This is a genomic window from Nesterenkonia sandarakina, from assembly GCF_013410215.1.
Taxonomy (GTDB): Bacteria; Actinomycetota; Actinomycetes; order Actinomycetales; family Micrococcaceae; genus Nesterenkonia; species Nesterenkonia sandarakina.
On the sequence record NZ_JACCFQ010000001.1, the window covers coordinates 1,246,886 to 1,303,805 of the forward strand.

50 protein-coding genes and 4 riboswitches (2 of these 54 cut by a window edge) are annotated in these 56,920 nt (G+C 67.8%); of the genes, 26 read left to right on the forward strand and 24 right to left on the reverse strand.

All coding sequences use genetic code 11. The features are described 5' to 3' along the window. From HNR11_RS05840 to cynS, 6 genes are all read right to left on the reverse strand, one after another. Positions 1 to 1,535, reverse strand: partial view of a non-ribosomal peptide synthetase gene (locus HNR11_RS05840; protein WP_179441512.1) — the 5' end (the start) only. Its footprint begins 9,190 nt before the window's first position; 1,535 of the gene's 10,725 nt are visible here — the first part of the coding sequence; its start codon is at positions 1,533 to 1,535; its stop codon lies off the left edge, out of view. A gap of 67 nt (positions 1,536 to 1,602) precedes the next feature. After that, positions 1,603 to 1,857, reverse strand: coding sequence for a hypothetical protein (locus HNR11_RS05845; protein ID WP_179441513.1), 255 nt, complete (start codon positions 1,855 to 1,857; stop codon positions 1,603 to 1,605). Between the two features lie 149 nt (positions 1,858 to 2,006). Beyond that, a complete protein-coding gene (locus HNR11_RS05850) occupies positions 2,007 to 2,819 on the reverse strand; it encodes an ABC transporter ATP-binding protein (protein WP_179441514.1) in 813 nt (270 codons plus the stop codon). Between the two features lie 90 nt (positions 2,820 to 2,909). Next, positions 2,910 to 3,788: an ABC transporter permease gene (locus tag HNR11_RS05855; protein WP_179441515.1), complete on the reverse strand. Its 879-nt coding sequence runs from the start codon at positions 3,786 to 3,788 to the stop codon at positions 2,910 to 2,912. Then, entirely contained in the window at positions 3,785 to 5,029 is a 1,245-nt protein-coding gene (locus tag HNR11_RS05860) for an ABC transporter substrate-binding protein (RefSeq protein ID WP_179441516.1), read from the reverse strand. The genes HNR11_RS05855 and HNR11_RS05860 overlap by 4 nt, the downstream gene beginning before the upstream one ends. Continuing rightward, the gene (gene cynS, locus HNR11_RS05865; RefSeq protein WP_179441517.1) at positions 5,026 to 5,478 is read right to left on the reverse strand and encodes a cyanase; all 453 of its coding nucleotides are present in this window, start codon (positions 5,476 to 5,478) and stop codon (positions 5,026 to 5,028) included. Before cynS ends, HNR11_RS05860 begins: the two co-directional genes overlap by 4 nt. A gap of 258 nt (positions 5,479 to 5,736) precedes the next feature. Between cynS and HNR11_RS05870 the strand changes: the two genes are divergently transcribed. The 3 genes from HNR11_RS05870 (at position 5,737) to fbaA (ending at position 10,014) form a co-directional block, all read left to right on the forward strand. Further along, positions 5,737 to 6,441, forward strand: a complete 705-nt coding sequence (locus HNR11_RS05870) for a helix-turn-helix domain-containing protein (protein WP_179441518.1) — start codon at positions 5,737 to 5,739, stop codon at positions 6,439 to 6,441. A gap of 234 nt (positions 6,442 to 6,675) precedes the next feature. Next, positions 6,676 to 8,931 carry an MMPL family transporter gene (locus tag HNR11_RS05875; protein WP_179441519.1) on the forward strand — a complete coding sequence of 752 codons (2,256 nt, stop codon included), beginning with the start codon at positions 6,676 to 6,678 and terminating at the stop codon, positions 8,929 to 8,931. A gap of 60 nt (positions 8,932 to 8,991) precedes the next feature. Further along, positions 8,992 to 10,014: a class II fructose-bisphosphate aldolase gene (gene fbaA, locus HNR11_RS05880; RefSeq protein WP_179441520.1), complete on the forward strand. Its 1,023-nt coding sequence runs from the start codon at positions 8,992 to 8,994 to the stop codon at positions 10,012 to 10,014. Between the two features lie 108 nt (positions 10,015 to 10,122). On the opposite strand, the gene HNR11_RS05885 is transcribed toward fbaA, so the two are convergent. The 3 genes from HNR11_RS05885 to HNR11_RS05895 all read right to left on the reverse strand — a co-directional run bounded on the left by HNR11_RS05885 (position 10,123) and on the right by HNR11_RS05895 (position 12,966). Next, the gene (locus HNR11_RS05885) at positions 10,123 to 10,938 is read right to left on the reverse strand and encodes an SDR family oxidoreductase (RefSeq protein WP_179441521.1); all 816 of its coding nucleotides are present in this window, start codon (positions 10,936 to 10,938) and stop codon (positions 10,123 to 10,125) included. A gap of 220 nt (positions 10,939 to 11,158) precedes the next feature. Further along, positions 11,159 to 11,728 carry a hypothetical protein gene (locus HNR11_RS05890; RefSeq protein ID WP_179441522.1) on the reverse strand — a complete coding sequence of 190 codons (570 nt, stop codon included), beginning with the start codon at positions 11,726 to 11,728 and terminating at the stop codon, positions 11,159 to 11,161. Further along, the gene (locus HNR11_RS05895; protein WP_179441523.1) at positions 11,704 to 12,966 is read right to left on the reverse strand and encodes an MFS transporter; all 1,263 of its coding nucleotides are present in this window, start codon (positions 12,964 to 12,966) and stop codon (positions 11,704 to 11,706) included. Before HNR11_RS05895 ends, HNR11_RS05890 begins: the two co-directional genes overlap by 25 nt. Before the next feature lie 71 nt (positions 12,967 to 13,037). On the opposite strand from HNR11_RS05895, the gene HNR11_RS05900 reads away from it, so the two are divergent. The 12 genes from HNR11_RS05900 to HNR11_RS05955 all read left to right on the forward strand — a co-directional run bounded on the left by HNR11_RS05900 (position 13,038) and on the right by HNR11_RS05955 (position 26,750). Beyond that, complete coding sequence (locus HNR11_RS05900; protein WP_179441524.1) at positions 13,038 to 13,658, forward strand: TetR/AcrR family transcriptional regulator; 621 nt, start codon at positions 13,038 to 13,040, stop codon at positions 13,656 to 13,658. 112 nt (positions 13,659 to 13,770) lie between these two features. Next, on the forward strand, positions 13,771 to 14,187 hold the full coding sequence (locus HNR11_RS05905; protein WP_179441525.1) for a hypothetical protein: 417 nt from the start codon (positions 13,771 to 13,773) through the stop codon (positions 14,185 to 14,187). 145 nt (positions 14,188 to 14,332) lie between these two features. Further along, on the forward strand, positions 14,333 to 15,175 hold the full coding sequence (locus HNR11_RS05910) for an HAD family hydrolase (protein WP_179441526.1): 843 nt from the start codon (positions 14,333 to 14,335) through the stop codon (positions 15,173 to 15,175). A 286-nt stretch (positions 15,176 to 15,461) separates the two neighbouring features. Further along, entirely contained in the window at positions 15,462 to 16,493 is a 1,032-nt protein-coding gene (phnD, locus tag HNR11_RS05915) for a phosphate/phosphite/phosphonate ABC transporter substrate-binding protein (protein WP_179441527.1), read from the forward strand. Between the two features lie 114 nt (positions 16,494 to 16,607). Beyond that, positions 16,608 to 17,387 carry a phosphonate ABC transporter ATP-binding protein gene (gene phnC / locus HNR11_RS05920; RefSeq protein WP_179441528.1) on the forward strand — a complete coding sequence of 260 codons (780 nt, stop codon included), beginning with the start codon at positions 16,608 to 16,610 and terminating at the stop codon, positions 17,385 to 17,387. Between the two features lie 3 nt (positions 17,388 to 17,390). Continuing rightward, on the forward strand, positions 17,391 to 18,455 hold the full coding sequence (gene phnE / locus HNR11_RS05925; protein WP_179441529.1) for a phosphonate ABC transporter, permease protein PhnE: 1,065 nt from the start codon (positions 17,391 to 17,393) through the stop codon (positions 18,453 to 18,455). Next, positions 18,452 to 19,522 carry a phosphonate ABC transporter, permease protein PhnE gene (phnE, locus tag HNR11_RS05930; protein WP_343050599.1) on the forward strand — a complete coding sequence of 357 codons (1,071 nt, stop codon included), beginning with the start codon at positions 18,452 to 18,454 and terminating at the stop codon, positions 19,520 to 19,522. The genes phnE (HNR11_RS05925) and phnE (HNR11_RS05930) overlap by 4 nt, the downstream gene beginning before the upstream one ends. Positions 19,523 to 19,613: 91 nt before the next feature. Then, on the forward strand, positions 19,614 to 20,036 hold the full coding sequence (locus tag HNR11_RS05935; protein WP_179441530.1) for a DUF3151 domain-containing protein: 423 nt from the start codon (positions 19,614 to 19,616) through the stop codon (positions 20,034 to 20,036). Positions 20,037 to 20,071: 35 nt separating this feature from the next. Continuing rightward, positions 20,072 to 20,722: a thymidine kinase gene (locus HNR11_RS05940; protein WP_179441531.1), complete on the forward strand. Its 651-nt coding sequence runs from the start codon at positions 20,072 to 20,074 to the stop codon at positions 20,720 to 20,722. A 119-nt stretch (positions 20,723 to 20,841) separates the two neighbouring features. Continuing rightward, positions 20,842 to 22,131, forward strand: coding sequence for an adenylosuccinate synthase (locus HNR11_RS05945; protein ID WP_179441532.1), 1,290 nt, complete (start codon positions 20,842 to 20,844; stop codon positions 22,129 to 22,131). 460 nt (positions 22,132 to 22,591) lie between these two features. Then, positions 22,592 to 25,504, forward strand: a complete 2,913-nt coding sequence (locus HNR11_RS05950) for a choice-of-anchor G family protein (RefSeq protein WP_179441533.1) — start codon at positions 22,592 to 22,594, stop codon at positions 25,502 to 25,504. A gap of 601 nt (positions 25,505 to 26,105) precedes the next feature. Then, complete coding sequence (locus HNR11_RS05955) at positions 26,106 to 26,750, forward strand: arsenate reductase/protein-tyrosine-phosphatase family protein (protein WP_179441534.1); 645 nt, start codon at positions 26,106 to 26,108, stop codon at positions 26,748 to 26,750. A gap of 51 nt (positions 26,751 to 26,801) precedes the next feature. Here the strand turns inward: HNR11_RS05955 and HNR11_RS05960 are convergent, their stop codons facing one another. From HNR11_RS05960 to HNR11_RS05975, 4 genes are read right to left on the reverse strand one after another with little or no spacing between them, the layout of a single operon-like run. Next, on the reverse strand, positions 26,802 to 27,338 hold the full coding sequence (locus HNR11_RS05960; RefSeq protein ID WP_083504686.1) for a CoA-binding protein: 537 nt from the start codon (positions 27,336 to 27,338) through the stop codon (positions 26,802 to 26,804). Then, positions 27,338 to 28,645 (reverse strand): O-acetylhomoserine aminocarboxypropyltransferase/cysteine synthase family protein, encoded by a 1,308-nt coding sequence (locus HNR11_RS05965; protein ID WP_179441535.1) that lies wholly within the window; start codon positions 28,643 to 28,645, stop codon positions 27,338 to 27,340. The genes HNR11_RS05960 and HNR11_RS05965 overlap by 1 nt, the downstream gene beginning before the upstream one ends. Continuing rightward, positions 28,642 to 30,666, reverse strand: a complete 2,025-nt coding sequence (gene acs, locus HNR11_RS05970) for an acetate--CoA ligase (protein WP_246310546.1) — start codon at positions 30,664 to 30,666, stop codon at positions 28,642 to 28,644. The genes HNR11_RS05965 and acs overlap by 4 nt, the downstream gene beginning before the upstream one ends. A gap of 54 nt (positions 30,667 to 30,720) precedes the next feature. After that, positions 30,721 to 31,251, reverse strand: a complete 531-nt coding sequence (locus HNR11_RS05975; protein ID WP_179441537.1) for a flavin reductase family protein — start codon at positions 31,249 to 31,251, stop codon at positions 30,721 to 30,723. Between the two features lie 8 nt (positions 31,252 to 31,259). Beyond that, a riboswitch (SAM riboswitch) is annotated at positions 31,260 to 31,346 on the reverse strand. 250 nt (positions 31,347 to 31,596) lie between these two features. Next, a riboswitch (SAM riboswitch) is annotated at positions 31,597 to 31,683 on the forward strand. Between the two features lie 5 nt (positions 31,684 to 31,688). Here HNR11_RS05975 and HNR11_RS05980 point away from each other — a divergent pair. Continuing rightward, positions 31,689 to 32,966, forward strand: coding sequence for an acyl-CoA dehydrogenase family protein (locus HNR11_RS05980; RefSeq protein ID WP_179441538.1), 1,278 nt, complete (start codon positions 31,689 to 31,691; stop codon positions 32,964 to 32,966). Between the two features lie 178 nt (positions 32,967 to 33,144). Next, complete coding sequence (locus tag HNR11_RS05985) at positions 33,145 to 34,548, forward strand: LLM class flavin-dependent oxidoreductase (RefSeq protein WP_179441539.1); 1,404 nt, start codon at positions 33,145 to 33,147, stop codon at positions 34,546 to 34,548. Between the two features lie 109 nt (positions 34,549 to 34,657). Here the strand turns inward: HNR11_RS05985 and HNR11_RS05990 are convergent, their stop codons facing one another. The 3 genes from HNR11_RS05990 to HNR11_RS06000 all read right to left on the reverse strand — a co-directional run bounded on the left by HNR11_RS05990 (position 34,658) and on the right by HNR11_RS06000 (position 37,667). Beyond that, complete coding sequence (locus HNR11_RS05990; protein WP_179441540.1) at positions 34,658 to 35,494, reverse strand: ABC transporter permease subunit; 837 nt, start codon at positions 35,492 to 35,494, stop codon at positions 34,658 to 34,660. Further along, positions 35,491 to 36,567, reverse strand: a complete 1,077-nt coding sequence (locus HNR11_RS05995) for an aliphatic sulfonate ABC transporter substrate-binding protein (protein WP_179441541.1) — start codon at positions 36,565 to 36,567, stop codon at positions 35,491 to 35,493. The genes HNR11_RS05990 and HNR11_RS05995 overlap by 4 nt, the downstream gene beginning before the upstream one ends. 212 nt (positions 36,568 to 36,779) lie before the next feature. Further along, complete coding sequence (locus HNR11_RS06000) at positions 36,780 to 37,667, reverse strand: ABC transporter ATP-binding protein (RefSeq protein WP_179441542.1); 888 nt, start codon at positions 37,665 to 37,667, stop codon at positions 36,780 to 36,782. Between the two features lie 9 nt (positions 37,668 to 37,676). Further along, a riboswitch (SAM riboswitch) is annotated at positions 37,677 to 37,790 on the reverse strand. A gap of 121 nt (positions 37,791 to 37,911) precedes the next feature. Next, positions 37,912 to 38,011, forward strand: a riboswitch (SAM riboswitch). Between the two features lie 7 nt (positions 38,012 to 38,018). On the opposite strand from HNR11_RS06000, the gene HNR11_RS06005 reads away from it, so the two are divergent. The 6 genes from HNR11_RS06005 (at position 38,019) to HNR11_RS06030 (ending at position 44,187) form a co-directional block, all read left to right on the forward strand. Beyond that, positions 38,019 to 38,912, forward strand: coding sequence for a methionine ABC transporter ATP-binding protein (locus tag HNR11_RS06005; protein ID WP_179441543.1), 894 nt, complete (start codon positions 38,019 to 38,021; stop codon positions 38,910 to 38,912). Then, on the forward strand, positions 38,912 to 39,580 hold the full coding sequence (locus tag HNR11_RS06010; protein ID WP_179441544.1) for a methionine ABC transporter permease: 669 nt from the start codon (positions 38,912 to 38,914) through the stop codon (positions 39,578 to 39,580). The genes HNR11_RS06005 and HNR11_RS06010 overlap by 1 nt, the downstream gene beginning before the upstream one ends. 197 nt (positions 39,581 to 39,777) lie before the next feature. Next, positions 39,778 to 40,650 carry a MetQ/NlpA family ABC transporter substrate-binding protein gene (locus tag HNR11_RS06015; RefSeq protein WP_179441545.1) on the forward strand — a complete coding sequence of 291 codons (873 nt, stop codon included), beginning with the start codon at positions 39,778 to 39,780 and terminating at the stop codon, positions 40,648 to 40,650. Further along, positions 40,647 to 41,549, forward strand: a complete 903-nt coding sequence (locus HNR11_RS06020) for a MetQ/NlpA family ABC transporter substrate-binding protein (protein WP_179441546.1) — start codon at positions 40,647 to 40,649, stop codon at positions 41,547 to 41,549. Before HNR11_RS06015 ends, HNR11_RS06020 begins: the two co-directional genes overlap by 4 nt. Then, the gene (locus HNR11_RS06025) at positions 41,546 to 42,766 is read left to right on the forward strand and encodes an acyl-CoA dehydrogenase family protein (protein WP_246310329.1); all 1,221 of its coding nucleotides are present in this window, start codon (positions 41,546 to 41,548) and stop codon (positions 42,764 to 42,766) included. Before HNR11_RS06020 ends, HNR11_RS06025 begins: the two co-directional genes overlap by 4 nt. After that, complete coding sequence (locus tag HNR11_RS06030) at positions 42,763 to 44,187, forward strand: LLM class flavin-dependent oxidoreductase (protein ID WP_179441548.1); 1,425 nt, start codon at positions 42,763 to 42,765, stop codon at positions 44,185 to 44,187. The genes HNR11_RS06025 and HNR11_RS06030 overlap by 4 nt, the downstream gene beginning before the upstream one ends. On the opposite strand, the gene HNR11_RS06035 is transcribed toward HNR11_RS06030, so the two are convergent. The 7 genes from HNR11_RS06035 to HNR11_RS06065 form a co-directional block, all read right to left on the reverse strand. Further along, entirely contained in the window at positions 44,121 to 45,011 is an 891-nt protein-coding gene (locus tag HNR11_RS06035) for a hypothetical protein (protein ID WP_179441549.1), read from the reverse strand. The genes HNR11_RS06030 and HNR11_RS06035 overlap by 67 nt on opposite strands. Positions 45,012 to 45,092: 81 nt before the next feature. Further along, on the reverse strand, positions 45,093 to 45,542 hold the full coding sequence (locus HNR11_RS06040; protein ID WP_179441550.1) for a hypothetical protein: 450 nt from the start codon (positions 45,540 to 45,542) through the stop codon (positions 45,093 to 45,095). Positions 45,543 to 45,817: 275 nt separating this feature from the next. Then, positions 45,818 to 46,240 (reverse strand): aspartate 1-decarboxylase, encoded by a 423-nt coding sequence (gene panD, locus HNR11_RS06045; protein ID WP_179441551.1) that lies wholly within the window; start codon positions 46,238 to 46,240, stop codon positions 45,818 to 45,820. Positions 46,241 to 46,286: 46 nt separating this feature from the next. Next, a complete protein-coding gene (locus tag HNR11_RS06050) occupies positions 46,287 to 48,854 on the reverse strand; it encodes an HAD-IC family P-type ATPase (RefSeq protein WP_179441552.1) in 2,568 nt (855 codons plus the stop codon). A 22-nt stretch (positions 48,855 to 48,876) separates the two neighbouring features. Further along, entirely contained in the window at positions 48,877 to 49,947 is a 1,071-nt protein-coding gene (locus HNR11_RS06055) for a hypothetical protein (protein ID WP_179441553.1), read from the reverse strand. 53 nt (positions 49,948 to 50,000) lie between these two features. Continuing rightward, positions 50,001 to 50,963, reverse strand: coding sequence for an AEC family transporter (locus HNR11_RS06060; protein ID WP_179441554.1), 963 nt, complete (start codon positions 50,961 to 50,963; stop codon positions 50,001 to 50,003). A gap of 89 nt (positions 50,964 to 51,052) precedes the next feature. Next, positions 51,053 to 51,511, reverse strand: coding sequence for an SseB family protein (locus HNR11_RS06065; RefSeq protein ID WP_179441555.1), 459 nt, complete (start codon positions 51,509 to 51,511; stop codon positions 51,053 to 51,055). Between the two features lie 90 nt (positions 51,512 to 51,601). On the opposite strand from HNR11_RS06065, the gene dcd reads away from it, so the two are divergent. Continuing rightward, positions 51,602 to 52,180, forward strand: coding sequence for a dCTP deaminase (dcd, locus tag HNR11_RS06070; RefSeq protein ID WP_179441556.1), 579 nt, complete (start codon positions 51,602 to 51,604; stop codon positions 52,178 to 52,180). A 38-nt stretch (positions 52,181 to 52,218) separates the two neighbouring features. On the opposite strand, the gene HNR11_RS06075 is transcribed toward dcd, so the two are convergent. Next, positions 52,219 to 53,592, reverse strand: a complete 1,374-nt coding sequence (locus HNR11_RS06075; RefSeq protein ID WP_218849660.1) for an MFS transporter — start codon at positions 53,590 to 53,592, stop codon at positions 52,219 to 52,221. Between the two features lie 116 nt (positions 53,593 to 53,708). Between HNR11_RS06075 and HNR11_RS06080 the strand changes: the two genes are divergently transcribed. Together HNR11_RS06080 and HNR11_RS06085 are read left to right on the forward strand one after the other, a co-directional pair. Next, positions 53,709 to 56,783 (forward strand): Na+/H+ antiporter subunit A, encoded by a 3,075-nt coding sequence (locus HNR11_RS06080; RefSeq protein WP_343050600.1) that lies wholly within the window; start codon positions 53,709 to 53,711, stop codon positions 56,781 to 56,783. Continuing rightward, positions 56,780 to 56,920, forward strand: the 5' end (the start) of a protein-coding gene (locus HNR11_RS06085) for a Na(+)/H(+) antiporter subunit C (protein ID WP_179441558.1). It continues 672 nt past the right edge of the window; the window shows 141 of its 813 coding nt (coding positions 1–141); it begins with the start codon at positions 56,780 to 56,782; its stop codon lies off the right edge, out of view. Before HNR11_RS06080 ends, HNR11_RS06085 begins: the two co-directional genes overlap by 4 nt.

Genomic DNA, 56,920 nt, shown 5'->3' on the forward strand with positions numbered 1-56,920 from the left:
GCCTCGAGCTGAGCGAAGCTCAGCTCGCCGTCCTCGGCGAGAACTGCGCGCGCCTCGGGGTGTGCCGCTGTGGCGGCGGTGAAGGCCTGCAGCGCGGTCTCCGCCGTGATCGAGAGGTCCGGTCCCTGACCGTGGTCCAACAGGGCGGCGGTCTCCGGTGCGGCGGTGAGCGGGAGCTGTCCCACGCTGGTTCCGGGCTCTGCGGTCAGCGCCGCCGTGATCAGGGCTCGCAGCCGCTGGCCATGTTCGCGCAGCGTCTGATCGGAGTGCAGTGCGGCGTCACCCTCCAGCTGGAGGGTGGGGGTGGCTGCCTGGCTGTCGATGCCTGAGATCACGAAGGAAAGGTCATGGACCGGTCCGGTGGAGAGGATGTGCACCTTCCCCGTGGTGCTGCCGAATGTGAGGTCCGCGACCACCGGCAGCAGGTTCACCGAGGGTCCGGCCATGCCGGACGCCCCCGGAAGGGTCTCCACCCGGAAGCGCTGGTGCCGCACCGCGGCGCGCACCGTGTCGCCGGCGGAGCCGATGATCTCGGTGATGCTGGCATCAGGGGTGATCCCTACGTGCAGCGGCAAGATGTTGGAGAGCATCGACGGCGTCGACTTCGCCACCTTGCCACGCCGGGCGGTCACCGGCAGGCCCACAGAGACCTGATCCTGGCCGGTGATCCTGGCGAGATAGACCGCGATGATCCCGACCAGGGTCTTGGGCACGTCCCGACCGAGTTCACGCAGCAGCTTCGACTGCTCGGGGTCCAGAGGCAGGCTGACCCGGACCACCTCCCGGGCAGGTCCGCTGGGGGTGCCCTCGAGTCCCTCCACCGATGCTTCGCGCTGCACCTGTTCCTGCCAGAACGCCTCATCCGCGGTGTGCTGTTCCGACGCGGCGTAGGAGTGAAGGTCCTCGAGCAGATCCTGGTGGCTCGGGAACGGAGAGTCTCGCCGCGCGGCGAGGGTGGCGAGCAGCTTCGCGACGGGCCCGCGCACGAGCCCCTGGGGGATCCGCGCGGTGAGAGCAGAGTAGACGCGCGCCAGGTAGTGCAGCGCGATCACTGCGGAGTAGCCATCCAACATGATGTGGTGCACACGCTGGAACAGCCAGTTCTCACCATCGGGGAGCTGGAAGAGCACCGCGGCGCAGAGGCTCGTGGACTCCAGTGCCCGAGCCTGCGTCATCTCCTGATCGATGCGCCGGCGCGCCTGTGCCCGGGCCGCTGCGGGGTCTGTGATCCCGGAGAGGTCCACCACGGTGAGCAGCTCGGCCGAAGGCTCGGGTCGCTGCAGCGTGGCGTAGGGGCCCTTGGCGTCCTCGGAGAAGCGCATGGACAAGGAGTCGATGTCCCGGATCGCTTTGGTCCAGGCGAGGCTCATCACCTTGGGGTCCACTGGTCCGTCCAGCTCGAGGTACTGGCCGATCTGATACGTCGGGTTCTCCGGGTCCAGCTGCTGGGCGTACCAGATGCCGCGCTGCGCCGGTGTCAGCTCGAGTCTTGGAAGGTTCGTCGAGGTGGGTGTCGGCTGCGCGCGGTCGACCATGGGTGGTGCTCCTAGGGAAGGGGGTGAACGGGATCAGGTGTGACGGGCCGCGTGACGCGTCTGCGGCCTACTGCTGGAACTGCCCGATCTGCAGATCGCTGAGCGTGTCGCCCAGGTTCAGCAGCGGCCCCTCGATCAGCGGACCGTTGATCAGGGTGAGCCCCGCCGTGGCGAACTCGAGCAGCATCCCGTTGCCGGCCAGCAGGACCAGGGCGGCCAGGGCCAAGAGGGCGGCCGCCGCTGCGGCCTGGAACGCGGTGCGCTGCTGTGCGGGGATCTCGGCGGTGGCGGCTGCGGCGGTCTGGGTGGTCAATGCGGACATGACGATCTCCTCCAGGGGTTGCGGACACGAACGATGAGCCCGCACCGTCAACGGCCGGGCTCATCTGATGTTCGGAGCGACGCCCCGTCTGGATGGAATCTCCCTAGTGCAGCCCTGGGACGGCCGGAGGGTTCAGGGTCGGAGGACTGTCAATGCCCGGTGAGTGAGCTCAGCAAGAAGCTGCGCAGCTCGTGGTGCTTCGGATCCTGTTCCAGGTTCTCCACATCACGGGGACGGGAGAACGGGACGGTGATGTCATGCACGATCCGAGCCTCGGGTCCGGCGCCCATCACCAGGATCCGGTCGGAGAGCAGCAGCGCCTCGTCCACGTCGTGGGTGACCATGATGAAGGTGCGCCTGTGCTGTTCGCACAGTTCCAGCAGCTGCAGCTGAAGCTCATGCCGGGTCAGCGCATCCAGCGCGCCGAGCGGCTCGTCGAGGAGCATGACCTTGGGCTCCAGAGCAAAGGCTCGGGCGATCCCGACGCGCTGCTGCATACCGCCGGAGAGCTGGGTGGGCCGCCGGTCTGCTGCGTGGGAGAGGTTCACCAGCTCCAGGTACTCATCGGCCAGCGACTCCAGTTCCTGCTTGCTTCGCTTCTGTCGGGGATCGGTCTCCAGTGCGAAGATCACGTTCTGCCGGGCGGACATCCAGGGCAGGAGCACGTGCTGCTGGAAGACGATGCCCAGCTCCCGGCTGGGTGCGGTGATCGGCTCTCCGGCCAGTGAGATGCTGCCTTCGTCGACGGATTCCAGACCGGCGATCATCTTCAGGATGGTGGACTTCCCGCAGCCCGAGGGTCCGATGATGGTGATGAACTCGCCTTCGTCGATGTCCACGTCCGTGGTGCCCACGATCCGCTGGAAGCCCTTCCTGCGATCAGGGAATCCCTTGGTGATGCCCTGAAGCTTCACCACCGGTTCGGTGCTGGTGCGTTCTGCGGTCAGAGTTTCGGCGCTCATGTCTGTGTCTCCTGGTTTCTCAGGCGTGGGTCTCAGGGGCGGGTGCTGCGAGCTCGGGCGTCACAAGCTCAGCTGTGCGAGCTCGGGCGCTCAGGATTTCGGGACCAGGCGCTGCAGCTGGGCGATCGAGCGGTCGAGCAGGAAGCCGACGCCGCCGATGATCACGATGGCCACCACGATGCTGGGGGTGTTCAGCGCATTCCATTCGTTCCAGACGAAGTGGCCCATCCCGCGGCCGCCGACGATCATCTCGGCGGCCACGATCACCAGCCAGGCCGTGGAGAGCGCGGTGCGAAGCCCCGTCACGATGGCGGGCAGCGTGGCCGGGAGCAGCACCTTGAACACCCGGGTCTTGGTGTCGGTCTCCAGGGATCTCGCCAGGTCCAGGAACAGCGGGTTGACCCGGCGCACCCCGTCGATGGTGGAGACCAGGATCGGCCACAGCGCTGCCATGAAGATCACGAAGATCGCGGTCATCTGCGAATCGCGCAGCAGCGCCAGGCCCAGCGGCAGCCAGGCCAGGGGTGAGACCGGGCGCAGGATCTGGATGAACGGGTCCATGCCGTCGTGGATCACCCGGGAGGTTCCCAGCAGCAGGCCCAGCGGGACGGCGATGAGCGCGGCCAGGCCGAAGCCCAGGAGCACCCGCTGGATGGAGGCGAGCAGGTGGTAGAAGATGCCCACGTTGTTGGGCCCGTCCAGCAGGAAGGCCGTGCCGAGCATCTCCAGCAGCCGCTCCCAGGTGGCCCCAGGGGTGGGGGCGAGGCCGCCGTCGTCGAGCCCCGTGGTGGCCAGGTGCCAGATGCCGATGAACCCGAGGAAGAAGATCACGAAGAGTCCGGTGGTCTGGATCCGGTCTCGGGTGCGCTGGGCCTTCGCCCGCTGCTGCAGCGCCTCTGGGGCGCTGTGGGCGCGGGGCTGCTGGGTGGGGTCGGTGGTCTCAGCGGGCTGAGTGGTCTGGGTGCTCATAGGTTCACCTGTTTCTCGGTCCAGGGCAAGGGGTCCGCCGGGTCGAACGTGCGTCCGATGATGGTCTCGGTCTCCCGAGGGGTGGTGTCGGCGCCGAGCGCCTCAAGGATCGGGGTCGCGGCGTCGGGGTCCAGGACCTGGCGGACCGCGGACTGGTAGTCCGCGGCCGAGTCGTAGCCGGCCGTGGGGGCGAGGTCCCAGCGCTGGAGCTGGGTCAGCGCCCAGATCGCGTAGGACTCATGAGGGTAGGGGCGGAAGCCGATGCGGTCTTCCACGGACCGGGTGGCCCCGGTGCCGTCCTGGAACTCGCCGGTGAGCACCGCGGCGATGACCGCGGGGTCCTGGCTGAGGAACGCGCGGCCTGCCATGGTCTCCGCCGCGGTGGCGCGGTTCTCTGCGTTGTCGGTCCACATGGCGGAGTCCCCGATGGCCCGCAGCAGCGTGGTGTAGGTGTTCGGATGCGCGGAGGCGAACTCCTCGGCCACGGTGAAGCTGCAGCAGGGGTGCTCGTCCCAGAGCTCCTTCGAGAGCATGTGCAGGTAGCCGGCTCCGAGGGCGACGGCGCGCTGGTTGAACGGGTCCGGTGCCAGGAACCCATCGATGTCACCGACGTTGAGCGAGGCGACCATGTCCGAGGGGCGCATCACCTGGATGCCGACGTCGTAGTCCGGGTCCAGACCGCCCAGGGCGAGGTAGTCCCGCAGCAGCAGGTTGTGTCCCGAGTAGTCGAAGGGCACCGCAATGGTCAGCCCGCGGAAGTCCTCCGCGCCGCGCACCCGGTCCATGTGCTGCGTGCCCAGCGTGATCGCCTGCCCGTTGATATTGGTGATGTAGGGCATCCGGGAGTCACGCTGACCGGCGGCGAAGTTGTGATGGATGCCCAGCGGCATCGGGCTGAGCATCTGGGTGGCGTCGAGCTCGCCGGCGACATAGGCGATCCACAGCTCGCCCCATCCGGTGTAGCGCTGCAGCGTCACATTGAGCCCGTACTGCTCGAAGATCCCCATTGCGGCGGCGTTGATGATCGGGGAGGAGCAGGTGATCGGCACGAAGCCCAGCGTGACGTCGCGGACCTCTAGAGCCCCGGCAGGTTCCATCGCCGCGCTGAAATCGACCCCCAGCGGGTTCGTGTTCGGGGTGCCGCCGGTGGGGGTGCACCCGGCGAGCAGGCTCGCGCCCAGCGCCCCGCCGCCGAGGCTGAGCAGGTTGCGTCGAGAGAGGTGACGGTGTCCCACGGTCACCACTTATAGTCGAGGAACTTGCCGTCGAAGGTCACGACGACGCGGTCTCCCTCGGGGTCGGTGCGGCGCGCGACGTTGAGCTGGAAGTTGATGGCGCTCATGATCCCGTCGCCGAACTCCTCATGGATGAGCTCCTTGATGGTCGGGCCGTAGACCATCACAGCCTCCTGGAACCGGTAGATGGTCGGATCGGTGAGGACGTCTTCGCTGAGCGGACCGCGGTAGGGCTGCATCTGCAGCGCTTCAGCGACGGCGTCATCGAGGTCGAGAAGCTCCTTGACGAGGTTGGACTGCTGCGCACTCAGCGCATGGCTGCCCAGCAGGGCGGCGGTGCTCCATTCCTTGGCCACACCCAGCTGCTCGGCGATCTGCGCCCAGCTGATCCCGGCCCGGTGACGAGCGATCCGAATGTGCTCAGCGGCGTCTCTCTTGTTGATGAACGGTTCCATGATGAGGGCCTCCCTGGGTCGGTGGCGCCGGGCCGGTGCGGCCGCGGCGGGTGTTGTCGAACCTAGGGCGGTCTCACTGGCGCCACCAAGGCAATCTGCGCGGAGAATCCGACAATTCGCGCAGGCGGCCGGGGTTTTACGCGACCGAAATATTCGGGCATCCCCGGAGAAACAGCCCGGACCTAGGATTGTGGAACAACGTCAGCAATGGTGTCGGAAAGAGGCGCTTCCCGAATGACCTTCGACGGCGAGGGAGTCTTGCGCTCCCTCATAGACGCAGCCCCCACCCCGCTCTGGCTGATCGAGCCCGACGGCTCTGTCGCCCTGGTCAATGAGGCCGCAGCAACTGTCCTCGGCTACACCCAGGGCGCCGCGCTGGTGGGCAGGTGCAGCCACGAAGCGCTGCATCCCCGGCACGCAGATGGTTCTCCCTACCCCAAGGAGACCTGCCCGATCGTCACCGCTGCAGGAAGTGTGGGGCACAGCCACGCGGAAGAGTTCATCGATCGTCGTGGCCGGACGCTGCGCGTGCGATGGAAGCTGCGTCGGCTCCAGGGCTCGGACCACAAGCTGCTCACCTTTACCCCGCGCCAACCCTCGGGCCCGTCTGCGGTCCGGCTGGATCCCGGGGCAGGAGCTGGTTTCAGCGAGGTCAAGGCCTATATCGAATCCCACTGCCAAGAGCCCACACTCACCCCTGCCCGGGTGGCCGCGCTGGCCGGCGTCTCGCTGCGCACCCTCCAGGCCGTGTTCGCGCAGCACAACACCTCCCCCGCCCAAGAGATCCGCCGTGCCCGTCTCAGCCGAGGCCATGAGCTGCTCCGAGCTGGGATGAGCGTGGCCGAGTCGGCGTTCTCCAGCGGATTCAACGACGTCGGAACCTTCAGCCGGGCCTATCGACGCAGCTACGGAGACTCACCGGTGGTCGCGAGGGGCCTGGTCGGGCGTCCAGAGGCAGACTGAGCCAGGCCCCGGCTGGCTGAGCACGGGCCAAGGCGTCGCGGTGCTGCGACCCTGACTGACCGCCGACTTGATGGCTCCGGCGGGCAGTACAGTTGTGCGGTAAGAAGTCCCCGTCGCCTCGCCGTCTTGCACCCGAGGAGGCGGAGGCTTTGAGAGATGTCCGCACCTGAGGCCGCTCGCGCAATGACGCGCGACGTCTCGTGAGGGTCCGGCGCGAGGAAAAGCGAGAATCACGTGACCACGAAGACCTCGGGGCGCCGCAGCTCCGCCCAACCGCGCTGGATCCGGATCCTGATCCCCGCCATCCTGGTGCTGGTCTGGCTCGGGGTGACCGCCGTGGGTGGTCAGACCTTCGGCAAGGTCAGCGAGGTCACCACCAATGACCAGACCACGTTCCTGCCCGCCGACGCCGAGTCCACCCGGGCGCTGGAGCTGAGCCAGGGCTTCTCCGACGACGAGTCTGTCCCGGCCACCCTGATCGGTGAGCCCGCCGGTGGGGAGGTCGACGAGCAGGCGCTCGCCGCCGTGGAGGCGCTGGTCGAGGAGATCAACACGCTTCCGGGTGTGGACCGGTCACTGCCCCCGCAGGTCTCCGAGGACGGCGAAGCCTTTCAGGTCCTGGTGCTCATGGAGGAGGCCGCCGTCGAGGACGGCGCGGTCGCGGAGCTGCGCGATCTTGTGGACGCCGAGCTGCCCGAGGCGGAGTGGAGGACCCACGTCACCGGGCCCGCCGCGCTCTCGGATGACTTCGCCAATGCCTTCGCCGGGATCGATGGTCTGCTGCTGCTGGTCGCGGTGATCACGGTCTTCGTGATTCTGGTGGTCGTCTACCGCTCGGTGCTGCTGCCCTTCCTGGTGCTGCTCTCCTCCATCGCCGCGCTCTCCAGCGCGATCACCGTGATCTTCCAGATGGCCAAGATGGAATGGATCACGCTCAACGGGCAGGCCCAGGGGATCCTCTCGATCCTGGTCATCGGCGCCGCCACCGACTACTCGCTGCTGCTGGTCGCCCGGTATCGGGAAGAGCTGCTGGCCCGGGAGAACCGCTTCGAGGCACTCTGGGAAGCCTGGCGCCGATCCACCCCGGCGATCCTCGCCTCCGGGGGCACCGTGGCCGCGGCGCTGCTGTGTCTGCTCTTCTCGGATCTGAACTCCAACCGCGCCCTGGGCCCCGTGGCCAGCGCCGGCATCGTCTTCGCGATGCTCGCCACGCTGACCTTCCTGCCCGCGATGCTCGCGCTCTTCGGCCGCCCGGTCTTCTGGCCCAAGGTCCCGCACGCGCCCAAGCCCGCCGTCGAGGAGGCTCGCGCCGCGAACCCCGACCTTCAGACCCGCCGCACCCGGCACACCTCCCGGCGTCGGACGCTCTGGGCCGTGGTCGCCGAGAAGGTGCGCGCGCGTCCGCGCCTGATCTGGCTCGTGGTCACCGGGCTGCTGCTGATCTCATCGGTGGGCGTGCTCGACCTCAGGGCCGAGGGCGTCCCGCAGTCCGAACAGGTGCTGGGTCAGACCGACGCCAAGGACGGCCAGGCCATGCTCGAGGAGCATTTCGACGCCGGCACCGGAGCCCCCGCCAACGTCTTCGTCCCTGCTGATGAACTGGGTGAGGCACTGGAGATCGTCGAGGCCAGCGACGGCGTCGGAGAGGCCTACCCGGTGGCCGAGAACGGCGCGCCGACCCAGGGCGCTGCAGACGCCAACGAGGTCGACGGGTACAACCAGCTCTCGGTCACCCTCACCGACTCCGGGGACTCCCTGGAGGCGGAACGCACCATCGGTGAGCTGCGCGAAGAGCTCAACGCGCTGGACGGGGAGGCCCTGGTCGGCGGCACCACCGCGACCCAGCTGGACACCAATGAGACCGCGCAGCGAGACCTGGTCACGATCATCCCGATCGTGCTGCTGGTGATCCTGGCGTTCTTGATCGTGCTGCTGCGCTCGGTCACGGCCCCGCTGATCCTGCTTCTCACCACGGTGCTCTCCTTCACCGCCGCGCTGGGCAGCTCGGCGCTGGTGTTCAACTACATCTTCGGCTTCCCCGGTGCCGACCCGACGGTGCCGCTGTTCGGGTTCGTGTTCCTCACCGCGCTGGGCGTGGACTACAACATCTTCCTGGCCACCCGGGCGCGTGAGGAGACCGCCAGACGTGGACCCAAGGAGGGGCTGCTCTACTCGCTGGTCATCACCGGCGGGGTGATCACCAGCGCCGGGATCGTGCTGGCGGCGACCTTCGCCGCGCTCGGCGTGCTGCCGCTGATGTTCATGGTGCAGCTGGCGTTCCTGGTGGCCCTGGGCGTGCTGATCGATACCTTCATCGTGCGCACCCTGCAGGTTCCGGCGCTCGGGGTGGACCTGGGTCACCGCTTCTGGTGGCCTTCGAAGATCGGCAGGGACGGGCATGGGGGCAGGGATGCCGCGGCGCAGCGCGTTCCCGGAGAATCCGCAGATTCGGCAGAAGATTCCTCGGCCCCGACGGTGCTATCCCGATAGGATGACCGCGGTGCACCAATGACGCTGCCGTATCTGACTTAACTCCTAAGGAGCTCACACGTGGCTATCGCAACCCCGGACAAGTACAACCAGATGATCGATTCCGCGAAGGCGGGCGGATACGCCTACCCCGCGGTGAACGTCACCAGCTCGCAGACCCTGAACGCGGCCATCCGTGGCTTCGCCGAGGCTGAGTCTGACGGCATCATCCAGGTCTCCACCGGAGGTGCCGCGTACTGGTCCGGCGCGAGCATCAAGGACATGGTCGTCGGCTCGCTGGGCTTCGCGGCCTTCGCCAAGGAAGTCGCCAAGAGCTACGGCGTGAACATCGCGCTGCACACCGACCACTGCCCCAAGGACAAGCTCGACGGGTTCGTGCTGCCGCTGCTCGAGGCTTCCGAGGCCGAGGTCAAGGCCGGTCGCGACCCGATCTTCAACTCCCACATGTGGGACGGCTCGGCCGAGACCCTGGAGGAGAACCTGCGCATCGCCGCCGAGCTGCTGCCCCGCAGCGCCGCAGCCAAGCAGATCCTCGAGGTCGAGATCGGCACCGTGGGCGGTGAGGAGGACGGTGTGGAGAACGAGATCAACGAGAAGCTCTACACCACCATCGAAGACGCCACCGCGACCATCGAGGCGCTGGGCCTGGGCGAGCACGGCCGCTACATGACCGCGCTGACCTTCGGCAACGTCCACGGCGTCTACAAGCCCGGTGGCGTGAAGCTGCGCCCGGAGATCCTCAAGGACATCCAGGACCAGGCCGCCGCGAAGTACGGCAAGGACGCGCCCTTCGACCTCGTCTTCCACGGCGGCTCCGGCTCCTCCGAGCAGGAGATCTCCGACGCGGTCTCCTACGGCGTGATCAAGATGAACATCGACACCGACACCCAGTACGCCTTCACCCGCCCGGTGGCCGGTCACATGTTCGCCAACTACGACGGCGTGCTGAAGATCGACGGCGAGGTCGGCAACAAGAAGACCTATGACCCGCGTGTCTGGGGCGCCAAGGCAGAAGAGTCCATGGCCGCTCGCATCGTGGAGGCCTCCCAGCGCCTCGGCTCCGCCGGCAAGTCCATCAAGTAAGCCTCACCGCCCGGCCTGCTGCGCCGGGCACCGACGACGACGGCGGCCGTTCCTTCTCCGTGGAGGGCGGCCGCCGTCGTCGTTGCTGGTGTTGGCTCAGTCCGAGGCTCAGCGGCGGAATCCGCCCTCGGTGTTGATGATCTGGCCGGTGATCCAGGAGGCCTCCTCGGTGCTCAGCCAGGCGATCAGTCGCGCCGGGTCATCGGGCTCCCCGAAGCGGCCCAGCGGGAACATCGGGCCCAGGTCCTTCCAGAGTTCAGGGCCCACGTATCCGGTGTCCACCGGCCCTGGGTTCACGGTGTTGACCCGGATGCCGCGGCGGATCAGCTGTTCGGAGAGCGTGGCGGTGATTCCGGCGAGAGCGGCTTTGGCCGCGGCGTAGGCCACCTCACCGACCATGGGCCCCAGGCCCTGCCCGGAGGTCAGAAAGATGATCGAACCTGTGGTGCCCTCGGGGTGCTGCCGCATATAGGCCTGGGCCAGCAGGATCGAGGCACGCGCGTCCACCGCCCAGTGCTGGTCCAGCTGCGCCGCGGTGATCTCCCCGAGTGCCCCGTCCTGACCGTTCCGCGCCTGGTTGCAGACCAGCGCATCGATCGAGCCGAATGCGGAGACCGCGGCCTGCATCACCAGATCCGGGCCCTCAGGGTCGGCCAGATCCGCCTGGACATCGGCGACCCCGGCGTCACCGACCAGATGGCCGCGGACGCCGTCGAGCACCAGCGAGATGTCGTCTGCACCCCAGGGCTGTTCACGGTCATGCGGAGCGAAGTGGTGGCAGAAGACGCTGGCCCCATAGGCGGCCATCCGGCACGCGGTGGCGTAACCGATCCCCGCCTGCCGGCTCACCCCGGTGACCAGCACGTTCTTCCCACGCAGGGGGAGCGGGTCACGGGAGAGATCGGTGGTGGGGGTGGTTTGCATGGAGTCATTGCACCACATCAGACCTCTCAGCTGGAGCTGCAGCTGCGCCGTGCGAGCAGGGCAGCGAGCTCCGCGTGCACGTCGATGGTCTTCTTAAGTCGTGTCTGCGGGTCGAGGGTCAGCGCATTCCGGCGATCTGTCGCATGCCTCTGCTCCTGTCGCTTGCTGTGTCCACACGATCAGGCAAAACGGTGGGACGAACGCGTCAAGAATCCCGAGATTATTGCGTCGCAGTGCTGCCGAGATCGCTCTCGCCACGGGGGATGGCGCCTCTGCGGGCCTGGCGCCGTCCCGCCAGGAAGCCCGTGACCAGCAGCCCGATGAGGAGGAGGAGTATTCCTCCTGCGGTGATGGCCAGGGTGGCCCCTGAGGTGCCGGGTGAATAAGTGGTGTCAGTGAGTGGCGCGTAGGCGAACCAGCCGAAGGAGGCAACAGGACGTGTCATGGTCTGGATCAGGGCGGCGATGCCGGCGATCACAAGTCCTGCCGCGGCGACCCAGCCGAGCAACTCCCTGCGGGGTGCGCTTGGGCGTCCCGCGCGGCTCACGCGCAGCCCTGCCATGAACCCGGCCACCATCAGGCCGAACAGCACGACGACTGACGAGACCAGGTTCAGCCTGTGCGTCATCTCAGGAGCCCCGGGTATATATGCGCCGCCGAAGAGCGGCACCGGAGCGATATAGGCGAAGTCGGTCGAGAGGCTCCTGATGACTAAGAGTGCACCGACGCCGGTGAGCACGAGTCCCGCCGCGGCCACCCACCCGATCAGTTCCCTGCGCGAGGCTTCCATGCCCTGATCGTAGCGAGGCCCCCGCCGACCAGGCAGAGGCTCGCGGCCACCGCGGCCAGCACCGCCGGATTCCAGCTTCCCTGCACCAGCCCGAACCCGGCTGAGCCGACCGCCTGCCCTGTGGCGAGGGCGATGAACAGCACCGAGGTGCCCGCCCCGGCATGACCGGGCCACACGCGCCGCGCCCAGAGGATCAGCACCCCGGAGAGCGCCATGTACCCCGCGCCGAAGATCGCCATGCTGGCGTAGGCAGCCGCGCCGGAGTCCCCCAACAGCGCCCAGGCCAGGACCCCGCTGGCGACCGCGAGCACGCCGGCGGTGACGCCGAAGCCGGCAGGCTCACCCAGGCGTGTCACCAGCACTCCGGTGAAGCTGCCAAGCAGTCCGCCGGCGCCCAGCGCGATCCAGAGCCAGCCCACCTGCGCGGCGGCCACCACCTCGGACTCAGACGCCAGCAGCGGTCCGAAGGTCCAGATCAGTGCCGAGCCCGCCCCGACGACGACGGCGGCGGTGCCCGGGAGCAGCAGCTTCCGCCAGACGAGCCTCGCCGTCGTCGACGCTTGCCGATCCGGGCCCTCGCCCATGCCTGGCTGCGAGCCGCCCCCGGTGCGTGCAGCCGCACCCAGGTCCGTGCGTCCGTGGAGCGGCAGGATCACAGCCGCCGCGGCGGCGGCGGAGAGTCCGGCCATGACCACCCAGGCTGATCCGACCGAGGGGGCGGAGAACGCCACCAGCCCAGCGCCGATCACACCCACGCCCGTGCCGGTGTTCACCACTGACTGCGCCGTGGCACGCGCCCCTCGGGCGACCACGGCGTCGATCACCGGAACCAAGGCCGGGGAGGCGAAGCCCCCGCCCATGCCTGCGATCACCACCGAGGTGATGAAGAACAGCGGCTCCGACGCCAGCGCCACCCCCAGGGACCCCAGGGTCGCGGTGCTCCCGGCAAGCACCAGCCCGGCCCGCGGCCGTCGATCCACCAGCCGGCCGGCGATCACCGCCGCGAGCGAGTAGGCCAGGAACTGGGCCGCCGCCGCAGCACCGAGCACCTCGATGAGTTCCGGCCGCTCCTGGGCCAGTCTCGGCGCGAAGAGTCCCACGCCGAAGCGCGCCATCCCATACGTCGCGGCGATCAGAAGCATTCCTGCCACCGCCACCCCGAGCCCGGATCGGTGTGCAGACGAGCTCGCGATGTCCCGCCTCGCGGGGCGGGCAGAGCGTCGAGTGGTGTCCAGCATCGTGGTCCTCCGAAGGGTGGTCAGGCAAGGTATAACGAACGTTTCAGTGAAGTGAACGTTATACTATCCTCATGGCCAATCCACAGCTCACCCGGACGCGGATCCTCGACGCAGCAGAGCGGCTGTTCTTCCAGGAAGGGATCACCACCACCGGTGTGGACCGGGCGGCGGCCGCTGCCGGGGTCTCGATCGTGACTCTGTATAAGCACTTCGGCTCCAAGGACAACCTGCTGCGTGAGATCCTCGCCCGCCGACTGCAGGACTGGAGCGCCCATTGGGAGGCGGCTGTGGAGGCGGCCGGATCACCGCGGGAACGCGTGCTCGCCATCTTCACCGGGATCGAGACCTTCCGCGCCGCAGCGGGGGAGACGCAATGGTGCTGCTTCCTCGCCACCGCCTCGGAGCGCCCGGCTCCGGCCCCGGATGCGCAGGACCCGGTCTTCGAGCTGATCCGCCAGGACACCGCGATGGTCACCTCACGGCTGAGAACGCTGGCGGCTGAGGCCGACTGCCCCGACCCGGAGCTCGGCGCCGACTCGATCCTGCTGATCTACAACGGTGTGCTTGCCAGTCTCCTGCGTGGGGCTCCGGCGAAACCCCTGGCCTCGGCCCGGGCTGCCGCCGGGCTGATCGTCGATACCTGGACCGAATCCCCCGGCTCATCCTCGCCCGCTTCCTCCGCCGCGAGCTGAGGGTGCCCTGCGTGGGAATGGGCGCTCCATCGGTAGGGTTGATCCTTGGGAAATCGTCTTCAACGGCTGCCGTCTCGGACGGCCGGACGTCCTCGAATGGTTGGAGAACCTCATGAACATGTCCTCAGTCGCCCTGCGCGCCGTCCCCGGAGCCTTCATCCTCAACGCCGGAATCGGCAAGCTCAAGCTTGACGCCGAATCCGCAGCCGGCATGCAGGGCATGGCCGCCACCGGTGTGCCTGCGGTCAAGCAGCTCTCCCCGGAGCAGTTCGGCAAGGCCCTGGCCTGGGGTGAGATCGCACTGGGCAGCGCGCTGCTGGCTCCCTTCGTGAGCAACCGGGTCGCAGGCCTGGCGCTGGGCACCTTCTCCGCGGGCATGCTGAGCATGTACTTCCGCAACGAGGGCATGACCGAGTCCGACGGCGTCCGTCCCACCCAGGACGGCACCCCGCTGGCGAAGGACGCCTGGCTCGCCGCAATCGCCATGGCGCTGGTCAGCTCCGGGAAGAAGTCCCGCAAGAAGAAGTAGGCCGCGCTCCTGTGCGGGGAGACCCTTGCCTCCCCGCACGGGTGCCGCCAGTCGTCCCACCCGGGCGTCCCGCCCTCCGATCCCCGCATGCTGCCCTCATGTATGCCGCCCCCATGCATGCTGACCCCAGCAGAAAGCGATGTGTATGACCCGCGAGAAGCTGCTCCTGCTCGATTTCGACGGCACGCTCTGCCTCGGTGACGCCCCGGTCCTCTTCTACGCCGACCGTGTCGATGCGCTGCTCGCGGAGCGCGGCCACGCCGGCAGCTCCACCGGCAGCAGCGTCCACGAGGTCATCACGCGCGCCTTCGCGGAGAACTCTCTGCTGGTTCCAGAGATCACCTACGACGACGCCGGCGCCCCGCTCACCGTGGGCAGCGAGGCCACCCACGACGACGCCAAGGCACACCCGGTGTCCTGGCCGCTGCAGGACGGCTACCAGCTGGTCCAGCTGCTCGCACGCCAAGCCGGGCTGAGCGACGTCGACTCCGGGCGCGCCTTCCGCGCGGCACGCCAGGACCTGCTGGCCCACGGGCTCCAGAACACCGATGTGCACGCCCCTGCTGGGGCGCAGGAGCTGCTCGCCGAGGCCAGGCGGCGCGCCGTCGTCGTGCTGGTGACGAACTCACCGGCGGACGCGTTTGCGCCCTGGCTGCAGGCCCTGGGGCTCAGTGACGCCTTTGACCTGGTCATCAACGATGCCCGCAAGCCCCTCGGCATGCCTGCGGCACTCGAGCGGGCCCGGGCCGCCGGTGGGGCCGCCGCTGAGAACGGTGCCGCCGCCGCGCACCTGATCCCCCCGGAGCAGGTGCTCTCCGTGGGTGACATCTGGGCCAACGACCTCGAGCATGTCCACTATCTCGGTGGCAGAACCGTGCTGATCGACCGGTTCGGCACCGGCCTGGGCGCCCCGGATCACCGGGTGCAGGACTTCGCGGCCCTGCCGGAGGTTCTCGACGCCTGGACGCACAGCCCGGCCACGGTCTGAGCCGCACGTCTGCTCGGCGCACCCTGTTCATCATGTAATCTGCGTCACAGCAAGAATGCTGCTGTGTTAACAGTGCGTGACAGGTTGTCCAACGGACCGGTTCCAGGTTGGAGGGCGCAGAATGCGCGCCTTACAGTGAATCGTGGAATCGCGCGAGGTCAGCCGCGAGGATGGCGCTTCGGCGCTGGTGGCCGAGCGCGGGACTCTCCGGAATTCGTCGCACTTGAGGTGTGGCGGGACGCAGCACCGGGGCCGCCCTGCACCTTGATGAAGAGGAAATATCCCTATGCGTAAGAAGACTCTGTCCACGTTCGCTCTGGCGAGCGTGCTGACGCTGACCATGGCCGGCTGTGTGGCCGAAGAGGGCGGGACCGGCGGAGACGAGGAGGCCGAAGCCGGTGACTCCGAGGGCGCTGGCATCAGCAGCGTCGACGAGATCGTGATCGCCCTCGTCCCCTCCAACGACATCGACAACATCGTCGAGAGCGCCGAGCCGCTGGCCGAGGCGCTCAGTGACGCCCTCGACGGCTTCCCGGTCCGAGCAGAAGAGACTCAGGACTACCTCGGGGCCATCACCGCGATGCAGACCGGGGATGCTCAGGTCGTCATGTCAGGCCCCGTGGGCATGATCCAGGCCGAGGAACAGGCCGACGCCGTGCCGATCACCCAGTCGGTCCGCTACGGCTCCGACGTCTACGTGACCCAGTGGTTCACCAACGACCCGGACACCTACTGCATGGATGAGCCCGTCGACGTCCCCGACGATGACGGCAACACCATGCTGTTCTGCAACGGCACCGATGAGGCCGAGCCAGGCGCCGTCGGCGAGGAAGCCCTCGAGCTGATCGAACAGGGCACCACGGTCTCCTACGTGGACCAGGGCTCGGCCTCGGGCTACTACTACCCGGCCACCCAGCTCAACGACCTGCTCGGCTTCGCCCCCGGTGAGGGCGATATCGACGAGCAGTTCGCGGGCAGCCACGACAACTCCGTGCTCAACGTCTACAACGACAATGCGACCATCGGCACCTCCTTCGACGATGCCCGCGGCAACGTCGTGGAAGAGAACCCCGACGTGGGTGAAGAGGTCGTGGTCTTCGCCTGGGCCGGCCCGATCCCGAACGACGGCATCGTGGTCTCCTCCGAGTTCTCCGAAGAGGAGCAGCAGGTGCTCACCGATGCCTGGCTCGCCGTGGCAGAGGACGAGGACGGCCTGGCCGCCCTCGACGAGGTCTACGAGATCGAGGGCATGGTCGAAGCTGATCAGGAAGCACTCGACGGGGCTCGCCAGGTCTACAACGACTTCGGCGACGAGTGACCTCTAACTCCCCTTCGGAGAGGAAATAGTCCGCATTCCGTCGGCAGTCCGGGTGCGCAGCTCTTACGCTTGAGGCGTGAGCTGCGCACCCGGACCCGGCTAGGACACCAGATCATGATCACATTCGAGAACATCGACGTTGTCTACCCCAATGGCTTCAAGGGGCTGAGCAACGTCAACCTGCAGATCAACAAGGGCGAGTTCGTGGCCATCGTGGGGCTCTCCGGCGCGGGCAAGTCCACGCTGATCCGCACGGTCAACGGGCTGGTCCCGTTCACCTCGGGCACGCTGAGAGTCGGCGAGGAGGTCGTGGACCCGCGCAGCAAGGCCAAGCTGCGCCGGCTGCGCTCCCGGGTGGGGATGATCTTCCAGTCCTTCAACTTGGTCACCAGGGTCTCCGTGCTGAACAACGTGCTGGTCGGTCGCTCTGCGGAGACGCCCACCTGGCGGTCTCTGCTGGGCTGGTACCGGGCCGAGGACAAGGAGCTGGCGTTCCAGTCTCTGGAACGCGTCGGGATCGTGGACAAGGCGTATACCCGTGCTTCCTCACTCTCGGGCGGACAGCAGCAGCGCGTGGCCATCGCCCGCGTGCTGGCCCAGGACCCCGAGGTGATCCTGGCCGACGAGCCGGTCGCCTCCCTGGACCCGCCGACCGCGCACAAGGTGATGCGGGATCTGCGCCGGATCCAGCAGGAGCTGGGCATCACCACCATCGTGAACATGCACCACCTGGATCTGGCCCGCAGCTACGCAGACCGGATCATCGGGATGCGCGCCGGCGAGGTGGTCTTCGACGGTCCCGTGGAGGAGGCCACCGATGAGGTCATCGAAGAGGTCTACCAGCGCTCGCTGACCGCCGAAGATGTGGCCAGCGCCGCGGCGGCCCAGGGCTGACGCGTGGCCACCGCCTCCGCCGCACCCTCCACCCCCACCGAGGACCACCGATCCCCGGAAAGTCACGCACCCGCGATTCCAGTTGCGACTGCGCGCCCCGAGGCGCCCAGACCCAGCGGGCTGGTCTACCTCGGGCTGGTCGGGCTCGCCGTCCTCGCCTTCATCTTCTTCTGGGCCACACGGGATTCCGGGAGCGTCCTGCTGATCCCGTTGGGCTTCGTGACGCTCTGGGCGCCGCTGTACCCGGTGATCGGGCTGGCCGTGATGCTGCTGACGCTGGCCTTGTGCTTCAAGGCCAAGGTCGGCACCATGGGCGCCTTCGGGGTGCTGGCCTTCATCATCATGAGCTATTGGGCCGGTTCCACGGTGAACTTCACGCTGTTGGAGATCCCCAGCCGCTGGTCCAACGTCGAGCCCCGCCTGATGGCCTTCCTGGACCCGAACTGGAGCTACATCTGGACGGTTCGGGACCAGTGGCTGATCACGATGTCGATGGCCGTGGTGGCCACGCTGGTCGGCTGCGCCATCGGACTGGTGCTGGCCATGTTCGCCTCCCCGGTCTCCAGCCCGAACAAGGGAGTCTCGCAGGCGATCAAGGCCGTGAACTCGGTGGTGCGCTCCATCCCGGACGTCGGCTGGGCGCTGCTCTTCGTGGCCTTCATCGGCGGCACTGCCCACGGGCTGGGCCCGATGGCCGGGGTCCTGGCGCTGCTGATGTTCAACATCGGAATCGTGGCCAAGCTGCTGAGTGAGACCATCGACTCGGTGAACCCCGGACCGGTGGAAGCGGCCGACGCCGCCGGTGCGAACCTGACTCAGCGCAACCGGCTCGCGATCCTGCCCCAGGTGCTGCCGGGCTTCGTGTCCTACGGGCTCTACGTCTTCGAGCTGAACATCCGCGCCTCGGCAGCGCTGGGCATCGTCGGAGTGGGCGGCATCGGCTCGGCCATGATGCTGCAGCTGAACCGCTTCGCCTTCGAGAACGTCGCCGCCATCCTGATCGCGCTGATCGTCGTGGTGCTGCTGGTCGACATGTTCTCCATGTACATCCGGAGGAAGCTGCTGTGAACAAGAGACCGATCAACGCCGGGCCGGGCAGCGCCTCGCGCCCCGAGCACCAGCAGCCCGCCCAGAACTCGGAACCAGGCCAGCCGCGCTTCGCCCCGGACGCGCTGGACCGGCGCCCCGTGCGACCCTCCAGGCTCGGCTACAACGCCGGGATGCTGGCGGTGGGCATCATCTTCATCGCCGCGATCTACGGCACCGGCATGGACGCCCGCGCGCTGCTGGACCTGCCGGCGAGCATCATCCGATACGGCCAGCTCATGGCTGCCGGGGTCTTCCAGATCCCGGATGAGACCGTGGCCGGCTACTGGAGCCAGTCCTTTGACGCGATGTTCGAATCCGTGGCGATCGCCTGGGTCGGCACCATGGTCGGCGCGCTGTTCTCCCTGCCGCTGGGCTTCATGGCGGCGCGGAACATGTCCCCGCTGCCGGTCTACGTCGTGGTCCGCTTCATCCTCTCGGTGATCCGTGCGGTGCCCGAGATCATCTTCGCCATCGCGATCATGCTCCCGCTCTTCGGTTTCGGCTCCGGCGGCGGTGGAGCCCTGGCCGGGGCCATGGCGCTGGGCATCAGCTCCATCGGCACGCTCTCGAAGCTGATCTCCGAGGCCATCGAAGCGGTCGACGGCGGTCCCCTGGAGTCCTCCCGGGCCTCGGGCAGCAATCACCTGCAGCTGATCCGCTGGGCGGTGCTGCCCCAGGTGATGCCGGAGGTCATCGCGATCTGGCTCTACCGCTTCGAGGTCAACATCCGCGCCTCCGCGATCCTCGGTGTGCTGGGTGCCGGCGGCATCGGCTCGCTGCTCTCCACGGTCTTCGGCGCCCGCGACTGGGACCGGATCGGCATCGTGCTGGTCGTGATCATCTTGGTGACCATGGTGGTGGATCAGATCTCCGCGTTCATCCGGCACCGCGTGATCCATGGCCCCACGGTCCGCCACGGTGGGGGAGAGCCCCAGGAGGACGACGGCGGCGCCCCCGGTCCCGGCCCGGGCCCCGCCTCCCAGGCCGGCACATCGGTCGAGAAGGACCCGGCCCCGAAGTCGACTCGGGCCGCCGCCGGGCTCTGACTGAGATCCTCGCTGATGGAACCGGAGGAGCCCGTGAGGGCCGCCGCGGACGGCGAATTTCGTACAGGAATCTTGGCAGTAGGATGTGCCCATGAGCATCGTTGGTCAAAATTTGATGGAGCCGGAGCCCACGCTGCTCCCGGCCGAGCCCGAAGTCTCCGAATCCCTCGCCACCGGCGAGGAGCCCGTGGATCTCGCGGCGAAGCACCCGGAGTCCTCACTGGTCTGGGCGCTGCTCGCGGAGGACGCCCTGGATCAGGGTTACACCGTGGAGGGCTACGCCTACGCCCGGGTCGGCTATCACCGAGGCCTCGATACTCTGCGTCGCTCCGGCTGGCGCGGCGCCGGGCCCGTGCCGTGGAGCCATGAGCCCAACCGCGGCTTCCTGCGCGCCCTAGGCGCCCTGGGCCAGGCAGCCGCCGCGATCGGCGAGACCGCCGAGGTGGAGCGCATCACCACGCTGCTGCGCGACTGCGACCCCTCAGCACCCGAGGCGATCAGTCGAATTCGCTGACCCTGCGGTGCCCACGCTGAAGGGTTGTCCCCTCGATGGCTAAGCTCTACTTCCGCTACGGCGCCATGAACTCGGGCAAGTCCACCGGGCTGCTGCAGGCCGCGTTCAACTACGAGGAACGCGGCCAGCGGGTGCTGCTGGCAAAGCCTCAGGTCGACACCAAGGGCGAGGATGAGATCGTCTCCCGCCTGGGAGTGGCCCGCAATGTCGACTTCCTGATCCCGCCGCAGGCTGCGCTGCGCGAACTGGTGGCACAGCATGCGGCCGGGACCACTCCGGGAACGCTGCTCGATGACATGGAAGCCGAATCCGGGGCGCTGAACCGGCAGATCAAGCCAGTGGCCTGCCTGCTGGTCGATGAGGCCCAGTTCCTCACCCCGGCCCAGGTGGAGGACCTGCTGCGCATCGCCGTGCTCGACGACGTGCCCGTCCTGGCCTATGGCATCCGCACAGATTTTCGCACGGTGGCGTTCCCCGGCTCGGCCCGGCTGATGGACCTCGCGCACGCACTCGAGGAGCTCAAGACCATCTGCCGCTGCGGGCGCAAGGCGGTGTTCAACACGCGCCGGGCAGGGGAGGCGATCATCTTCGATGGTGATCAGGTGGCGATCGACGGAACCGACATCTGGTATGAGTCCCTCTGTGCCGCCTGCTATCTCCAGGCCTCCGGCGGCCGGCTGGGCTGAGTGGCGCCGCCGAGAATGTCAGGACCAATCCCCGTATTGGTTGACGTTGGTAGGATCTACAGGGACGCCTTTGCTGCTGCGGGTGCTCCCAGACCAGCTCAGCTCGGGAAAGGACTGCCATGCCGGCCATTGTGATCGTCGGAGCCCAATGGGGCGACGAAGGTAAGGGCAAAGCCACGGACCTGCTCGGTTCACGAGTCGACTATGTGGTGAAGCCCAATGGCGGCAACAACGCAGGCCACACCGTCGTCGTCGGCGGTGAGAAGTTCGAGCTCAAGCTCCTTCCCGCCGGCATCCTCTCCCCGAATGCCGTCCCGGTGATCGGCAACGGCGTCGTCGTGAACCTCGAGGCGCTCTTCCACGAGATCGACGGCCTCGAAGCCCGCGGCGCGGACACCTCCAGGCTGAAGATCTCGGCGAACGCCCACCTGGTGGCGCCATATCACCAGACCATGGACAAGGTCACCGAGCGATTCCTGGGCAAACGCGCCATCGGCACCACCGGTCGCGGCATCGGGCCCACCTATATGGACAAGGTTGCCCGCCTCGGTATCCGAGTCCAGGACATCTTCGATGAATCCATCCTGCGGCAGAAGATCGAGGGCGCGCTCCGGCAGAAGAACGAGCTGCTGGTGAAGCTCTACAACCGCCGCGCGATCGCCGTTGATGAGATCGCTGAGTACTTCCTGGACTTCGCCGAGCGGCTGCGGCCCATGGTCGTGGACACCACCATCCTGCTCAACGACGCGCTGGATCGGGACGAAGTGGTCCTGATGGAGGGCGGCCAGGCGACCTACCTCGACGTGGACCACGGCACCTACCCGTTTGTGACCTCGTCGAACCCGACGGCGGGCGGCGCGTCCGTCGGCTCCGGCATCGGCCCGACCCGGATCAAGCGCTCGATCGGCATCGTGAAGGCCTACACCACTCGCGTCGGTGCCGGCCCATTCCCGACCGAGCTCTTCGATGAGTGGGGGGAGTACCTGCAGAAGACCGGCGGGGAGTTCGGGGTCAACACCGGGCGTCCGCGGCGCTGCGGCTGGTACGACGCCGTGATGGCGCGCTACGCCTCCCGGATCAACGGTTTCACCGATTTCTTCCTCACCAAGCTCGACGTGCTCACCGGGATCGAGGAGATCCCGGTCTGCGTGGCCTATGAGGTCGACGGCGTGCGCCACGACGAGATGCCGATGACCCAGACCGAGTTCCACCACGCGAAGCCGGTCTTCGAGAACTACCCCGGCTGGACCGAGGACATCTCCGGTGCCCGGACGCTCGAAGACCTTCCGGAGAATGCGCGAAACTACGTGCTCGCACTCGAGAAGCTCAGCGGCTGCCGGATCTCCGGCGTCGGCGTAGGACCGGGACGCGATCAGACGATCGCGATCCACGACCTCATCGAGGACTGAGGCTCGCAGCGGCGCCCCCTTAGGGTGCTGGCGTTAGGGCGCTGGGCTGGTGAACATGTTCACCAGCCCAGCGCCTTTTTTGCGCTCTGATGCCGGCGAGTGTCGACGCGCAACATATGAATGACATTAATTATTTTCAGAAATATTCAGTTATCACTTGACGGGCACTCTGTTGAATGGTTTGGATGGGCAACAGTGGATTGATGAGGAATCCATTTTGTTCAACAACGTCAGAGGGTATAAAGCATTCACTCGCCTCGTCTTGATGCAGCAATGGCCGTATCTGGTCACGCATGAAGCGCCGAGAGGGTATTTACGGGGCGGGGAAACCTAGCAGAGGGGATCCCGTATGAGGGACGCACTAAGACAAGAACCCAGGCCCAGACCGCCCGGCCACCGGGCGCCCTGGCGACGTTGGACCGCCTACGCCTCCAGTCTGGCACTCGCCGCGGGGCTCACCATGGCAGGGACAGTGCCCGCCAGCGCTGCGCCGGAGGACGTATCCGAGGGTCTCGGCCAGTTCCTCGGTGGAGACGCGGCGGGACTGAATCTGGACGCCATCGTTGAGCTCCAGGGTGCCTATGCGGAGAATCCGAGCGGCACCAACCCTGTCTCGGCCAACCCGCTGAGCGCAGAGCTGCTGAACTCGGTCGGTGTGGACCTGGGCGGTTCATTGCAGTTGCTGGGTCCCAACGGAATTCTGCAGCTGGGCACGGTGAACCAGTTCGGTGAAGCCACCGATGAAGGCGATGCCCGAGCAGCGGCTGGCGCCGTCAGCGATCAGGGGGCGATCTCGGTGGGTGGTTCGGGAGGTTTCCCGGCCAACGCGGACCTGAACCTGACCCCGCTGCTCACCGGGACCGAGGCGGAGAGCATCCTCAGCGCGCTGAGCCTGAACCTCGGAGCTGTCTCATCCAGCGCTGAGCAGATCGACGGTGGTGCGGCCACCACCGACTATGACGTCGCCGGCGCGACGCTGAACTTCTCCAGCCCGCTGGTGGGAGCAATCTATGGGGATCTGCAGACCACCGTGGAAGAGCTTCAGACTGATGTCGCGGGCCTCTCGGAGTCCATCTCCGGCGGGCTGGCCAGCGTCGAGCTGGGTGGCGTTGCGACGCTCGACAGCGAAGTGACCGTGGTTCCGCCAGATCTCTCCGAGGTGCTCCCGGCTGAGGTCATCGGCACCAGCAGCGGCGTGACCGTGGATCTGACCAGCGGCGCGGTCACCGTGGATCTCGCGGCGCTGCTCGCGGCCAACCCCGAGCTGCCCGACCTGAACAACCTGGGGCCGAATTCGCCTCTGCTGAGCGCTGGAGTGACCGCGGCGATCGCGGACGGCATCACCCAGGCGGTGACCGACGCGGTCTCCCCCGTGGTGGCGAATCTTGAGAACGCGATCCAGGCAGCGAGCGTCGACGTCGATGTCACCATTGACGCTCTGCTCATCGGCGAGATCGCGGTCACCCTTGATGCCACGGTCCAGGAGCTGCTGGCAGGCGAGGCCACCGCGGTCTTCGCGGATGACCAGGAGGGCCTCGTCGAGGAACTCGTGTCAGCTCTTGGGCTGGGCAGCCCCGATGACCTCCTGAACTCGATCGTCAACGCCGTGACCGGCAGCCTCGGGTCAGCAGTCGATGGGGTCATCGATGCCGAGGACACCCTCGACGAGATCACCGGTTCGCTGGCCGCCGAGGTGGTGGGACCGGTTCTCACCCTGGTGAACGAGCTCGTCGCCGTCACAGTCAACGTCCAGCCCGCCACCGGGGACCTGGGTGGGGCTTCGACCACGGTCCGCGCCCTCCAGATAGGGGTGCTGCCTGCGGCGCCGCTGGCCACGGTCAACCTGGCTTCCTCCACCGTGCGCGGAACAGACGTTCCAGCCATTGGACCTTCGATCGGTGTGCAGCCTTCCGAGGTGGAGCAGGGCTCTTCCACGACTGTCACCGGTGAGGGGTTTGCTCCTGAGGAGTCGGTGACGGTGAGCATCCCGGGTGTTGATGGTGGTGATCCGGTGGCGGTGGAGACCACGACGAACGCTGAGGGTGAGTTTGAGGTGGATCTGCCGGTGCCGGGGGATTACCCGACCGGTGATGTTCAGGTCACGGCGGAGGGTGCGCAGTCGCAGACTCCGGCCACGGCTGGTCTGGTGGTTCTCGCTCCGGGTGAAGACGGAGACGACGATGATGATGATGATGCCGACGCGGGGGAGTTTGATACCGCGATCGGTGTGGCGCCTTCCGAGGTGGAGCAGGGCTCTTCCACGACTGTCACCGGTGAGGGGTTTGCTCCTGAGGAGTCGGTGACGGTGAGCATCCCGGGTGTTGATGGTGGTGATCCGGTGGCGGTGGAGACCACGACGAACACTGAGGGTGAGTTTGAGGTGGATCTGCCGGTGCCGGGGGATTACCCGACCGGTGATGTTCAGGTCACGGCGGAGGGTGCGCAGTCGCAGACTCCGGCCACGGCTGGTCTGGTGGTTCTCGCTCCGGGTGAAGACGGAGACGACGATGATGATGATGCCGACGAAGCCGAGGTGGACCCCTCGTTGGGCGTCGAGCCTGACAGCGCAGCGCCCGGTGACGAAGTCACCATCGAGGGTGATGACTTCGTGCCCGGCTCGACTGTGGACATCGTCATCACCGATGAGGACGGCGACGTCATCGGCACGATTGAAGATGTCCAGGTCGATGAGGACGGCGAGTTCAGCCAGGACTGGACGGTGCCCGAGGGCACCGATCCGGGGGATCTCACCATCATTGCTGAGGACGATGAAGGAAACAGTGCCGAGGCGATCCTCGTCATCGTTGACGGCACCGGGCCTGACGGCGACGACGGGCCCGACGGTGACAACGGGGCCGATGGCGACAACGGTGCTGGCGGCGACGACGATGGGGCCCTCGATCCAGGGGTCTCCATCGATCCGGACGCTGCCGAACCGAGCGAGACCGTGACCATCGAGGGTGATGACTTCACCCCGGGAGGCACGGTGATCATCGAGATCGTGGACGAGGGTGGCAACACCGTCGGGACCATCGACGATGTTCAGGTCGGTGACGATGGATCGTTCGTCGTGGACTGGACGCTCCCAGCTGACCTGTCCCCAGGTCAGCTTGTCGTCACCGCAACCGATGACGCCGGCAACGCGGGCAGCGGCATCCTCGATGTCCTGGACCGGGATGGTGCTGGCGGCGTCCGAGACGGTGACGGCGATGCCACCCCGGCAGGAGCCGGTGACGGGTCTGATCGATCCGGTGGGCTTGCCGCCACAGGCGCCACAGTGGCGACCTTCGGGGTGATCGCGCTCGTGCTCACCTTGCTCGGCGCGGGCCTCTACATGGTCTCCCGTCATCGCCGTCTCGCGGAGGGAGAGTGACACCGCGCAGCGACGCCAGTCCACGTCAGCACGCCGTGACGGCGTGGACTGAGCGCACGGTCTAGGGCGATCCCGCGCCGCCTGATGGCGGGCAGCGCAGTGCCAGGGGCGGCCCCACCATCAGGTGGGGCCGCCCCCGCTGTTGATGGCCAGGCGCCGTGCGCGGCGCAGTACAACCGAGAATTCTCCTCCGGCGCCGGGATCATCGATCCGTTCTCCACCGAGGCGGCGCAGGAGAACGGCATCGGCGTGACTAGAGGCGATGACTATCAAGACCTCCACGTCGGTGGCGCGGGGGAGGTGATGGCGCGGTTGCGGATCCTCAGGGACCTCAGTGCCTCCCGCTGCCCTGGTGGGCGCTCGTGCTCGGCCTCGCGCTGCTTCTGCAGATGATCTGTCTCTCAAGGGCCAAGGGACGGGAAAAACCTGGCGCAGTGGCGATCAGAGATTCTTCACACTGACTCCACTCTTTTTCGCGAAGACCTCTATTCGATGTGAAGTCTGCACCGTAATCTGATTCACACGCGCTTGTTTCTATGAAGAGGGGTCTCTCAATGGAACATCACCGTCACCCGCGGGCTCCGAGAAGGCGTGAGCCCAGATGAGGACCGAGGCTGCCAGCACCTTCAACATCTTGGTGGTCTGCACCGGGAACGTCTGTCGCTCTCCCCAGGCCGCACAGCTGCTCCAGGCCGAGGCCGAACAGGCCGGAGAACCCTGGCGCTCCACGGTGCGTATCACCAGCGCGGGGACCCGAGCCCTGGTGGGCTCGCCCATGGACGAACCCGCGGCTGCGCTGTCCAGCAAGTTCGGTGCCGCGGCCACCGAGCACACCGCCAGGCAGCTGGACACGGCGATGATCGAGGACGCCGACCTGGTGCTCTGCATGGCGCGGGAACACCGCAGCGCCGTGGTGCGCTCGGTGCCGCGGGCCTCGCGGAGGACGTTTCTGCTGACCGAGTTCGTCGACCTCCTTCAAGGCCTCCGAGAAGCCTCTGGCCGACAGCCTGAGTCCCTGCAGCCGGTCGGCGCGCCGGCGGAACTGGCAGACCAGCTGCGCCGAGGGGTGGAACGAGTCGCCGCCCAGCGCGGGATGATCCCACCCCGAGACCCGGAGACCGTCGACGTGGTCGATCCCTACCAGCGCAGCCCCAAGATCTACCGGGAATCCGCGGAACAGGTCCGTGCGGCCATCGCTGGGATCCATCGGTCCCTGCACGCACTCACCCGGGGCGTGGCCAGATAGCCACACCCCGCGGCCGGTGCGCCGGGGCCGGTGTGCCCGGGCCGCGCACGCTCAGTGGTCCAGGATCTGCCGCTTCGCGGAGATGACGCCGGTGTTGAAGCCTGAGAGGTGCAGGTTGCCGTGGAAGCGGCCGTGCTCGATCTTGATGCAACGGTTCTGCACCGCGTTGAGCCCCGCGTCCTGGGCCAGCTGCATGGCTGACTCGGATTCGATCCCCAGCTGCGCCCAGATGGTCTTCGCGCCGATCTCAGCCGCCTCCTCCGCGATCCCGGGGACGTCCTCGGCGCGACGGAAGATGTCCACGATGTCGGGGACCTCCGGGAGGTCCTTCAACGAGGCGTAGACCGGCTGACCCAGCACCTCCTTGAGCCGCGGGTTCACGAAGTAGACCGTGTAGCTCGAAGAGCTCAGCAGATAGGTGGCTACGAAGTAGCTGGCCCGGGCTGGCTTGTCCGACATGCCCACGATCGCCACAGACTTCGCGCTGCGCAGCAGCTGCAGCCGGCGGGAGGGCGACGGCGCCTCCCAGCGCCCATGGGGATGTTCGGCCGTGGCGTCGTCGTCGTGCTGCAATGTCTGCTCGCTCATCACTTGTCTCCTTCGACTGCGGTGCTCAGCGCCGTCTCCAGCGCCTGGTCAAGGTCCCAGATGATGTCATCCACATCCTCGATCCCCACCGAGATGCGGATCAGATCCTCCGGGATCCCGGCCGCGCTCATCTGCTCCGGGGAGAGCTGCTGGTGGGTGGTGGATCCCGGATGCAGGATCAGGGTGCGCACATCTCCCACATTGGCCAGGTGGCTGGCCAGCTGCAGAGACTCGATGAACCGGGCCCCGGCCTCGCGGCCCCCGCGGATCCCGAAGCTGAACACCGAACCGACGCCCTTGGGCAGCATCTCCTTGGCCCGGTCGTGATCGGCATGGGAGGGCAGCCCGGCGTAGTTCACGTAGTCCACGCGGTCATCGGCCTCGAGCCACTCTGCGACCTTCTGGGCATTGGCCACATGCTCATCGATCCGCTGCGGCAGCGTCTCGATGCCCTGGATCAGGTTGAACGCCGCCTGCGGGCCCAGCGAGGGCCCGATGTCGCGCAGCTGCTCGGCGCGCAGCTTGGTCAGGAACCCGTACTCCCCGAAGTTGCCCCACCAGGAGAGCCCGCCGTAGGAGGCCACCGGTTCGGTCATCGCAGGGAAGTTCCCGTTGTCCCAGGGGAACGTCCCGGACTCCACGACCACCCCGCCCAGCGTGGTGCCGTGGCCGCCCATGAACTTGGTGACCGAGTGGATCACGATGTCCGCGCCGTGTTCGAAGGGACGGATCAGGTACGGGGTGGTCAAGGTTGAGTCCACCACCAGCGGCACGCCGTGCTTATGCGCGACCTCGGAGAGTCCGCGCAGGTCAGCGATGTCCGAGCTGGGGTTCGCGACCACCTCGGTGTAGAGAACCTTGGTGTTCTCCTGCATCGCGGCCTCGTAGTCCGCCGGCTCCAGGGAGTCCACGAAGGTGGTCTCGATCCCGAACCGGCGCAGCGTGACGTCGAGCTGGGTGATGGTGCCGCCGTAGAGCTTGGAGCTGGCCACGATGTGGTCCCCGGATCCGCAGAGCGCGGCGAAGACCAGGAACTCGGCGCTCATCCCGGAGGCGGTGGCCACCGCACCGATGCCGCCCTCCAGGGAGGCTACCCGCTCCTCCAGCGCCGAGACCGTGGGGTTGCCGATCCGGGAGTAGATGTTCCCGTACTTCTGCAGCGCGAAGAGGTTCGCGGCGTCGTCGGTGTCCTTGAACACGAAGGAGGTGGACTGGTGGATGGGCACGGCACGCGATCCATAGACGGCATCGGGGACGGCCCCGGCGTGCAGGGCGCGGGTGCGGAAGCCGAACTGGCGATCGCTCATGTAGCTACCTCTTCTCTCCTCGGCGCGGTTCCGCGCCGTTGGCAGATCTCTTCGATTCTCGGGACACAGGGTTCATTCTGCAGGCTCGTGGTGTCTCCCAGGGTCTCCCCGTCATGGAGCTGGGTCAGCAGCCGGCGCATGATCTTCCCGGAGCGGGTCTTGGGGACCTCCGGAACCGGGATGACGGTGCGCGGCTTCGCGACCGGGCCGATCACCTCGCCCACGTGGTGGCGCAGCACGCGCAGCAGCTCCGCCTCGGACTCACTGCCCGTGCCTCCGGCGGAGTCCAGACGCTGTTGTGCGGCGGTGGTCAGCACGGTGAAGGCGACGGCTGCGTGTCCGGTCATGGGGTCGAAGACCGGGCAGACCCCGGCCTCGACCACGTCCGGGTGGGAGACCAGCGCGGATTCGATCTCGATGGTGGAGAGTCGGTGACCGGAGATGTTGATGACGTCATCGATCCGGCCCAGGATCCAGATGTCCCCGTCGGCGTCCTTCCGCGCCCCGTCCCCGGCGAGGAACCAGCCCTGCTGCGCGTACTTCTCCCAGTAGGAGCTGAAGTAGCGTTCCGGGTCTCCCCAGACGGTCCGCGCCATCGAGGGCCCGGTGTGGGTGAGCACGATGTTTCCCTGCTCCCCGCTGGGCACCGAGTCGCCCGCCTCGTCGACGACGGCGGCGCCCCAGCCGGGCAGCTCGCGGGTCGCCGCTCCGGGCTTGAACCTGGAATCTTCCGGGCGCGGGGAGAGCACCGTGGACCCGGATTCGGACTGCCACCAGGTGTCCACCATGGGCAGGGCAGGCTGGCCGGCGTCGTCGGTGGTGTCCCGGCCGATCTCGCGGCGGATCCAGTGCCAGGCCTCCGGGTTCACGGCCTCGCCCACGGTGCCGGCGAGCCGGATGGAGGAGAGGTCATAGTGTGCCGGGACGCCGTCGGGGAACCAGCCCATGAGTGAGCGGACCAGGGTCGGCGCGGTGTAGTAGGTGGTGACCTTGTGGCGTTCGATGATCTCGAAGTGCCGGCCCTCATGCGGGGTGTTCGGGGTGCCTTCAAAGATCACCTGGGTGGCCCCGGCCGCCAGGGGCCCGTAGATCTCATAGGTGTGTGCGGTGACCCAGGCCAGGTCGGCGGTGCACCAGTGGACGTCCTGCGTGCGCCGGGCCGGATCCGGGTGGGCGAAGAGCCGCAGATAGGTGTAGAGCGCGCCGGTGAGGTAGCCCCCGGTGGTATGCACCAGGCCCTTGGGCTTGCCGGTGGTCCCGGAGGTGTACATGATGAACAGCTCGGTCTCGGCGTCGAAGAACTCCGGGGTGTGCTCGGTGGAGGCGGTCTCCACCACCTCGTGCCACCAGAGGTCCCGTCCGGGGGTCCACTCCACGTCCGAGTCGGTGCGGTTGATCACCAGGACGTGTTCCAGGTTGCCGCCGTGTGCAGCGCCCGCCTCGGCGACGGCGGCATCAGCGTTGGCCTTCACCGGCACGGCCTTGCCGCGGCGGAACTGGCCATCTGTGGTGACCAGCAGCTTCGCCCCGGTGTCCTCCACCCGGAACTTCAGCGCCTCGGCGGAGAATCCGCCGAACACCAGCGAGTGCACCGCGCCGATCCGGGCGCAGGCCAGGGTGATCACGATGGTCTCCACCAGCACCGGCAGGTAGATCACCACCCGGTCGCCACGGGTGATGCCCATCGAGGTCAGGGCGTTCGCCGCCTGGTTGACCCGGCGGCCCAGCTCCGCGTAGCTGACGTCCTCGCGGTCCCCAGGCTCGCCCTCGAAGTGCAGCGCGATCCGCTCGCCGTGCCCGGCGGCGACGTGACGGTCCACGCAGTTCACCGCCGCGTTGAGAGTCCCGCCCTGGTACCAGGCGATCTCCGGACCGCGCCGGGTGACCGGGTTCGGTGGGGTCCAGGAGTGCGTCTGGTGCCAGGGTGCGGCCCAGTCCAACAGGTTCGCCGCCGCGGACCAGAAGGCCAGGCGCTCGTCCTCGTTCTGCGGGTCCGCCCAGGCGTGCACATCGGCGCTCAGCGGGTCAGCGGGCACCGGGGTATTCGGAAGTGGGGTCACCAAAGGTCCTTCTGCTCAGCTCAGGGAGGTCAGGGTCTTGAACTCGTGCTGGTGGAAGACCAGCCCTGCAGCACCCTCGGTGAAGCCCAGGTCCAGGATCTCGAGCACGATGATGTCGTGGTCCCCGGCGCGGACCTGGTCGTAGATCCGGGTGCGCAGCCACATCGGGACGCCGTCGAGCAGCAGCGCCGAGCCCTGGAGCTGGTAGTCCACTCCGGTGAAGCGGTTCGCCCGGTCCTTCGAGGCGATCTGTCGGCACAGTCCGTTCTGGTCGCGGCCCAGCACCGAGATGCCCAGTTCGCCTCCGCTGCGCTCAAGCTTCGGCCAGGTGGAGGAGTTGTGCTGCACCGCCAGGGTGACCAGCGGCGGGTCGAGCGAGACGCCCACCGTGAAGGTGGAGGCGATGATCGCCTCGGGTGCTCCGTCCACCTCGGCGCCCACGGCGACGATTCCCTGCGGGAACTGCGCCAGGGCATGACGCAGCGCGAAGGAATCAACGCGGGACGCGGCGGTGGGGTTTTCCAGGGTGCGTGCGGGAACAGACATGCAGATCAACTCCATCGGTCCTGGCGTTAGCACCCGGCGTGTCCGGGTTGCTGCGGCGTCTCTGAGCCAGATCTCTCAGCCGCTCGGGATGGTGACGGGTCAACGCTACGCGGGCTTCCGCCGACCAGCAAGAATTGCTCGCACTGTGAGACGCCGGATGACATCCGCATCGTGGGGCAGGACTCTGGGTGTCGGATGAACACACTGTCGCCCCCGGCTGTCAGGGCGCACAGCGTTCAACGATATGCACCGCCTCCCTGATGGTCGCCGCCGCGGCGGATCGCAGGTGTGCGGCGTCGTTGCGACTTGACGGGTGCGTCCCTGCGCCGTCTATATTTAGCGTCATCACCATCCAGAGCGACTGAGGGATCTGGCCCGTCGACGTCGCAGCAACCCGGACACGCCGGGTGCTAACGCCAGAACCGATGGAGGATCGAATGAACATTCAACTGCCTGTGCCCCACGATCTGCGCGAGACCATTGCCCGTGTCGGGCTGCGCGCCCTCGACCGCGAGCGCAGCCGTGAACTGGCCCGCAGCGAGGTCAGTGACCTCGTCGTGGCCGGCATCGGTCGACTGCGTCTGCCGCGCTCGGTCGGGGGATTCGGCCTGGACTGGGTGGCCAGCACGGAGATCCTGCTGGAGCTCGCCGCCCAGGACAGCAACATCCCACAGGTGCTGCGGGGGCACTTCGCAGTGCAGGAGGACCTGCTGTGGCGGGCCGATGCCGAGTCCGATGCCGCACCCGAAGCCCGGGACCTCGTCCGGCGCTGGCTCGCGCGGATCGCGGCGGGGGAGCTGGTCGGCAACGCCTGGACCGAGCCGGGCAAGGGCGGCTTCCACCAGTCCGGCACTGTGGTCAGCGAGTCCACCGACGGGCACGTGGTCAACGGGGTGAAGTACTACACCACCGGCGCGATCTTTGCGGATTGGCTCGATGTCACCGCCAGGGACGCCGCGGGCCACGAGCTTGCGGTGCTGATGCGCCGGGACCAGCCAGGGGTGGAGATCGACGACGACTGGGACGGCTTCGGTCAGCGCACCACCGGTTCTGGCACCGCTCGGCTGAGTGACGCCGTGGTAGAGGAGGCCGAGTTGCGCGGACTGAACGATCGGTTCCCCTACCAGACCGCGCTCTACCAGCACTTCCTGCTGATCGTGCTCGCCGGGGTCTCCGAGGCCGCCGCCCGCGATGCCGCGGCATTGCTGCATGAGCGCTCGCGGACTTTCTCCCACGCCAATACCCGCACTCCGCGCACGGATCCACAGCTGCTCCAGGCTGTCGGAGAGATCGATGCGGTGGCGGCGCTGGCGCGGGCGCAGGTCCTCGCGACCGCGGCGAGCTTGGATGCCGCCTTCGCCGCTCGGAGCAGCACCGAGGACGCCCAGATCGAGGCCGCCAATGCGGTGGAGCTCGCCACCGGTCGTGCCCAGGTGGCGCTGCACCGCCCCGTGCTGGAGGCCCTCACCCGGATCTTCGATGTCCTGGGCGCCTCCGGGGTAAGCCAGTCGCGCAGCCTGGACCGGCACTGGCGCAACGCGCGGACTGTCACCAGCCACAACCCCTGGGTCTATAAGGCTCGGATCGCGGGGGACCACCGGGTCAACGGCACCGCACCGGTCAGGCTGTGGAGCGTCGGCGAGCCCGACGCTGCGCAGACGCCTTCGGCTGAGGTCCCGCCAGGCGCACCGGAGAAGGTCACACCGGGTGCCTGATCTGCCCTCCCTGGTCCGGCGCCCGGTGTAGATCCTCGAGCGCGGCCCCCACGCCCAGGCACCGATCAGCCTCTGCCCGCCGCGCCACTCCGTCAGACCGCCACTCCGCTATTTCGCCACATCACTATGACGCCACTCCGCCCCGCCCCGAACGCCCGAACCCCAAGGAGAACCACGAATGACCTACCCGAGAGCCGAATCCGGCAAGCGCGAGATCCTCTTCAACGCCTTCGACATGAACTGCGTGGTGCACCAGTCCCCGGGCCTGTGGCGGCACCCGGAAGACCGCGCCCGGGAGTACAACACCATCGGGTACTGGACCGAAGTGGCGCAGATCCTGGAACGCGGACTCTTCGACGGCCTGTTCATCGCCGATGTGCTGGGCCCCTATGACGTCTTCGGCTCGAACCCGGAGGCCGCGCTGCGCTCCGGGGCGCAGATCCCGCTGCAAGATCCGTTCCTTCTGGTCTCCGCGATGGCCGCGGTCACCAAGAACCTGGGCTTCGGGATCACCGCCGGCACCGCTTACGAACACCCCTACCCCTTCTCCCGCCGCCTGGGCACCCTGGATCACCTCACCGGCGGCCGAGTGGGCTGGAACGTGGTCACCGGCTATCTGCCCTCGGCCGCGCAGAACATGGGTCAGGACGATCAGATGGAGCACGATCGCCGCTACGACCACGCCGATGAGTACCTCGACGTGGTCTATAAGCTCCTCGAAGGCTCCTGGGAGGACGACGCCGTGCTGGCCGACAAGGCCTCAGGGGTGTTCACCGACCCGAACAAGGTGCACCGGATCGAACACCACGGCGAGTTCTTCAAGACCCCCGGGATCGGCGTGGTGGAGCCCTCCCCGCAGCGCACCCCGGTGATCTACCAGGCGGGCGCCTCCAGCCGAGGCCGCGCCTTCGCCGGCAAACACGCCGAGGCGGTGTTCATCAATCCGCCCACCAAGGAGCTGGCCAAAGCCTCGGTGGCCAAGATCCGTGCTTCCGTGGCGGAGGCCGGACGTGACCCCTACTCGGTGCGGATCTTCGCGATGCAGACCATCGTCACCGGTGAGGACAACGCCGCCGCGCAGGCCAAATACGAGGACCTCACCCGCTACATCGACGCCGAGGGCGGACTGGTGCTGATGTCGGGCTGGATGGGCATCGATCTGAGCCAGTTCGACCTCGACCAGCCCATCGGAGACGTGAAGTCCAACGCCATCCAGTCCACGGTGGAGACCTTCCAGAAGGCCTCCGGCCGAGAGGACGAGGTCTGGACCGTCCGGCAGCTCGCCGAGTGGGTCGGCGTCGGCGGCTTCGGCCCGGTCATCATCGGCGACGGCCCGACCGCAGCCCAGCAGCTGATCGAGTGGCAGGAGGAGACCGATGTGGACGGGTTCAACCTGGCCTACCACATCACCCCTGGAACCTTCGAGGATGTGGTGGAGCATGTGGTGCCCGAGCTGCAGCGACTCGGCCGCTATAAGACCGAGTATGCCCCGGGCACGCTGCGCAATAAGCTCTTCGGTGCCGGAGATCACCTGCCCGCCGAGCACCACGGCGCGCAGTTCCAGCTGCGCCGCAAGGGCTGAGCACCCACCCCAGGACGCAAAATACCGGGGCTTCCGCGTCATACCTGGCAGACGGTGTGGCCGGTAGAGCGCGGAAGCCCCGGTAAAACGCGCGAACGGGGGAGTGGAGCTAGGCCCAGGTCTTCAGGGCCTTGCGCTCGAGGACCCCGAGCAGGGTGTCGGTGAGCTTGCCCAGCAGGGCCAGCAGCACGATGGCCAGCAGCAGCCGGTCGGTGCGCCCGTTGTTCTGTGATTCCGTGAGCAGGAAACCGAGTCCCTCGGCGGCGGCGAGCAGCTCGGCGGCGACCAGGAAGAGCCACGCCTGGGCCAGTCCCAGACGCAGCCCGGAGAACACGCTGGGCACCACGGCCGGCAGCTGAACGGTGCCCAGCAGCCGGATCCCGTGGAACCCGAAGGCGCGGCCGGCCTCGACCAGCTGCGCGTCCACGTGCCGCAGCGCGGAATGGATCGCGGTGAACACCGGGAAGAACGCGCCGATCGCGATCAGGATGACCTTCGAATCCTCTCCGATACCCACCCAGAGCAGCAGCAGCGGCACCCAGGCCAGCGACGGCACGGCGCGGAAGGCTCCGACCGTGGGGTTCAGCAGCTTGTCCGCGATGGAGGACAGGCCCAGCAGAGAGCCGAGCGCCAGGCCCAGGGCAGCACCGATCCCGAAGCCGATCAGCACCCGCTGCAGCGAGATCCCGACGTGTTCAAAGAGGTCGCCGGAATCGAAGAGTCCGATCCCCGCCGTGAGGACCGCCTGCGGGGGAGGCAGCTGGATCGCAGTGAAGGTGCCGGTGACCTCGGTGACCAGCCACCAGAGTCCCAGCAGCAGCACCGGGACGATGGCGCCGATCAGCAGCCCGCCACCGCGGAGTCCGCGCCGGGTGCGTCGCGCGGGCGCGCCGGAGGGTGAGTATCCAGGCTGCGCTTCTGGTGCTGCGAGAATCGTGCTGCTCACTCGTCCTCCTCGATGTCAGCCTCGTCGGCGGCGTTCTCGGTGCCCTCGGCGTCGGTGGCCTCGATGTTCTCGGCGAACTCGGTGTAGAACAGCGAGTCCAGGGCTTCGTCCACCGCCTCCTGGCTGTCCACGTCGCCGTTCTCCACGAAGAACGGTCCGGCGGCCTCCATGGCGGCGTAGACGTCCTCACCGGGCACCGGGTCCACCTCGAAGTTGGTGCGTTCGGTGATGACCGCCTCGGCGATCTCCAGCTCGATCCCGGCGTACTCGGCGAGGATCTCGGCGGTGCCCTCCGGGTTCTCGGTGGCCCATTCCCGGGCCTGTTCGTAGACGTTGACCACGATCTGCGCGACGTCGGGGTGGTTCTCCACGAAGTCTCCGGTGGCATTGATGACCGAATACGTGTTGAAGTCCACGTTGCGGTAGAGCAGCTCTGCACCCTCGGCCTCGGCGCCGGCCATGATCGGATCCAGCCCCGCCCAGGCATCGACGTCGCCGTTCTCCAGAGCCTGCCGGCCATCGGCGTGCTGCAGCGCCTGGACCTCGACGTCGTCCACGCTGAGCCCGGCCTCCTGCAGGGCACGCGCCATGAAGAAGTAGGGGTCGGTGGCCAGCGTCGCCGCGATGGAGGCGCCCTCGAGGTCCTCCACGGACTCGATGTCAGAGCCCTCCTGGGTGACCAGGGCGGACCATTCGGGCTGGTTCTCGATCAGGATCGTGTGGGTATCGGCCCCCACGGCGCGGTTCAGCAGCGCGGCCGAGCCGGCGGTGGAGCCGACATGGATGTTTCCTGCCCGCAGGTTCTCGTTCGCGCGGTTCGAACCCTGGGACTGCACCCACTGCACGTCCACATCGAGTTCCTCGAGCTCTTCCTCCAGCCAGCCGTTCTCCAGGATGATCAGGCTCAACGGGTTATATGTGGCGAAGTCTATGTTCAGCGTCTCCAGCTGCTCACCCTCCCCGCCGTCACCGCTGCAGGCGGTGGCGAGCAGCGCGACGGCGGCGGCCATGGAGACCGCCTTCAGCGAGGTGCGAGTAGAACGGGGTGCGCGGGAAACGGCGGGGCTGGGCATGAGGGTGGCCTTTCGGTTCTTCAGTGATGGACAAGATGTGCCGTGGTCTCAGAGGTGACTCTCCGGCGGTGTGGTGGGTCTGGCCTGCGGGGCCGGTCGGGAGGACGTGAAGTCGACCGGGTGCAGACCACGGATGGGTCGCAGTCAGGACCGGAATCCCCGGTCGCCGCAGTCCTCGAGGTCAGTGGAGCAGCTGGGGCCTGGTCGGCTGGTCAGTGGCTGTGTGAGTCCACGCCGAGGCCGGAGAAGAGCTCGCTGCGCAGTGCAGCCAGCTCGGCGGAGGCGCGATCCCGGGGTCGTTGCCCGGGGACGCGCAGCAGCCGTGCGATCGTGGCACCTTCGGCGGGGTCCGTGTCGGCCGGGTCCTGACCGAGCAGCAGCACCCGGTCGGCCAGTTGAAGCGCCTCATCCACGTCGTGGGTCACCAGCAGCACCGTGGTGCCTGTCTCGGCATGCAGGTCCAGCAGCAGGTCCTGCATCTTCAGCCGGGTGAGCGCATCCAGGGCGCCGAACGGCTCATCGAGCAGCAGCACACCGGGGCGTCGAGCCAGGGCGCGGGCCAGGGACGCGCGCTGCGCCATGCCACCGGAGATCTCCCGGGGCCGCAGCGATGCGCGGTCATGCAGCCCGACCAGCTCCAGGAGCTCGTCGACCCGTTCCCGGCCCTCAGCCTTGGAGAGGCTTCGCGGCAGGCCCAGGCTGACGTTCTTGTGGATCGAGCGCCAGGGCAGCAGTCGCGGCTCCTGGAACCCGACGGCGGTGCGCTCGTCATAACGACGCACCGGAGAACCGTCGATCAGGATCTCCCCGGTGTTGCCGGTGTCGAGACCGCCGACGGCGCGCAGCAGCGTGGACTTCCCGCACCCGGAGGAGCCCAGGATCGCCAGGACCTCACCGGGAGCGATCTGCAGGCTGACATCTCGCAGCACGGTGCGCGAGTCGAAGGAACGACCCACCGCGGAGAGCCGGACGTCGAGTGAGGTGTAGTCCCGCCGGCCGGCAGGCTGCTCCGCGGCCGGAGCGCCGGGGCGCGGGGAATCAGCGGGGCTCGCAGATGTGGCTGCGGCGGTGCCGGTCAGGGTGGAGGCAGGCGAAATCATCAGAGGTTACTCCCATCGATCCTGGCGGTAGCACCCGGCGAAAAGATGTCCCTTGACGAGGCATCCTTCCCTGGGTTGCTGCGGCGTCGACGAGCCAGATCTCTCGGCCGCTCGGGATGGTACGAAGATCAGCCTACGCCCAGGCGGGGAATCGGATCAACGTGGAGTTCATCAGGTGAGATAAAACGCAACACCGGGGTCGACTTGACTTCCGGGCTATGTTCACGTCTACAGTGAAGATACTCAACCATCCAGAGCGACTGAGAGATCTGGCTCGAAGACGTCGCAGCAACCCGGAGGGCCGCAAGGCTCCGGCCGGGTGCTAACGCCAGGACCGATGGAGTACGCCTCATGATTTCCCTCTCCCATGTCTCGACGACCTTCGCCGCCCGCGGCAGGCAGCCGCTGACCGCGGTCGACGATGTCAGCCTGGAGGTGCCGCGCGGCAGCATCCAAGGCATCATCGGGTTCTCCGGCGCCGGCAAGTCGACCCTGCTGCGGAACATCAACCTCTTGGAACGTCCCACCTCGGGCAGGGTCAGCGTCGGAGGCACCGACCTGACCAGCCTGGATGACACCGCGCTGCGCCGGGCTCGGCATCAGATCGGCATGATCTTTCAGGGATTCAATCTCGTGAACAACCTCTCGGTCGCCCAGAACGTGGAGCTCTCACTGAAGTTCGCCGGGGTCACCAGCCGCCGGGAGCGTCAGGCCCGCGTGTCCGAGGCGCTGGAGATCGTGGACCTCACCGAGAAGACCTCGGTCTATCCGGCCCAGCTCTCCGGGGGGCAGAAGCAACGGGTGGCCATCGCCCGCGCTCTGGCCACCAGACCCGAGGTGCTGCTCTGCGACGAACCGACCTCGGCTCTGGATCCCTTCACCACCGCGACCGTGCTGCAGTACCTCGCAGATGTCAATCGCGAGTTCGGCATCACCGTGGTGATCGTGACCCATGAGATGGAGGTCATCAAGGCCCTCGCGGATGACGTCGCAGTCATGGAGGACGGACGCGTGGTCGAAGAGTTCCCCGCCGCGCAGCTGCGCCGGGAAGGCTTCGACCCCCAGACCTCCATCGGGAAATACCTGCTCAGCGACGGGATCACACTCGACCGCAGGTCCAACGCAGAAAGCGGGCCGGCCTCCGCGCCGCGCGTGGCATCCTCCGATCCGGACGCTGGGTCGGACGCTGATCCGGATCGGTCAGCGCAGGCCACGCTGGCTGGCTCCGTCGGGGGTGTGCGCTGATGGACCTCGTCATCGAACGACTGCCCGAGATCAATCAGGCCATGCTGGAGACCTTCGCGATGATCGCGGTCGCCATCCCGGTGGCGGTCCTGCTGGGCACCCCGCTGGGGATCTGGCTCTTCGTCCACGCTCCCGAGGGCCTTGCCCCGCGGCCCCGATCCCATGCTGTGGTCTCGGGGATGGTGAACATGATCCGATCCTTCCCCTTCCTGATCCTGCTCATCGCGATCATCCCGTTCACCCGGTTCGTGGTGGGGACCTCGGTGGGGACCGCCGCGGTGATCGTTCCGCTGACGATCAACGCGATCCCCTACTTCGCGCGTCTGGTGGAGCAGAACATCACCCAGCTGGGCTCCGGCGCGGTGGAGGCATCCAGGGCGATGGGCGCGACCCGCGGCCAGATCATCCGCAATGTGCTGCTCGTCGACGCCAAACCCGGACTGATCGGGTCCATCACCATCACCACGGTCAGCTTCATCTCCTACTCGGCGATGTCAGGGCTGGTCGGCGGCGGCGGGATCGGAGACCTGGCCATCCGCTACGGCTACTACCGCTACGAGACCCCCACCATGGTCGCGGCGATCGTGCTGATGGTGCTGCTGGTGAGCCTGGTGCAGTTCACCGGCACCCGGCTCGCCCGCGCCTCAGACCGACGCATCACCGCCTAGACCAGCATCACTGCCTAGACCAGGGCCACCGCCTGAGCAGAGTCAGCTTCTGACCGCGCTTCCGCGCCACCCCGCCCCACACCACCCGCACACATCACCTGACCCCGTTCCCGGGGCCGGCGTCCGACGTCGCGCCCGGGTCCGTCCCGCACACCCTCTGGGCCCTGCGCCCAGCACGAGAAAGCAGCTTCAGAACCATGACTCATCCACGCCCCAGAATCCTCTCCGGCGCAGTCCTCGCCAGCGCAGCGCTGGGCCTGACCAGCTGCGGGCTGGTGGAGGACGACTCCACGATCAGCATCGTGGTCACCGAATCCGCGCCCTTCCAGGAACCGGCAGAGATCGCCGCAGAGCTGCTCGAAGAGCAGGGCTACGAACTCGACATCACCTATATGACCGACATCGTCCAGCCCAACCAGGTGGTCAACCAGGGCGAGTACGAGGGCAACTACTTCCAGCACCTGGCTTATCTGAACAACTTCAACGCCTCGAACGACACCGCGGTGCAGCCGCTGTTCTCGGTCTACTACGCCCCGGCCGGGCTGTTCTCGCTGGAGTACGACTCGCTGGAGGAGCTCCCCGACGGGGCTGAGATCAACCTGCCGGTGGACCCCTCCAACAACGGCCGGGCGCTGCAGCTGCTGGCGGACGAGGGCCTGATCGAGGTCGACGAGAGCGTCTCGATCATCGACCTGACCCAGAACGACATCACCGAGAATCCCCGGGACTTCCGGTTCGTGGAGACCGACCAGCAGTCCGCCGCGCAGGTGCTGCCCGATGTGGACGCCGGCTTCGCCTTCGTCCGGCTGATCGCTGAGGCCGACCTCGACGTGGAGGAGACGGCGCTGAGCATCGAGGACGGCCGCGAGGAGGTGCGCACCCCATTCACCTGCGTGGTCGCCGTCGGCCCCGAGGGGGTCAGCGATGAACAGGCCCAGGCGCTGCAGGACGCATTCCAGTCCGAAGAGGTCGAACAGTGGTTCGAGGACTACCAGGGCGGGGTCATCGACTTCGAGGACTTCATCACCATCGACAATGCCGAAGAGATCTGGACGGACTTCAGCGCATGAGCACCTCCAGCGCCCCCACACTCTCCCGGCGTCGAGTATTGAGCGGCTCACTGGGCATGGCCGCTCTGCTCGGCGTCGGGAGCCTCACCTCCGGCTGCGGGCTGGTGGACCGGATCGGCGGTGACCGCACGCTGCGCCTTGTGGTCACCGAGAATGCTCCCTTCCAAGAGCCGACCCGGATCGCACAGCGCATCCTTGAATCCGAGGGCTGGGAGTTCGACGCCACCTACGTCACCGACATCATCCAGCCCAACCACGCGGTGAACAACGGCGAGTACGACGTCAACTTCTTCCAGAACATCAGCTACCTGCGCCAGTTCAACGCAGACAACGACTTGGACATCGAACCGATCTTCTTCATGTTCGAGCAGCCCTCCGGGATCTACTCCGAGCAGTACGACTCACTTGAGGAGCTCCCCGACGGGGCTCAGGTCGCCCTGCCTGTGGACACTGCGAACAACGGACGGGGGATCCGGCTGCTGGCCCGCGGCGGCCTGATCGAGATCGACGAGTCCAAACCTGTCGCCGCGCTGAGCGTGAATGACATCACCGCCAACCCCAAGGACCTGCAGTTCATCGAGGTGGACCAGCAGTCGGTGGGCCAGATCTATTCCGACGTCGACGCCGTCTTCGGCTTCGCCCGGCTGCTGGCCGAGATCGATGTGCTGCCCGAGGAGGTGTTGATCATGGAGTCAGCCGAGGAGGCGCTGCCGTTCGCGCTCGCGGTCTGCGCGCGCCCTGGCTTCCGCGAGGAGCAGCCCGAACGCTATCAGGCGCTGAAGTCGGCCTACCATTCGCAGCCGGTGCGCCAGTGGTACGGGGACTACCTCGACGGTCTGCTCACCCCGGCCTTCGACCGAGACATCGACGCCGCATGGGAGCAGGTGAACGCCTCATGAGCCGCGCAATCCCTGCAGAGCTGCTCACCCGGATCCGGGAGGGAGCCGTCGAGCGCGAGCTGGATCGGATCCTGCCCTTCGAACAGGTCGGCTGGCTCGACGACGCCGGCTTCGGCGCCCTGCGCGTCCCGGCCGAGTTCGGCGGCCCGGATCTCAGCGTCGAGGAGCTGATCCGTGAGGTGATCGCGCTGGCCGAGGCGGACTCCAACGTCGCACACCTCTACCGCGGCCACTTCGGCTTCGTGGAGTCGCTGCGCTTCCAGCCCGCGGCGATCCGCGAGCTCTGGTATGCCCGAGTGCTCAACGGCAGCACCGTGGGCAACGCCTCCACCGAGCGGAGCGGCAACGCGCTGGGCAGCCTGAACACCCGACTGGAATCCGGCCCGACCGGGGCGGCTCTGCTGACCGGGGAGAAGCACTACTCCACCGGGACGATCTTCTCCACCTATACCCGCGTCTCGGCCGCCCAGGCAGATCAGGGGGAGGGGCGTCGGTTCGCGGTGGTGCCCACCGACGCCCCCGGGGTCACGCTGCTCGATGACTGGGACGGCTTCGGGCAGAAGCTCACCGGCACCGGGACCACGCTGCTGGAATCGGTGGCCGTGGAGGAACTGGGCGTCCTCCAGCGCAGCCCCGGCGACCATGAGTCCGTCCACGAGGCCGCGTTCTTCCAGCTCTATCTGCTCGCCGTCCAGGCTGGCATCGCCAAGGCCGCCCTGGCCGACGCGACCTCCACGCTGGCGCGGCGCACCCGCACCTTCAACACCTCCACCGCCGGACAGGCCTTCCGGCAGGATCCGCTGATCCAACAGGTGGTCGGGACGATGTCCTCGAAGGCCTTCGTGGCCGAGGCTGCGGTGCTAGAAGCGGCCCGCGCCGTGGACCGGGCGCTGAGCGCGGGCCTGCAGGCCGGCACCGGTGACCCGGGCTTCAGCGCCCCCGCGCCGCGCGAGATCCACGACGCAGAGATCGCCGTGGAGAAGGCCCAGATCAGCGTGCCGGACCTGGTGCTGGCCGTGACCTTGGAGCTGTTTCAGACCGCCGGTGCCTCCGCCACGGTGCGCAGCAAGGGGCTGGACCGGCATTGGCGCAACGCGCAGACCATCGCCACGCATAACCCGATCGTCTTCCGTGCCCGCTCGCTCGGGGACCATGAGATCAACGGCACCCTGCCTCAGGGGCTCAACGCCATCGGCGAGGCCAAGGAGAAGTCATGACCATCCATTTCAACGCCTTCGACATGGTGGTGCCGGTGCATCAGTCTCCAGGACTGTGGCGACACCCGGACTCCCGCATCGAGGAGTTCGACACCCTCGAGTACTGGACCGAGCTGGCTAGGACCGTGGAACGCGCCGGATTCTCCTCGTTGTTCCTCGCCGACATCCCGGGGGTCTACGACGTCTACGGCGGCACCGCCGAGGCTGCCGCGAAGGGCGGCGTGCAGTTCCCGCTGCTGGACCCTCAGGTCATGGTGCCGGCCCTGGCTGCGGCGACGACGCACCTCGGCTTCGGGCTGACCGCCTCGGTCACCTATGAGGCCCCCTACGCACTGGCTCGGCGCCTGGCCACACTGGACCACCTCACCCGTGGACGGATCGCGTGGAACATCGTGACCAGTTACCAGGAGTCCGCAGCGCGAAACCTCGGACTCAGCGGGCAGATCCCGCACGACGAGCGCTACGACCGTGCCGATGAGTACCTCGAGGTGATGTACAAGCTCTTCGAGCACTCCCACGAGGCGGGGTCGGTGCTGGCGGACAAGTCCACCGGGGTCTTCGTGGACCCGGAGAAGGTGCACCCGATCAGCCACCGCGGGGAGTGGTTCGATGTGCCGGGGGAGATGCTCACCCACCCGGGCCCGCAGCGCACACCGCTGCTCTTCCAGGCGGGCTCCTCAGCGCGCGGTCAGAAGTTCGCGGTGGACCACGCGGAGGCGATCTTCGTCATCAGCTCCTCACCGCAGCGACTGGCGCACCAGGTCGCCGACACCCGGGGGAAGCTGCTCGAGGCCGGCCGGGATCCCGAGTCGGTCCGGTTCTTCGCGATGGCGACGATCATCGTGGCCGAGACCCAGGACCTGGCGCAGGCCCGACTGGCGGAGTGCCGGGACTACGTGGACACCGCCTCGGCGCTCACGCTCTTCGGCGGGTGGACCGGAGTCGACCTCTCAGGCCTGGCCGAGGACGACGTCGTCAGCGATGTGCAGACCGAGGCCAATCAGTCCGCGCTGGCGATGTTCACCAAGGACCCCGCCAAGCGCTGGACGGTCCGCGATGTCGCGGAGTTCATCTCGATCGGCGGACGCGGGCCGCTGATCGTGGGGGATCCGGTGCAGGTGGTCGATGAGCTGGTCCGCTTCCAGCAGCTCTCCGGAGTGGACGGGTTCAACATCTCGGCGGCGGTCCGGCCCGCAGACTTCGAGCGCTTCGAGACCTTCGTGACCCCCGAGCTGCGGCGCCGCGGACTGCTGCCGGAGCGCCCCCAGACACCGGTGACCCTTCGCGAGGCGCTGCTGGAGGAAGGTCCGCATCTGCGCGCGGATCATCCCGCGCCCCGCTGCGGCGCAGGAGCTCAGCGCGAGGCGCGCAGCAGGATCTCATCGGCGATCGCGCCGGCCAAGTCCCGGGACTCGCCGTAGGCAGGCAGGTGCGCTGGCCTGATGTCGGCGTCGGGGAGCACCGTGAGCACGAGCGCGTCCTCGGCGGACTCCAGGTCCGGGACCAGGAGGTCCACGGCGGCGGCGTAGAGCCCCGGCACGGCCATCACGGCTTCCGCGGCGAGCTCATGCAGGGCATCGGGGAGCATCCCGGTGACATCGATGGTCAGCCCGCCGGAGGCCAGCTCCGCGGAGTCCTGCAGCTGCATGAGGCTGCCTTCTGCGGGCACCTGCTCCGGATCGAAGCCCCGGTCCCGCAGCCGCGACTGGACTGTGCCGGTGGGGGCCTGCCCAGGGCCGGGCACCGCCGAATCGGCCAGCAGCGCGTGCCGGGAGCGCACCCCGGCGTCGTGGAGGACCAGCTGAGCCAGGGCTGAGCGGCCATCACCGAGCACGGTGGCCGGTACTCGCAGCAGAGAGCAGCAGACCCGGTCCCCGACGACGAAGGCCCGGACCCTGCTGGGGCCCGAGGCCTCGCCTGGCGCCCGGCGGGCAATGGCCGCGTCCTCGGCGGGCAGCGGCAGCTCCTGGATCTCAAGGTGCCGGCGCAGCAGCTGCGCGTCTGCGGTGATGCGCCGGGCATGCGCGCTCACCAGGGTGGTCACCACCGAATCCATTCCGCCGACGACCACCCCGCCGAAGACGAACACCTGGCTGTTCTCCCCGACTGGTCGCAGGGTGACCCGTCGCCGGCGCAGCGCTCGCCGGATCAGCTGATCGTGACGCGGAGCCTCGGGGTACTCGTTCAGCGATCCCGAGCCCAGGGTCTCGGCGATCAGGCGGGCGGCGAAGGTCTCAGGCGGCATAGGTCTCAGGATATAGGTCGGCCGTGGGCCCGCCCCATTCCAGGGCTGGTCCCACGGCCGGCGCAGCGTGTGCGCGAAGAGTCAGGCGGATCCGGCGGGCTTGCTGGAGGACCCTGCGCTGCCTGAGGAGGCGGCGGAGCCCGAGGTGCCGTTGGACGACTCGCGGGCCTTCTCATCCGCGGCGTCGGCCTGCTTCTCGACCTTCTCGGCTGCCTGATCGACCAGCTTCTCAGCCCCGCTGCCGGCCTTCTTCACGGCGTCCTCGGCCAGAGCGGCGGCCTCCACGGCCTTGTCGGTGACCGGTGACGCGGCGTCGTTGGCCTGCTTCTTGACCGAGTCGGTGACGGTGGAGACGTACTGCTTGGCGGTCTCTCCTGCCTTGGTGACCGTCTCCTGGACCTTGGGGTCCTTCCAGGTTTCGGCGGCGCTCTTCTTCACGGCGTTGAGGCTCCGTTCGAATTCTGCCTTGCCGCGCTTGCTGCCGATGATGTAGCCGATGGCAACGCCGGCGCCCAGTGTGAACAGTCGCATGGTCAACTCCGTTCTGACGGTGGATGAGTCTCTCGTATGGCACGAGTCCCTCTAGAACTTAGTCTGCTTTGCCGACCGATGTCACGGCCATGACCCCTGATCGGGCCTGATTCCACCACGGGCTGAGCCCTGCGGGGCTCAACAGCGCCGGACGGCTTCTCGCCGATCACGCCCTGGTGAGGCGGATCCCTGGTCTCTGCGGCTCAGGTGGTCGCTGCCGCTGGGGCGAATACTGCCGCTGAGGCGAGCTCCGCAGTTCAGGTGGTCGCTGTGGTTCAGGTGAGCACTGCGGTGCGCGGGTCCAGCTGGTCCACTGCGCCGGGCACGGGCTGCGCCGGGTCGTGGCCGAGCTCCACGATGCGGTTCTCGGTGTCCACATGGACCACCTGGGGCTGGTGCGCGGAGAGCTCGATGGCGTCCACGACCACGTAGGAGATCAGGATGACCAGATCCCCGGGCTGCACCAGGTGCGCGGCGGCGCCGTTGATGCCGATGACTCGGGAGCCGCGCGGTCCGGCGATGGTGTAGGTCTCCAGGCGCGCTCCGTTGGTGATGTCGACCACCTGGACCTTCTCGCCCTCCACGATTCCGGCGGCGTCGAGCAGCTCGGCATCCACGGTGATGGATCCGACATAGTGCAGGTCCGCGTGGGTCACGGTGGCGCGGTGGATCTTTCCGCCCATGACGGTCCTCAGCATGTTCGGCTCACTTTCGAAGAAGGTCGGGTGCTCATCACGTGCTCCATTATCCAGCGTCCGCAGCAGGGCCGGTATTCCCTGGTCCTGCTCGCCGGCTGGTCAGCGCCGTGACCGCTCGGCTGCCGACCTCGACCAGGCCGCAGCCCAGGATGCTGGCGACGAAGGCGGCCGCCAGCAGCTCGGCGGAGGGCATCGCGAAGAGATGATACTGCTGGGAGATCGGGACCAGCAGCACCGCGCCCAGCAGCAGGTACATCATCGCGATCAGCGCGATTCGAGGCAAGGTCAGCGGGCGCAGGGCGACGTTGAGCACCCAGAGCCCCACCGCGGTCAGGCACAGCGTCGCCGCCGTCTGGATGGCTGCGGAGGGTTCCTGCAGGTAGCGGCCGAACGCGCTGACCGTGACCACTGCGAGCACGATCGCGATCGCCGTCGGAATGGAGAAGAGCATCGAGCGGCGCAGGAACCCGGGGCGGTAGCGTCGCGGATTGGGCATCAGCGCCAGGAAGAAGGCGGGGAAGCCGATCATCAGGAAGTCCACGGTGGAGAACTGGCGGGGCAGGAAGGGGAACTCCCAGAACAGCAGCCCATAGATGAGCCCGAGCAGGATCGCGTAGGCAGTCTTGGACAGGAACAGATGCGCCACCCGCTCGGTGTTCGCGATGACCTTGCGCCCCTGTTCCAGCACCGAGGGGAGCCGGTCGAAGCGCCCGTCCAGCAGCACCATCCGGGAGACCGCCTTGGTGGCCGGTGCGCCGTCGCCCATGGCGATCCCCAGGTCTGCCTTCTTCATGGCCAGCGCGTCGTTGACCCCGTCCCCGGTCATCGCGACCACATGCCCGGCCGCCTTCAGCGCCTCCACCATGGTGCGCTTCTGCTCCGGGGAGACCCGGCCGAACACGCCATGGTGCTCCAGGACCTCGCGCAGCGCCGCAGGATCCTCGGGCAGCGTCGAGGCGTCCACGGCGTCGCCCTCCACGACCATCCCCACCTCACGGGCCACGGCGGCCGCGGTCTTGGGGGAGTCTCCGGAGATCACCTTCAGCGCGATGTTCTGCTCCCGGAAGTACTCCAAGGTGGCGTGCGCCTCGGGGCGGACGTTCTCCTTGAAGGTCAGCAGCGCCACCGGGACCATGGCCTCGGGGAGTCGGTGCCCGCGCCCCAGCGGACCGGTCCCGGTCGCGGGCAGGGGGCCTTCCAGCGGGGCGTGGGCCAGCAGCATCGTGCGCAGCCCCTGGCTGGAGAGCTCATCGGTGCGGCGCAGCAGCGCCTCGGTCTGCACCCGGGCGTCGGTGGCCCCGCCACGCAGGATCTCCGGGGCGCCGAGCACCCAGTGCCCGGCAAGACCGCCGGCGTCCTGGGCGAAGCTGACCGCGGAGAAGCGTCGAGCCGAGGAGAACTGGACCTGGCTGGCCGCGCGGTGCCGGGGCAGCGCGGTATACGGTGCGCGCAGGGCCGCTGCAGTGGCGTTGGCGCGCTCGTCGGCACCGAAGAACGCCAAGACCTGTTCCCATTCCTCGGTGCCTTCCAGCGCGGTGGACCGGGGGTCCCGACGCCGGACCGCGGGGAGTCCCTGCGGGCTCAGCGCGGTCGCACCGTGGAAGGCGATGGTGCCATCGGTGAGGGTGCCGGTCTTGTCCAGGCAGACCACGTCCACCCGGGCCAGGACCTCCACGGCCGGCTGTTCCTGCAGCAGCACGTTCTCCTTGGAGAGACTCACCGCGGCCACGGCGAAGGCGATGGTGGTCATCAGCGCCAGCCCCTGCGGGATCATCGCGGTCACCGAGGAGACCGAGGTGAGGACGGCGTCGCGCCACTGCCCGGTCTCCCACGCGCTGCCCCAGCCGCCGAAGGCCTGCATCTGCCCGTTGAGCACCACTGCGACGATGGGCAGCAGCACCAGCGAGAGCCAGAAGGCGATCCTCTCCATGGCTCGGCGCAGCTCGGAGTTGATCTTCTGGTACTGCTTGGCCTCGGTGGCCAGCTTCACCGCATGGGCCCGTTCGCCGACCGCGGTCACCCGGAACCGCCCGGAGCCGGCGACGACGGCGGTCCCGGAGAGCAGGCGGTCATCGCGGCGCTTGGCCACGGCGTCGGATTCCCCGGTGAGCATGGATTCGTCCACGTCGAGTCCCTCGGAGCGCAGCACCGCGCCATCGGCAGGGACCTCGTCGCCGCGGCGCAGCTCGACGACGTCGTCCAACACGATCTGCTCCCGGTGGACCTCCAGGAGCATGCCGTCGCGCAGCACCCGGACCTGGTCCTGGTGCAGCAGCGCGATCGCATCGAGTTTGCGCTTGGCGCTGTACTCCTGGAAGAGCCCGATGAAGACGTTGGCCACCGCGGCGACGGCGAAGAGCAGGTCGAGCCAGCGTCCCAGCACGATGATGGCCAGCGCGCAGATCCCGATGATCAGGTTGAACAGCGTCATCAGGTGGGTGCGCAGGATATCGGTGACCGAGCGCGAGGTGGTCCGCGGCTGGACGTTGTCCAGTCCCAGCCGGTGCCGCTCCAGCACCTGGACCGAGCTCAGCCCATCGGCTTCAAGAACCTCGGGGTCCACGGCAGACCGGGTCTCCGCTGCGTCGCGGATCGCAGTCTTCTGGGCAGCCACAGGGGGAGAGTCTACCGGTGGGTCAATCGGATCCGGAGACCGCGACGATCAGCTCCTCGCCGCTGGCACCGACTTCGACGTCAAGCGCGAAGTCCACCTGGTGGCTCTCCTGGAGGCTTGCCCCGTCGTGGAAGTGCCGCGAGTCGAACCGGATCGTGGCCTGCATCTCGGTCCCCGTGATCTGCCATCCCTGATCGTCGAAGTCGAGGGTGAGCTCCTCGGGGTCCGGCATCTGCCAGCTGATCGACTCTGTGGCCACCTGATTGGGGGTATTGATGCCCATGGGGCAGCCGGCGGGCATCAGCACCTGCTGCTCCGCGCAGGAGGCCAGATAGGCCTGGACCTCCTCGTGGAGCAGCTCTTGGGCAGCCTCGGAGGCCTCCAGCTCCAGCTCGATCTGATGTGTCCGGCTCTCGCCCTGCTCGGCGGCGTCCTGGACCACCACATACCGGCTGCTCCCGACCAGCCATTCGCTCTTCACGGCGGTCCCCACCACGGCCGGGACATAGCTGCGCAGCGTCGCGGAGTCCTCCTGAAGGTTCACCGGTTCCCCGTTGACGGTGATCGCAGCGATGCCGCCCGCCGCGGCGCCGGGCACGTCGATCTGCATCTGGGTCATCGCGGCCGCGCTGAGCTCCCAGTCATCGAAGACTCCCAGCGTGCTCTGCCGCACCGTCATCGGCAGCTGGGTCTCGAAGCTCTCGCCCGCGGCGTCGAACTGCATCAGCGCACGTCCCTGATGCTCGAGGTCCTCGCCGAATCGGGCGTTCTCGATCCCGGCGGTGCTGCGCGCGAGCGGCTCACCGTCGAGCAGCAGGCTGTCCACGCTCTCGTCCTGCGTCGCCTCCAGCACGGAGGGGTCGAAGAAGCCCAGGGTCTCGGAGCCGCTGCCCCGGGTGATGGAGTCCCAGTACTCTTCGGCGGTGTGGCCCGGCGTGTAGATACGTTCGCTGACCTGCCAGATGGCGACCCCTCCGGCGATCAGCGCCATCACCAGTGCGGCGGCCCAGGCCACCAGCAGTCCGCGGTGCGCGGATGGACGTCCCGGAGCCTCCGGTGGGGGAGGCGGGGCGGAGTGATGGACCTGCGACATGGGTTCAGCGTAGCAACGACCGGTGTGGCATCCCGAGCCTCGGGACGCTGCGCTCAGCCCAGCAGGGCGGCGACGAGCACCACGGTGGGAATCGCTGCGATGGTGGTCAGCAGCACGGTGTCGCGGGCGATGACCTCACCGGCCTGGTAGCGCACGGCGGTGACCAGCACGTTCTGTGCCGTGGGCAGCGCTGCCATGACCACCGCGACGAGCACCTGGTGGTCGTCGAGGCCGAAGACGACCGCGGCCAGCAGCCAGGCCAGGACCGGGTGCAGGATGAGTTTCAGTCCCGCCGCGAGGAACACGTCACGACGCCGGCCTGTGGCCTTGTCCAGGGGGCGGCTGCCCACCAGGGAGAGGCCGAAGGCCAGCAGCATCAGCGGGATCGAGGCTCCGGCGAGGAGTTCGATGGCTTCCTGCACCGGGGTGGGGAAGCTCAGCTGCCGCCAGGAGAAGAGCAGGCCCAGTGTGGCCCCGATGATCATCGGGTTCACCGCCGACTGTCCCAGACTGCGCAGCACGGAGATCCGTGGGTGCGGGCGGACCTTCGGCATGGAACCCTGGTCGCGGGTCAGCAGGTCCAGCGCGGTGACGTAGATCGGGGTGTAGATCGCCAGCTGGAACATGATGATCGGCGCGGCCAGCGCCACATCACCGAGCACATAGGCCGCGATCGGGAACCCGAGGTTCGCGCCGTTGACCAGGGACCCGCTCATGCCGCCGATCATCAGGTCGGAGCCGGGCCGCGACTTCAGCAGCAGGAACCGTCCGATCAGCACGAAGGCCAGCAAGGTGCTCAGCGCACCGAGGGTGGCGATCAGGAACTGCGGTCCCAGCACCGCGCGCAACGAGGACTCGGAGATGGTGACGAAGAGCAGGCAGGGCGAGGCCACGAAGAACGCGACCCGGCTCAGCGCCACCCGTGCGTCGGGACCCAGGACCCCGAACCTGCCGATGATCCAGCCGACCGCGATGATCAGCCAGATGATGGTGAAGCCGGAGAGGACCGCGCCCATGACACCCCTCCCCGTCTTCGCAGCAGATTCAGCTCAACACTCTAGCCCCGGTGGGGCCCCGGGCCTGCCGCTGCGACGCGCGGATCAGCTCATGACTGGGCTTCGGCGTCCTCGGCGGGGCTGATGAAGTCGGTGCGGATCCGCTCCACGCCTTCTGCGGAGATCTGGAAGCCATGCTCCTGGCCGGCGTCGATCATCACGCCGGCTCCGGTGATGGACTGCACGATGGCGACCCCGGGGGCCTCCACGGCGTGCGGGGCGTGCTCCTTGTAGTCATCCGGGATGTTCTCGGTGGTGCTGAACAGCGCGATCAGCGGGTTGCCCTCGTTGTCCTGCAGGGTGAGCGGGTTCACCGAACCGGTCTCGTCGTTGACCTCCTCGGGGCTGAGGAAGAAGACGCTGCTGGTCAGGAAGGTCCGGATGATCTCTCCGGCCTGGGCCTTGCCGTCCTTGCCTTCGATCAGGACCTGCTCGAGGGTGGCGGCGGAGCCGGTCGGCACATCGGTGGCGGGGGTCTGCTCGGGCTGAGTTTCAGGAGTCTCGGTCATGTCTCTACGCGATCACGGACGCGCGCAGAATGCAATGCGAGCGGGCCCGTCTGATCCTCCAACACCGAGGAGCTGGGGTATTTTGGGCGGGTGCTGCTATCTGATCGAGACATCCGAGCCGAGATCGACGCCGAGCGGATCACCCTGGACCCGCTGGAGCTCTCGATGATCCAACCCTCCAGCGTCGATGTGCGCCTGGAGCGCATGTTCCGGCTCTTCGACAACCACAAATACGCCCATATCGACCCGGCCGCGGACCAGCCGGAGCTGACCCGGCTGGTGGAGGTGGACCCGGAGGAGCCCTTCATCCTGCATCCCGGGGAGTTCGTGCTCGGTGCCACCTATGAGTCGGTGACCCTCCCCGACGACGTCGCAGCACGCCTTGAGGGGAAGAGCTCACTGGGTCGACTGGGGCTGCTCACCCATTCCACGGCGGGCTTCATCGACCCCGGCTTCTCCGGGCAGGTCACGCTGGAGCTCTCCAACATGGCCACGCTGCCGATCAAGCTGTGGCCGGGCTCGAAGATCGGGCAGCTCTGTTTCTTCCGGCTGACCTCCCCGGCCGAGCACGGCTATGGGGCCGGGGTGCACCAGTCGCGCTACCAGGGACAGCGTGGCCCCACCGCCTCACGCAGCCACGCGAACTTCCACCGCACGATCATCCGCTGAGCCGCTGATCCGCTGATTCGCTGATCCGCTGAGTCGGGTCAGCTGCGGCTGAGCACCCGGTGCTCGCGCATCTTTGCCGGCCCGGTGGGATTGTGCACCAGCGCCAGGGTGGCCAGCCCGATGCTCAGGATCACCACCACCCCGAGGATGATCGCCTTGTCGCTGCCGCCGGCGCTGAGGAGCAGCAGCGCGATCAGCCCGGGGGTCAGGAAGGACACGCTGCGCCCGGCCGTGGCGTAGAGGCCGAAGAGCTCTCCAGCCCGGCTGGGCGGGGCGAGCCGGGCGAGGAAGGCCCGGGAGGAGGACTGCGCCGGCCCGACGAACACGCACAGCATCAGCCCGAAGACCCAGAAGGCTCCGGTCGGGGTGATCACGAACCCGCCCAGGCTGCGCTCGACGTCGAGGAAGTACAGCAGCCCGGCGGTCAGGATCAGCGCGATCACACAGGTGGCGATCACCCGACGCGGACCGACCCGATCATCGAACCAGCCCCCGATGAACGCCCCCAGCGCCGCCGCCACATTCCCGGCGATGCCGAAGAGCAGGATGTCTGAGGTGGTGAATCCGAAGACGGTGACGCCGAGGATCGCGCCGTAGGTGAACACCGCGGAGAGCCCGTCCCGGTAGATCGCGGAGGAGACCAGGAACCAGAAGGTGTTCCGGTCCTCGCGCCAGAGCCCGAGGATAAGTCCCAGGAGCCGGCGGTAGGACTCCAGGACGCTGACCCGCTCCTGGACGACGTCCTGGTCTGCGGTCTTCAGCGGGGTCAGCAGCAGCGGCAGCGAGAAGATCAGGAACCAGGCGGCGGCCACTAGCGCCACGGCCCGGACATTGACCATCTCGTCCTCGCCGAGGCCGAACAGGTGCGGCGGCTCCCCGGCGACCAGTCCGAAGTACACGATGGCCAGGATCACGATGCCACCCAGATAGCCCGAGCCCCAGCCGACCCCCGAGACCCGACCCATCCGCGGGGAGTCCGCGATGTCGGTGATCATCGAGTTGTAGTTCAGGTTCGCGAACTCGTCGAAGAGCGTCATCGTGGCCATCAGCGTCACCCCGAGGACCAGATACGCCTGATCCGGCTTCACGAAGAAGCACGCGGCGACCAGCGCCACGACGATCAGCGTGTTGATGGCGAGCCAGCGTCGTCGTTGCCCGCCGTTGTCCGCGCGCTGCCCGATCACCGGGGCGGTGAGCGCGATGATCAGCCCGGCGATCGTGTTCGCCGTGGTCAGGTACTGCGTGCCCTGACCCCCGGGCCCGACTGCGTCGGCGATGTAGGTCCCGAAGACGAAGGTCACCATGACCGCACTGACTGTGGCGTTGCCCCAGCTCCACAGGCTCCAGACCGCGATCAGCCGCTTCTTCAACGGCTCGAGGACAGTCGCCGCGGCGGGCTCAGTGGTGCTCATTGCGGCATAGTAACCCTGGTTTGTTAACATAGAGAGGATTGCCGCCGCAGAACCTTGTTTTCAGGGACTCGCAGTCAGGCGTGCGAGGAGTTGATGACTGGAGAGGAGCGGGGTACGTGATCATTTGGATGCTGGCGGCGCTGTTCGCGCTGAGCATCCTGACCCCATTCCTCTTCCACCGCTTCGGCCGCCGCACCTTCTTCTTCCTCGCCGCGGTCCTGGGTGCAGCCACGATCCTGATCCTCGGCTACATCCCCTCGGTGCTCGAGGCAGACCAGTCGGCGGGCATCGGCGCGCCGAACGCGCCCCCGGCCGAGGTCATCGAGTGGATCCCGCAGTTCGGCGTGGAACTGGCCTTCCGCATGGACGCCCTCGCGCTGGCCATGTCGGTGCTGATCCTCGGCGTGGGCGCCCTGGTGATGCTCTACTGCGCGCGCTACTTCTCCGCCACGGAGCGCGCCGCCGGCCCTTTCGCGGCGCAGCTCTTCGCCTTCGCCGCCTCGATGCTCGGCCTGGTGCTCTCCGATGACCTGGTGATGCTCTTCGTGTTCTGGGAGCTCACCACGATCCTGTCCTTCCTGCTGATCGGCTTCTCGGCACACCGGATCTACGCCCGCCGCTCCGCCATCCAGGCACTCCTGGTGACCACCTTCGGCGGCCTGGCGATGCTGGTGGGACTGCTCTGGCTGGGTCAGCTCACCGGCAGCTACCGGCTCTCCGAGATCCTCGCCGCCGCCCCGGAACTGGTCTCCGACCCGGCGACGGCGACCGCCGTGGACATCGCAGTGGCCCTGGTCCTGCTGGGCGCCCTCTCCAAATCAGCCCTGGTGCCGTTCCACTTCTGGCTGCCCGCCGCGATGGCGGCACCGACCCCGGTCTCCGCCTACCTGCATGCCGCCGCCATGGTCAAGGCCGGGGTCTACCTGGTGGCGCGCTTCGCTCCGGGCTTCTCCGAGACCAGCTATTGGCTGCCGGTGGTGCTGGGCCTGGGGCTGCTGACCATGCTGGTCGGGGCCTGGCGGGCGCTGCGCCAGACGGACATCAAGCTGGTGCTGGCCTATGGCACAGTCTCCCAGCTGGGCTTCCTGATCATGATCAACGGGCTGGGCACCGAAGACGCGGCGCTCGCCGGACTGGCCATGCTGCTGGCCCACGGGCTGTTCAAGGCGGCGCTGTTCATGGTGGTCGGGATCATCGACCACCAGTCCGGGACTCGTGATCTGCGCCGCCTCTCCGGGCTGGCGCGGACCCAGCGGCCGCTGTTCATCGTCGCGCTGATCAGCACCGCGTCCATGGCCGGGCTCCCTCCGCTCTTCGGCTTCGTGGCCAAAGAGGTCGTCTTCGAGTCGTTCTTCAGCTACGCCGAGATCACCGCCGCCGGCTCGGTGCTGCCCTGGGGCTGGCTGGTGCTGATCGGGGTCGTGCTGGGCTCGGCGCTGACCGTGGCGTACTCCGCCCGCTTCCTCTGGGGCGCCTTCGCGACGAAGCGGGAGCCCTCCGGGGCGACGGTGCCGCCGACCGTCTTCAAGGGTCCGGTGCCCCGGGTCTTCCTGGCCGCCCCGATGATCCTCGCCAGCGCCACACTGGTCCTCGCGCTTCTCCCGCAGCCGGCGCAGGCGCTGGTCGAACCGTTCTCCACGCTGTTCGACCCGGTGGCTCCGGAGGTCGAGCCGACCTACCTCGCGCTCTGGCACGGACTGACCCCGGTGCTGGGGCTCTCCGTGCTGACCTGGGTCCTGGGCTACCTGCTCTTCCGTGCCCGGGAGCCCTTCGCCCGGTGGCAGGCCAAGGTGCCCCCGGTGTTCGACGCCGAGCGCGGCTACCGCGCCACCGTGCGTGGAGTGGACATGCTCTCCTCCTGGGTCACGGCCCGCACCCAGCGCGGCGCGCTGGGCTGGTACCTGTTCATCATCCTGGCCGTGGCGACCCTGGTGCCGCTCTCGGTGGTCATCTTCGGCGCCCCCGGTGGGTCCGGGGTCACCGACCGTTGGGCGCTGGATTCCTACATCATCGCGGAGCAGCCGCTGCAGGTGGTCCTGGCGCTGGTCATCCTCGCCGGAGCCAGCGGGGCGATCTGGGCGCCGAAGCGTTTCATGGCGGTGCTGATGGTCTCGCTGTGCGGCTGGGGGATCGCCGGGATCTTCGCGCTGCAGGGTGCCCCGGACCTGGCCCTGACCCTGCTGCTGGTGGAGTCGATCGTCCTGGTGGTCTTCGTGCTCGCGCTGCGCAGCCTGCCGGCCGGGATCTGGACCCAGAGCCCCACCCGGTTCAAGTTCGGCCGGGCCGCTCTGGGCGTCGGCTTCGGTCTGGTCATGATGGCCGTGGCGGTGATGTCGATGAACGCCCGCACCGCGGAACCGGTCTCGGTGGAGTACCCCTGGATGGCCTATGAGGTCGGGCAGGGTGCGAACATCGTCAACGTCACCCTGGTGGACCTGCGCGTCTGGGACACCTTCGGTGAGATCACCGTGCTCGCCGCCGCGGCCACCGGCGTCGCCTCGCTGATCTTCGTCAAGCGCCGTGATGTGCAGCGCCGCGAGCTCCACGAGGTGCCCAGCGGCTCCGTCGGGCGGGTGCTCTCGGACAAGGCGCTCTCCCCGCGTCAGGTCCGCGAGATCAAGGTGGCCCGCTCCTTCGCCACCGTGGCGCGGGAGGCGTGGCTGGTGGCCGGGCGCACCGTGGCTCCGGAGCATCGCAGCATCGTCTTCGAGGTGATCACTCGACTGATGTTCCACGGGATCATCATGATCTCGCTCTACCTGCTGCTGGCCGGGCACAATTTGCCCGGCGGCGGGTTCGCCGGCGGACTGCTCGCGGGACTGGCCTTCGTGCTGCGCTACCTGGCGGGTGGACGCTACGAGCTGGAGGCTGCGATCCCGTTCTCCGCCGGCGCCCTGATGGGCTGGGGCCTGGCGATCGCCTGCTTCACCGGACTGGCACCGCTGATCGCCGGTGGACAGGCCTTCCAGTCCTTCGACTTCTACCTCACGCTCCCGATCCTCGGCGAGCACCACTTCGTCTCCGCGATCCTCTTCGACGTCGGGGTCTACCTGGTCGTGATCGGCCTGATCGTGGACATCCTGCGCAGCCTGGGCTCGGAGATCGATGTGCGCAGCGAACGTGAAGGTCAGCGCGCGTCCACCACCGCCCACGGCATCCACGGCGAGACCTCCGCGGGGGTGGCACGATGACCATCAACCTGACGCTGCTGGTGCTCATGGGCGCGCTCTTCGCCATCGGCATCTACCTGCTCCTGGAGCGTTCCCTGACCCGGGTGCTGCTGGGGATCATCCTGATCTCCAACGGGGTGAACCTGCTGCTGCTGCAC

Excerpts from the sequence above, each read along its gene's own strand:
- HNR11_RS05965 (WP_179441535.1), bottom strand. The coding sequence starts at position 28,645 with ATGAGCGATCGCCAGTTCGGCTTCCGCACCCGCGCCCTGCACGCCGGG.
- HNR11_RS05935 (WP_179441530.1), top strand. The coding sequence starts at position 19,614 with ATGAGCATCGTTGGTCAAAATTTGATGGAGCCGGAGCCCACGCTGCTC.
- HNR11_RS05885 (WP_179441521.1), bottom strand. The coding sequence starts at position 10,938 with ATGCAAACCACCCCCACCACCGATCTCTCCCGTGACCCGCTCCCCCTG.
- HNR11_RS05975 (WP_179441537.1), bottom strand. The coding sequence starts at position 31,251 with ATGTCTGTTCCCGCACGCACCCTGGAAAACCCCACCGCCGCGTCCCGC.
- HNR11_RS05945 (WP_179441532.1), top strand. The coding sequence starts at position 20,842 with ATGCCGGCCATTGTGATCGTCGGAGCCCAATGGGGCGACGAAGGTAAG.
- HNR11_RS06015 (WP_179441545.1), top strand. The coding sequence starts at position 39,778 with ATGACTCATCCACGCCCCAGAATCCTCTCCGGCGCAGTCCTCGCCAGC.
- HNR11_RS05980 (WP_179441538.1), top strand. The coding sequence starts at position 31,689 with ATGAACATTCAACTGCCTGTGCCCCACGATCTGCGCGAGACCATTGCC.
- HNR11_RS06010 (WP_179441544.1), top strand. The coding sequence starts at position 38,912 with ATGGACCTCGTCATCGAACGACTGCCCGAGATCAATCAGGCCATGCTG.
- cynS (WP_179441517.1), bottom strand. The coding sequence starts at position 5,478 with ATGGAACCGTTCATCAACAAGAGAGACGCCGCTGAGCACATTCGGATC.
- HNR11_RS05890 (WP_179441522.1), bottom strand. The coding sequence starts at position 11,728 with ATGGAAGCCTCGCGCAGGGAACTGATCGGGTGGGTGGCCGCGGCGGGA.
- HNR11_RS05895 (WP_179441523.1), bottom strand. The coding sequence starts at position 12,966 with ATGCTGGACACCACTCGACGCTCTGCCCGCCCCGCGAGGCGGGACATC.
- phnD (WP_179441527.1), top strand. The coding sequence starts at position 15,462 with ATGCGTAAGAAGACTCTGTCCACGTTCGCTCTGGCGAGCGTGCTGACG.
- HNR11_RS05985 (WP_179441539.1), top strand. The coding sequence starts at position 33,145 with ATGACCTACCCGAGAGCCGAATCCGGCAAGCGCGAGATCCTCTTCAAC.
- HNR11_RS05845 (WP_179441513.1), bottom strand. The coding sequence starts at position 1,857 with ATGTCCGCATTGACCACCCAGACCGCCGCAGCCGCCACCGCCGAGATC.
- HNR11_RS05910 (WP_179441526.1), top strand. The coding sequence starts at position 14,333 with ATGACCCGCGAGAAGCTGCTCCTGCTCGATTTCGACGGCACGCTCTGC.
- HNR11_RS06075 (WP_218849660.1), bottom strand. The coding sequence starts at position 53,592 with ATGAGCACCACTGAGCCCGCCGCGGCGACTGTCCTCGAGCCGTTGAAG.
- HNR11_RS06065 (WP_179441555.1), bottom strand. The coding sequence starts at position 51,511 with ATGACCGAGACTCCTGAAACTCAGCCCGAGCAGACCCCCGCCACCGAT.
- HNR11_RS05950 (WP_179441533.1), top strand. The coding sequence starts at position 22,592 with ATGGCAGGGACAGTGCCCGCCAGCGCTGCGCCGGAGGACGTATCCGAG.
- HNR11_RS06040 (WP_179441550.1), bottom strand. The coding sequence starts at position 45,542 with ATGCGACTGTTCACACTGGGCGCCGGCGTTGCCATCGGCTACATCATC.
- HNR11_RS06060 (WP_179441554.1), bottom strand. The coding sequence starts at position 50,963 with ATGGGCGCGGTCCTCTCCGGCTTCACCATCATCTGGCTGATCATCGCG.
- panD (WP_179441551.1), bottom strand. The coding sequence starts at position 46,240 with ATGCTGAGGACCGTCATGGGCGGAAAGATCCACCGCGCCACCGTGACC.
- HNR11_RS05995 (WP_179441541.1), bottom strand. The coding sequence starts at position 36,567 with ATGCCCAGCCCCGCCGTTTCCCGCGCACCCCGTTCTACTCGCACCTCG.
- HNR11_RS06000 (WP_179441542.1), bottom strand. The coding sequence starts at position 37,667 with ATGATTTCGCCTGCCTCCACCCTGACCGGCACCGCCGCAGCCACATCT.
- HNR11_RS05960 (WP_083504686.1), bottom strand. The coding sequence starts at position 27,338 with ATGAGCGAGCAGACATTGCAGCACGACGACGACGCCACGGCCGAACAT.
- HNR11_RS06025 (WP_246310329.1), top strand. The coding sequence starts at position 41,546 with ATGAGCCGCGCAATCCCTGCAGAGCTGCTCACCCGGATCCGGGAGGGA.
- HNR11_RS05850 (WP_179441514.1), bottom strand. The coding sequence starts at position 2,819 with ATGAGCGCCGAAACTCTGACCGCAGAACGCACCAGCACCGAACCGGTG.
- HNR11_RS06030 (WP_179441548.1), top strand. The coding sequence starts at position 42,763 with ATGACCATCCATTTCAACGCCTTCGACATGGTGGTGCCGGTGCATCAG.
- HNR11_RS06020 (WP_179441546.1), top strand. The coding sequence starts at position 40,647 with ATGAGCACCTCCAGCGCCCCCACACTCTCCCGGCGTCGAGTATTGAGC.
- HNR11_RS05905 (WP_179441525.1), top strand. The coding sequence starts at position 13,771 with ATGAACATGTCCTCAGTCGCCCTGCGCGCCGTCCCCGGAGCCTTCATC.
- HNR11_RS05955 (WP_179441534.1), top strand. The coding sequence starts at position 26,106 with ATGAGGACCGAGGCTGCCAGCACCTTCAACATCTTGGTGGTCTGCACC.
- HNR11_RS06005 (WP_179441543.1), top strand. The coding sequence starts at position 38,019 with ATGATTTCCCTCTCCCATGTCTCGACGACCTTCGCCGCCCGCGGCAGG.
- HNR11_RS06035 (WP_179441549.1), bottom strand. The coding sequence starts at position 45,011 with ATGCCGCCTGAGACCTTCGCCGCCCGCCTGATCGCCGAGACCCTGGGC.
- phnC (WP_179441528.1), top strand. The coding sequence starts at position 16,608 with ATGATCACATTCGAGAACATCGACGTTGTCTACCCCAATGGCTTCAAG.
- HNR11_RS06055 (WP_179441553.1), bottom strand. The coding sequence starts at position 49,947 with ATGTCGCAGGTCCATCACTCCGCCCCGCCTCCCCCACCGGAGGCTCCG.
- HNR11_RS05900 (WP_179441524.1), top strand. The coding sequence starts at position 13,038 with ATGGCCAATCCACAGCTCACCCGGACGCGGATCCTCGACGCAGCAGAG.
- HNR11_RS05855 (WP_179441515.1), bottom strand. The coding sequence starts at position 3,788 with ATGAGCACCCAGACCACTCAGCCCGCTGAGACCACCGACCCCACCCAG.
- HNR11_RS05940 (WP_179441531.1), top strand. The coding sequence starts at position 20,072 with ATGGCTAAGCTCTACTTCCGCTACGGCGCCATGAACTCGGGCAAGTCC.